This window comes from Micromonospora sp. DT4, assembly GCF_049841675.1.
GTDB lineage: Bacteria > Actinomycetota > Actinomycetes > Mycobacteriales > Micromonosporaceae > Micromonospora.
Window position 1 is genome coordinate 1 of record NZ_JBNCKT010000017.1, and the last position, 57671, is coordinate 57671.

At 69.0% G+C, this 57671-nt stretch carries 45 protein-coding genes and 3 pseudogenes; 24 read left to right on the forward strand and 24 right to left on the reverse strand.

The genetic code is table 11. From position 1 onward, the window contains the following. Positions 1-305 precede the first annotated feature (305 nt). Complete coding sequence (locus tag ACLQ24_RS08005) at positions 306-962, reverse strand: LmbU family transcriptional regulator (RefSeq protein WP_425890048.1); 657 nt, start codon at positions 960-962, stop codon at positions 306-308. Positions 963-2608: 1646 nt separating this feature from the next. Between ACLQ24_RS08005 and ACLQ24_RS08010 the strand changes: the two genes are divergently transcribed. The 7 genes from ACLQ24_RS08010 (at position 2609) to ACLQ24_RS08040 (ending at position 10242) form a co-directional block, all read left to right on the forward strand. Beyond that, on the forward strand, positions 2609-3577 hold the full coding sequence (locus ACLQ24_RS08010) for a hypothetical protein (RefSeq protein ID WP_425890050.1): 969 nt from the start codon (positions 2609-2611) through the stop codon (positions 3575-3577). Between the two features lie 5 nt (positions 3578-3582). Beyond that, on the forward strand, positions 3583-4845 hold the full coding sequence (locus tag ACLQ24_RS08015; RefSeq protein WP_425890052.1) for an aminotransferase class III-fold pyridoxal phosphate-dependent enzyme: 1263 nt from the start codon (positions 3583-3585) through the stop codon (positions 4843-4845). Beyond that, on the forward strand, positions 4842-5960 hold the full coding sequence (locus ACLQ24_RS08020) for a zinc-dependent alcohol dehydrogenase (protein ID WP_425890054.1): 1119 nt from the start codon (positions 4842-4844) through the stop codon (positions 5958-5960). The genes ACLQ24_RS08015 and ACLQ24_RS08020 overlap by 4 nt, the downstream gene beginning before the upstream one ends. 14 nt (positions 5961-5974) lie before the next feature. Beyond that, positions 5975-7135: a pyridoxal phosphate-dependent aminotransferase gene (locus ACLQ24_RS08025; RefSeq protein ID WP_425890056.1), complete on the forward strand. Its 1161-nt coding sequence runs from the start codon at positions 5975-5977 to the stop codon at positions 7133-7135. After that, complete coding sequence (locus tag ACLQ24_RS08030) at positions 7132-8148, forward strand: aldo/keto reductase (protein ID WP_425890058.1); 1017 nt, start codon at positions 7132-7134, stop codon at positions 8146-8148. The genes ACLQ24_RS08025 and ACLQ24_RS08030 overlap by 4 nt, the downstream gene beginning before the upstream one ends. Further along, positions 8096-9115 carry a hypothetical protein gene (locus tag ACLQ24_RS08035; protein WP_425890059.1) on the forward strand — a complete coding sequence of 340 codons (1020 nt, stop codon included), beginning with the start codon at positions 8096-8098 and terminating at the stop codon, positions 9113-9115. Before ACLQ24_RS08030 ends, ACLQ24_RS08035 begins: the two co-directional genes overlap by 53 nt. Positions 9116-9231: 116 nt before the next feature. Next, positions 9232-10242: a hypothetical protein gene (locus tag ACLQ24_RS08040; protein ID WP_425890060.1), complete on the forward strand. Its 1011-nt coding sequence runs from the start codon at positions 9232-9234 to the stop codon at positions 10240-10242. A 146-nt stretch (positions 10243-10388) separates the two neighbouring features. Here ACLQ24_RS08040 and ACLQ24_RS08045 read toward each other — a convergent pair whose 3' ends face one another. Then, positions 10389-11423 (reverse strand): D-alanine--D-alanine ligase family protein, encoded by a 1035-nt coding sequence (locus ACLQ24_RS08045; RefSeq protein ID WP_425890062.1) that lies wholly within the window; start codon positions 11421-11423, stop codon positions 10389-10391. Positions 11424-11578: 155 nt separating this feature from the next. On the opposite strand from ACLQ24_RS08045, the gene ACLQ24_RS08050 reads away from it, so the two are divergent. Both ACLQ24_RS08050 and ACLQ24_RS08055 read left to right on the forward strand, forming a co-directional pair. Further along, positions 11579-13018, forward strand: coding sequence for an amidase (locus tag ACLQ24_RS08050; protein WP_425890064.1), 1440 nt, complete (start codon positions 11579-11581; stop codon positions 13016-13018). An 84-nt stretch (positions 13019-13102) separates the two neighbouring features. Next, entirely contained in the window at positions 13103-13678 is a 576-nt protein-coding gene (locus ACLQ24_RS08055) for an O-methyltransferase (RefSeq protein ID WP_425890065.1), read from the forward strand. 189 nt (positions 13679-13867) lie between these two features. Here the strand turns inward: ACLQ24_RS08055 and ACLQ24_RS08060 are convergent, their stop codons facing one another. From ACLQ24_RS08060 to ACLQ24_RS08100, 9 genes are all read right to left on the reverse strand, one after another. Then, entirely contained in the window at positions 13868-15085 is a 1218-nt protein-coding gene (locus ACLQ24_RS08060; RefSeq protein ID WP_425890067.1) for a cytochrome P450, read from the reverse strand. After that, on the reverse strand, positions 15082-17052 hold the full coding sequence (locus ACLQ24_RS08065; RefSeq protein WP_425890068.1) for an amino acid adenylation domain-containing protein: 1971 nt from the start codon (positions 17050-17052) through the stop codon (positions 15082-15084). The genes ACLQ24_RS08060 and ACLQ24_RS08065 overlap by 4 nt, the downstream gene beginning before the upstream one ends. After that, positions 17045-17860, reverse strand: coding sequence for a hypothetical protein (locus ACLQ24_RS08070; protein WP_425890069.1), 816 nt, complete (start codon positions 17858-17860; stop codon positions 17045-17047). Before ACLQ24_RS08070 ends, ACLQ24_RS08065 begins: the two co-directional genes overlap by 8 nt. Continuing rightward, positions 17853-19673: a non-ribosomal peptide synthetase gene (locus ACLQ24_RS08075; RefSeq protein ID WP_425890071.1), complete on the reverse strand. Its 1821-nt coding sequence runs from the start codon at positions 19671-19673 to the stop codon at positions 17853-17855. Before ACLQ24_RS08075 ends, ACLQ24_RS08070 begins: the two co-directional genes overlap by 8 nt. Next, on the reverse strand, positions 19670-19867 hold the full coding sequence (locus ACLQ24_RS08080) for an MbtH family protein (protein ID WP_425890132.1): 198 nt from the start codon (positions 19865-19867) through the stop codon (positions 19670-19672). Before ACLQ24_RS08080 ends, ACLQ24_RS08075 begins: the two co-directional genes overlap by 4 nt. 136 nt (positions 19868-20003) lie before the next feature. Then, a complete protein-coding gene (locus tag ACLQ24_RS08085) occupies positions 20004-21608 on the reverse strand; it encodes a condensation domain-containing protein (RefSeq protein ID WP_425890073.1) in 1605 nt (534 codons plus the stop codon). Between the two features lie 11 nt (positions 21609-21619). Beyond that, a complete protein-coding gene (locus tag ACLQ24_RS08090; protein ID WP_425890075.1) occupies positions 21620-22846 on the reverse strand; it encodes a cytochrome P450 in 1227 nt (408 codons plus the stop codon). Further along, positions 22843-24126, reverse strand: a complete 1284-nt coding sequence (locus tag ACLQ24_RS08095; protein WP_425890076.1) for an ATP-grasp domain-containing protein — start codon at positions 24124-24126, stop codon at positions 22843-22845. Before ACLQ24_RS08095 ends, ACLQ24_RS08090 begins: the two co-directional genes overlap by 4 nt. Positions 24127-24137: 11 nt before the next feature. Next, on the reverse strand, positions 24138-24932 hold the full coding sequence (locus ACLQ24_RS08100) for a thioesterase II family protein (protein WP_425890077.1): 795 nt from the start codon (positions 24930-24932) through the stop codon (positions 24138-24140). A gap of 153 nt (positions 24933-25085) precedes the next feature. Between ACLQ24_RS08100 and ACLQ24_RS08105 the strand changes: the two genes are divergently transcribed. Together ACLQ24_RS08105 and ACLQ24_RS08110 are read left to right on the forward strand one after the other, a co-directional pair. Further along, a complete protein-coding gene (locus ACLQ24_RS08105) occupies positions 25086-25928 on the forward strand; it encodes an IS5 family transposase (protein ID WP_425890078.1) in 843 nt (280 codons plus the stop codon). Between the two features lie 566 nt (positions 25929-26494). After that, complete coding sequence (locus tag ACLQ24_RS08110; RefSeq protein ID WP_425890079.1) at positions 26495-27736, forward strand: MFS transporter; 1242 nt, start codon at positions 26495-26497, stop codon at positions 27734-27736. Between the two features lie 300 nt (positions 27737-28036). Here ACLQ24_RS08110 and ACLQ24_RS08115 read toward each other — a convergent pair whose 3' ends face one another. The 4 genes from ACLQ24_RS08115 to ACLQ24_RS08130 form a co-directional block, all read right to left on the reverse strand. Continuing rightward, complete coding sequence (locus ACLQ24_RS08115; protein WP_425890081.1) at positions 28037-29869, reverse strand: carbamoyltransferase family protein; 1833 nt, start codon at positions 29867-29869, stop codon at positions 28037-28039. Positions 29870-29880: 11 nt separating this feature from the next. After that, positions 29881-32049 carry an iron-containing redox enzyme family protein gene (locus tag ACLQ24_RS08120; RefSeq protein WP_425890083.1) on the reverse strand — a complete coding sequence of 723 codons (2169 nt, stop codon included), beginning with the start codon at positions 32047-32049 and terminating at the stop codon, positions 29881-29883. Between the two features lie 136 nt (positions 32050-32185). Continuing rightward, positions 32186-33202 (reverse strand): SGNH/GDSL hydrolase family protein, encoded by a 1017-nt coding sequence (locus ACLQ24_RS08125; RefSeq protein ID WP_425890085.1) that lies wholly within the window; start codon positions 33200-33202, stop codon positions 32186-32188. 255 nt (positions 33203-33457) lie between these two features. Beyond that, entirely contained in the window at positions 33458-34099 is a 642-nt protein-coding gene (locus ACLQ24_RS08130; RefSeq protein ID WP_425890134.1) for an LmbU family transcriptional regulator, read from the reverse strand. 1165 nt (positions 34100-35264) lie between these two features. Here ACLQ24_RS08130 and ACLQ24_RS08135 point away from each other — a divergent pair. The 8 genes from ACLQ24_RS08135 to ACLQ24_RS08170 all read left to right on the forward strand — a co-directional run bounded on the left by ACLQ24_RS08135 (position 35265) and on the right by ACLQ24_RS08170 (position 46183). Next, the gene (locus ACLQ24_RS08135; protein WP_425890087.1) at positions 35265-35435 is read left to right on the forward strand and encodes a hypothetical protein; all 171 of its coding nucleotides are present in this window, start codon (positions 35265-35267) and stop codon (positions 35433-35435) included. Between the two features lie 49 nt (positions 35436-35484). After that, the gene (locus ACLQ24_RS08140) at positions 35485-36984 is read left to right on the forward strand and encodes a condensation domain-containing protein (protein ID WP_425890089.1); all 1500 of its coding nucleotides are present in this window, start codon (positions 35485-35487) and stop codon (positions 36982-36984) included. Beyond that, positions 36981-38324 carry a lysine N(6)-hydroxylase/L-ornithine N(5)-oxygenase family protein gene (locus ACLQ24_RS08145; RefSeq protein WP_425890090.1) on the forward strand — a complete coding sequence of 448 codons (1344 nt, stop codon included), beginning with the start codon at positions 36981-36983 and terminating at the stop codon, positions 38322-38324. Before ACLQ24_RS08140 ends, ACLQ24_RS08145 begins: the two co-directional genes overlap by 4 nt. Further along, positions 38321-39109 (forward strand): thioesterase II family protein, encoded by a 789-nt coding sequence (locus ACLQ24_RS08150; RefSeq protein WP_425890092.1) that lies wholly within the window; start codon positions 38321-38323, stop codon positions 39107-39109. Before ACLQ24_RS08145 ends, ACLQ24_RS08150 begins: the two co-directional genes overlap by 4 nt. Beyond that, positions 39106-42342: a non-ribosomal peptide synthetase gene (locus ACLQ24_RS08155; RefSeq protein WP_425890093.1), complete on the forward strand. Its 3237-nt coding sequence runs from the start codon at positions 39106-39108 to the stop codon at positions 42340-42342. The genes ACLQ24_RS08150 and ACLQ24_RS08155 overlap by 4 nt, the downstream gene beginning before the upstream one ends. Before the next feature lie 14 nt (positions 42343-42356). Then, positions 42357-42992 carry an FMN-binding negative transcriptional regulator gene (locus ACLQ24_RS08160; RefSeq protein ID WP_425890094.1) on the forward strand — a complete coding sequence of 212 codons (636 nt, stop codon included), beginning with the start codon at positions 42357-42359 and terminating at the stop codon, positions 42990-42992. 159 nt (positions 42993-43151) lie between these two features. Next, a complete protein-coding gene (locus ACLQ24_RS08165; RefSeq protein ID WP_425890096.1) occupies positions 43152-44273 on the forward strand; it encodes a cytochrome P450 in 1122 nt (373 codons plus the stop codon). 32 nt (positions 44274-44305) lie between these two features. Next, the gene (locus ACLQ24_RS08170) at positions 44306-46183 is read left to right on the forward strand and encodes a non-ribosomal peptide synthetase (protein ID WP_425890097.1); all 1878 of its coding nucleotides are present in this window, start codon (positions 44306-44308) and stop codon (positions 46181-46183) included. Positions 46184-46314: 131 nt separating this feature from the next. On the opposite strand, the pseudogene ACLQ24_RS08175 reads toward ACLQ24_RS08170, so the two are convergent. The 3 genes and pseudogenes from ACLQ24_RS08175 to ACLQ24_RS08185 form a co-directional block, all read right to left on the reverse strand. After that, positions 46315-46712: pseudogene (locus ACLQ24_RS08175) on the reverse strand (S8 family serine peptidase); the annotation flags it as partial. Positions 46713-46804: 92 nt separating this feature from the next. Beyond that, positions 46805-46909, reverse strand: a pseudogene (locus tag ACLQ24_RS08180) (transposase); the annotation flags it as partial. A gap of 69 nt (positions 46910-46978) precedes the next feature. After that, complete coding sequence (locus ACLQ24_RS08185) at positions 46979-47194, reverse strand: hypothetical protein (RefSeq protein ID WP_425890098.1); 216 nt, start codon at positions 47192-47194, stop codon at positions 46979-46981. A gap of 201 nt (positions 47195-47395) precedes the next feature. On the opposite strand from ACLQ24_RS08185, the pseudogene ACLQ24_RS08190 reads away from it, so the two are divergent. From ACLQ24_RS08190 to ACLQ24_RS08200, 3 genes and pseudogenes are all read left to right on the forward strand, one after another. Continuing rightward, positions 47396-47873, forward strand: a pseudogene (locus ACLQ24_RS08190) (transposase family protein); the annotation flags it as partial. A 227-nt stretch (positions 47874-48100) separates the two neighbouring features. Next, positions 48101-49744 carry a serine/threonine-protein kinase gene (locus ACLQ24_RS08195; protein ID WP_425890100.1) on the forward strand — a complete coding sequence of 548 codons (1644 nt, stop codon included), beginning with the start codon at positions 48101-48103 and terminating at the stop codon, positions 49742-49744. Further along, positions 49741-50334, forward strand: coding sequence for a hypothetical protein (locus tag ACLQ24_RS08200; protein ID WP_425890101.1), 594 nt, complete (start codon positions 49741-49743; stop codon positions 50332-50334). Before ACLQ24_RS08195 ends, ACLQ24_RS08200 begins: the two co-directional genes overlap by 4 nt. A gap of 107 nt (positions 50335-50441) precedes the next feature. Here ACLQ24_RS08200 and ACLQ24_RS08205 read toward each other — a convergent pair whose 3' ends face one another. Next, entirely contained in the window at positions 50442-51104 is a 663-nt protein-coding gene (locus ACLQ24_RS08205) for a response regulator (protein ID WP_425890102.1), read from the reverse strand. Further along, on the reverse strand, positions 51092-52192 hold the full coding sequence (locus tag ACLQ24_RS08210) for a sensor histidine kinase (RefSeq protein WP_425890103.1): 1101 nt from the start codon (positions 52190-52192) through the stop codon (positions 51092-51094). The genes ACLQ24_RS08205 and ACLQ24_RS08210 overlap by 13 nt, the downstream gene beginning before the upstream one ends. Before the next feature lie 191 nt (positions 52193-52383). Here ACLQ24_RS08210 and ACLQ24_RS08215 point away from each other — a divergent pair, with 191 nt between their 5' ends. Continuing rightward, the gene (locus tag ACLQ24_RS08215; protein ID WP_425890104.1) at positions 52384-52545 is read left to right on the forward strand and encodes a hypothetical protein; all 162 of its coding nucleotides are present in this window, start codon (positions 52384-52386) and stop codon (positions 52543-52545) included. Then, positions 52542-52997, forward strand: a complete 456-nt coding sequence (locus ACLQ24_RS08220; protein WP_425890105.1) for a hypothetical protein — start codon at positions 52542-52544, stop codon at positions 52995-52997. Before ACLQ24_RS08215 ends, ACLQ24_RS08220 begins: the two co-directional genes overlap by 4 nt. A 21-nt stretch (positions 52998-53018) precedes the next feature. Here ACLQ24_RS08220 and ACLQ24_RS08225 read toward each other — a convergent pair whose 3' ends face one another. The 4 genes from ACLQ24_RS08225 to ACLQ24_RS08240 all read right to left on the reverse strand — a co-directional run bounded on the left by ACLQ24_RS08225 (position 53019) and on the right by ACLQ24_RS08240 (position 57664). After that, complete coding sequence (locus tag ACLQ24_RS08225; RefSeq protein ID WP_425890107.1) at positions 53019-53576, reverse strand: hypothetical protein; 558 nt, start codon at positions 53574-53576, stop codon at positions 53019-53021. A gap of 129 nt (positions 53577-53705) precedes the next feature. Then, complete coding sequence (locus tag ACLQ24_RS08230) at positions 53706-54758, reverse strand: hypothetical protein (protein WP_425890109.1); 1053 nt, start codon at positions 54756-54758, stop codon at positions 53706-53708. Between the two features lie 146 nt (positions 54759-54904). After that, a complete protein-coding gene (locus ACLQ24_RS08235) occupies positions 54905-56086 on the reverse strand; it encodes an iron-containing alcohol dehydrogenase (RefSeq protein WP_425890110.1) in 1182 nt (393 codons plus the stop codon). 117 nt (positions 56087-56203) lie between these two features. After that, the gene (locus tag ACLQ24_RS08240; protein ID WP_425890112.1) at positions 56204-57664 is read right to left on the reverse strand and encodes an NAD-dependent succinate-semialdehyde dehydrogenase; all 1461 of its coding nucleotides are present in this window, start codon (positions 57662-57664) and stop codon (positions 56204-56206) included. Positions 57665-57671 lie beyond the last annotated feature (7 nt).

Genomic DNA, 57671 nt, shown 5'->3' on the forward strand with positions numbered 1-57671 from the left:
ACATAGCGCTCGGGTAACACTCCGGACACCCGTGATGTTCCTACCCCACCAACCATGATCCACAAGACAGGCCCTAGAGCGAGCCTGCCGGCCCGTCTCCTGCCGGATCGGGACCTGATCGTGGGCCGAGCCGGGGCTATGGTCGCCGTCGAGGTCCGAGCCCATCGTGCCGCCTCCAATGGTGTGGGGTTACGGCGATTGCCGAGCGGCGGGGGCGGGCCGGCTGACGTGCCGTCCCGCTCTTGGAACACCGACGCCAGCCAGGCATAGTCACCCCGCACCTGCTGGTAGGGATCATGCCCGGATCACTCCGGGCTGGTCACGAGCACTTCGTTCGCCTGACGGTCGAGGCAGGACAGAATCCAGGCCTCGAGAGCCATGTCCGAACGCTCCGCGGCGCTGCGCCACCGGTCCACCCGTTCCGCCTCGGCACTGATCCTCGGGAGCGGCACCTTCTTGTCCGATGAACCCCGGCCGTGCCTGCTCTCCCGGACCCTGGCCCGTAGTTCGCTGCGCGACCAGCGAAAAGTCTCGGCCTTGGTGAGCCAGGAGTCCTGTTCCTCGGTCGGCAGCGCGACGACCTCCGCGTGATGTTGGAAGCTCAGGCCCGCTCGTCGGCGGGAGATGTCGAAACGACGGGCCACCCAGGCGTAATTGCGGATGGTCTGGTAGTCGAGCCCGACGGCGTCGATAGCCTGTCGATAACGATCCGCGTACCGACTCTGACCGTAATTGATCCAGTCACCGAGGCACCAGGCCGAAGAACTCGCTACGTCCGCCACTCGACGACCGGCCTGTTCCCACCTGTCGTAGCTCAGATCTGTCGGGATCGACAGCCCCACGCGGGTCACCATCACGGCGTCGGGCTCGCCACTTCGCACGGTGGGTTCGGCGTGACCTGGCCGGACGGTCGCGACGCGGCGGGATCTCACTACTGCGGGGCGGCTGTCGGTTACGGTCACGGAAACTCCTTCACTAGCGGCGTCTGCCTGGTGAAGCATTGGGCGGTACGCCACAGCACCGTGCGCTGGTCCACGGCATTCCGCCCTTGTGGGACGGCGTTACTGCGGCGGCCGCCATGCCGGCGTGGGATCATGGTGAAAGTCGGACTGCGGAAGACGGCGTCCTGCACCGTGAGGACTGCTGGCGCACGCGTCATAGGGGGCGGGTTGCCGGCATCTCGCGACGGCGGCCGAACCGGCAGCGCTGCCTGTCGTGGCCATGGCGCGCCCTCGCCCTGGCAGGCGAGGCGATTCCGTTGCGAGCGGAGCCGAGGTCCTACCGCAGATATGCTCGGCGTCGAGCCGTAGACACGATATGTCTGGTGGACGCGCATCCGACGGCGACTTCGCCGGGTGGTCGCGACGACCGAGCAGGTAGGTAGCCCGTCCGACAGCTGCTAACAGCGATTGTCATGATACTTTCCCCCGTGAATGTGTTCGGCAACAAGTTAGCAATCTGAGCATCTCTTGTCGAGGGAAGCGAGGTCCCCCGCTGGCTGCGCGATGAAGGCCGATTACGGCGCGTAGGCGGAGCGGAGGCCGTCGGAGACGGCGACTGCGGCGGTGCTGCCCTGTGCTGACGAGGCAGGACGAAACGGGCAAGGGGCGAGCCGCATGTCCCGCCGGGCGGGACACCATCCACTACGGAGCGTCCTATCGATGGCCGGATCGCCGGAGGAGTCGGGCGGCAGGCCGGCCGTGGCGGCGGCGCAGGGATGACCAGTTGGATGACGCCCCCTGCGGCCCTCGTGGGGATGCCCGCCGTCACCGGTGGGTGGGCCGGTACCGAGAGACGTCAACCGTCCCCCGACGGGGCCGTCGATCCAGGAAGACACGACGGTGTTGCCGGCGCCTCCCGGTCAGCTGTCGGCGATTCGGCTCGATCCCTTCGGAACCAGGTCCGAACTCGTCGGACAGTGCCGTCCGTGGCGTGGCGGTGTTCCCCCACGCGACCGTCAACCTCTGTCGTTGCCTCGGAATAGGGTGAATTCTCGGCGGGTGGACCCGCTCGCCCGCAGTCCCACTCGTCATTTGTCATGTTGCCGTGCGGGAGCCTGGACGGGATGTTGACATCGGTCATCGACCATGATTCTGTGCATGCGGCACGGGGACGTGGAGTCGCTGGCGAAGATGTCGGCCGATGTGCCGGCAGTAAGTGGTCTGCTGATCGTTGTCTGATATTAGCTGCGATAGCTGGCTGGATGGATTCGACCAGGTCTACCGGCGACAGGCGCATGGCGCGCCGCACTTCATTCGATTTGTAAACCGGCTGGATCAGGCGACGACCCACCGTGGATCGGTGCGCCGCCGCTACCCGCCGGTGACCAGCGAGGAACGGGTAATGGTGGGCAGATTTGTATTGGTGCTCCGTCGCGCCCCGGGAAGGTCGTGCTGCCTGGCTCGACGCGTCGTGCTGACCGCGCATGGGATGCCCGTGGTGCAGGTGGCCGCCCGCCCGGCCGGATCTCGAATTCTCCGGGCCGGACCTCGACGGCCTACTCGGCGGCGGACTGCGTCCGTCCCCGTTGGCGAGGACCTCCGCCGTGGCCTGCCTCACTTCCGGCATGGACCGCTGCGTAGCGGATGTCGCCGGCTGGAAATAGACGGTGGACGATGGTCAGATTATCGGTTGTCACCTGATCGACCAGCTTGATCCCGTAGCCCGATCCGTTCGTATCATTCCGCGGACCACCCGGGGAGAAGTGAAGGTGCGTCTTCCCGGCTCCATCATCGAATTAGCGCCAGGGCCGAAACCGGATGGTCGCTGTCCGGCCCGCACCTCATTGACATTGTTCCTGAACCGGGAGGCAAGAGAAATGCAGCACGAAACCTTGACTGTTGCCGGTATCGAGATGACTCGGTTCTGGCACTGCTTCGGAACCGAGCGCCACCGTGCCTCGGAGGATGTCGTGGTCGGGCTGCTCAGGTCCTCGGGCACCAACGTCCTGCCGATCAACACTCACCGGTTGGACGAGAACCGGCGCCGCGACGCGCTCGAGCATGGCTTCGACGGAGTGAGCTACGACCGGCTCGGCGAACTGGTGGATGTCAGCGGCTACGTCAAGATGCTCAACATCAACCTGCGTACCTCTGCCGAGGCCGCGGTGGAGGTAGCGAAAATCGCGTTCGACATGACCGGCGAGCGGGTGCTCAAGCTGGAGGTGTTGGAGCACGACCTGCGTGGTTCCCGGGACTTCGAGGTGGTCCGGGCAGCCGAGCAACTATCGGCCTGGGAGCCGAGCCTGGTCGTGCTACCGCTGCTCTCGGCCGACCCGGCGGCGGCCCACGCGGCGGTGAACGCCGGCTGTCCGCTGCTGCGGATCATGGGCTCGAAGATCAGCTCCGGCGCCGGCATCGCGGACGAGCAGGCGTTCAAGGAGATCGCGTCGCTGCCGACCCCGATGGTGCTCGACGGTGGCATCGGCTCCCTCGCGCACCTCGACCGCGCGGTCGACCTGGGCGCGGACGGGGCGCTGGTCAACAGCATCCTCTTCGACGACGGGCGCGCCCCGGTGGTGGTCATGACCGAGTACGCGGATGCGGCCGCCAAGGTCTTCCGCCGCGCCGGGGCCTGAGGTCGATGACCGGCCCGAGGCTCAGCCGCAACACCCGACCGCGCCGCGGCCACGTCTCCCTGGTGGGGGGTCGCGGCGCCGTGTTCCGGGATGTCCACGGCACCGAGTACGTCGACCTGTGCAGTCAGACGGTCAACCTGCTGTTCGGCCAGGCACACCCGGCGATCAACCGCAGCGTTGTCGAGCGGCTGGCCGAGTACACCTTCTTCGACCAGGACTTCGACTCGCCGGAGGACCGCCGAGCGGTGGAACAGCTCTCCTCCCTGCTCCCTGCGGAACTGCTGGCCTTCAACACCAAGATGTGCAACGGCTCCGACGCGGTGGAGAGCGCGGTCAAGCAGGCGCGGCGCGCCACGGGTCACTCCCGGGTGATCACCTTGAGGGGTATCTACCTCGGCCAGAGCAGCCAGACCATCAACCTGCGTGGCCTCGGCACCAGGCCCGCTGACATCCTCAACGGCAGCACGGAGGATGTGGTGTTCGCCCCGCTGCCGTACTGCCCGGAGCACGATCATGATCCGCTGGCCTGTCCGCTGGAGAACGGCCAGGCGATCTGCGACCTGGTCGACCGCCACCGCGACGAGTTGGCCTGTGTGCTGCTCGATCCACTCATGCTCAGTAGCGGAGTCTGCACCGGACGGGCGATGCCGGTGCTGCTGCGTCGGGTCCGGGAACACACCCGGAAACTGGGTGTGCCGCTCGTCCTGGACGAGTCGCAGACCTTCGGCTGGGTGCCGGAACACACACTGGCCACCCACTGGGGGGTGACGCCGGACGCGCTCGTTCTCGCCAAGGGCGTCGCCGGGGGGTTCCCGCTGGCGATCACGGCGGCCCAGGACCGTCTGGACACTCTCGAGTGGGGCGAGGCGGACTACACCAACGGCGGGCACCCGGCCGCGATAGCCGCGCTCGCGGCCACCTGCCGGCTGTTGCGGGATCCGGCCGAGCAGCAGCACTTCGCGACGCTCGTCGGTGTGCTCGACGAGGAACTCGCCGACGGCTGGGGCGGTGTCGTCCGCAGCCGTGGCGTCGGCCTGATCCGGGTGGTGGAGCCGCTTGAACAGGGCCGGCCCATCGACCCGGCACGGGTACGGCAGTTGGCCGACGACTGCCTGAAGCGGGGCGTCTACGTCCGGCCCTACGGCACCGCCCTCGGGGTCAAGCCGCCTCGCGTCATTACACCCGACCAGCTGCGGGACAGCCTCCGGGTGATCCGCGAGGTGCTGGTCGCCGAGCCCACACACGAACCAACGGAGGTGCTGGCATGACGTCCGGGGCGACGACCGAGTTCCTGGGATGGAATGGCAATGAGCTGGAGCTGATGACAGCTCCCCGATACACCCGTGCGGGCAGCACGGTAATCGAGGTGGTCGCGGCCGGGGTCTGCGGTACCGACCTGCACGTCATGCGGCATACCAAGATTGGCACGCCGAAGGCACCGCTGAGCCTCGGCCACGAGATCCTGGGGCGAGTGCTGCGAGTGGGATCCGGGACCCCGGTTCTCGGTAACGAGCGTGTCGCCGAGGGTGACCTGGTGGCGGTGGTGCCCGGCATCCCCTGCGGACGCTGCACCGTCTGTCTGTCGTTCGGCTCCCACGAGCACCTGTGCCCGCAGCGGGTGGTTCACGGGTTCTCCACCTGGCGCTCCGACGGCAAGTTCGCCGTCGGTGGCTACGCCACCCACATTGAGCTGGTCGATGACGTCTTCGTCGCCCGCGTACCCGAGGGAATGCCGTGGCAGCGCGCGGCGCTGTCGGAGCTGACCTCCATAGCGGTCCGGGCCACCGAACGTGCCCTCGGTCAGGGCCGTCCCGACCTGGGAATGGGGACCGTTGTCGCCGGTGGGGCCGCGGTCCTCGGTGCTGGCCCGGTCGGCACCGCGGTGGCGTTGGTGCTCAAGGCGGCCGGGGCGGACGTCCTGGTCTTCGAGTCGAACCAGTGGCGCGCCGACTACGCCCGCGAGCGCCTCAACCTCGATGTCCAGCTGGTCAGCGGGGATGAGTGGGTCACCGAAGCCGTCCGTAACAGCGTCGGCGGCCTGGGCTTCGACGTCGTGGTCGAGTGCGGCGGCAGCGCCGAACTCTTCGTACACGCGCTTGACCTGGCCCGGGCCGGCGGTCGGGTCGTCGAACTGGGCAACTTCATCTCCACTGGCTCCGCCCCGGTCGACCCCTCCGTGATCTGCCGGAAGGACCTCGAGGTGGTGGGCTCCGTGCTGGCCCCGCCCGCCGCGTACCTGAAGGCCCTGCGGCTGCTGGGGCGCGACGACATCCCGTTCGACAGGGTGGTGTCCGAGACGCTTTCGCTGCGAGAGGCAGCCGAACCGGGCCGGCTGCTCGGCCCCTGCAGCTACATGAAGCGCGTCATCCGCCCGAGCGCCTGACTGCGAGGATCACCGTGTCGAAGCTGAATCTACGCCCCGACCTGCCGCTGTCTGCCGTTGCCTCGATCGCGGAGGAGGCTGCGGCCGCCGGCTGGACGGATGTCCTACCGATGGCCGGCGGAGAGCCCCGTTTCGCTCCGCCGCCGGCGGCGCTCTCCGCGCTGTCATCGGCGTCCGTCGAAGCGGTCACCAAGTACACCCCGTTCCGCGGGACCGTTCCGCTGCTCGCGGGCATCCAGCGCAAGCTGAGCGAGGTGAACGACCTCTCCGTAGACCTGTCGGAGATCATCGCCCTGCCGGGCGGCGCCCAGGCTCTCTTCTCGGCGCTGTCGGTGCTGATCGGTCCGGATCGACGAGAGGTCGTCCTGATCGACCCCTGCTGGGAGCACTACCCACGAATTGCCCAGGCGGCCGGAGCCGAGGTCCGGATCGTGCCGACAGTCCGAGAAGGTGCGCACGACAGGATCGACCTGGACGCCCTGCGCGGAGCCGTCACCTCCCGTACCGCGGCGGTGCTGCTCAACACGCCGCTGAACCCGACCGGCTCGGTGCTCACCGCGGCCGAGCTGCGCGAAATCGGCGACGTCTGCGGGGCAGCCCGAGCGCGGCTCGTCGTGGACGAGGAGTACGAGACCTTCGTCTACGGCCCGCACCAGCACGTGAGCGCCCGATCGGTGGTGCCGGAGGCCATCTCCCTGTTCAGCTTCTCCAAGAGCTTCGCACTCACCGGCATTCGGTTGGGCTACATCTGCGCGGACCCGGAGACGGTCGACGCCATCAAGCGGTTCGGGCTGTACACGTACATGTACAGCGCGAGCCCGTCGATGGTGATGGCCGCCGAGATGCTCCGCGACGACGTCCGGCCGTACCTGAAGAACGCGCGCGGGGAGTACGAGGCCAAGGCGGCGGACCTCAGCGCGAATCTGGACGCCTTGCCCGGCGTGAGCTGCGTGATGCCGGAGGGCGGGGTGTACGTGTTTCCCCGCATCGCGCAGGAGGAAGGTTCATCGGTGGCGATGCGGCTCGTCCGGGAGCGGCACCTGCTCTGCGTGCCCGGCGAGGCCGCCGGCGCGACGGGACGTGGCCACGTCCGGCTGTTCATCGGGCTCGACGACGCTCAGAACCGTGAGGCGGTGCTGCGGGTACGCGAGTTCGTCGAAGCCGACGCGGAATGACCGGCCCGCACCGCCTGGTGCTCGGCACTCTGCCGTTCGCCCTCCTGCCGCCGACCGAGGCTTTCCGGCTTCTCGACACCTTCGTCGAAGCCGGGGGGGCGGCCGTGGACACCGCATCGATGTACGGCTTCGGACACGTCGAGACCCTTGTCGGCGCCTGGCTGCGACGGGTCGGGCCGGTGGCTGCGGTGAACACGAAGATCGGTTACTTCGCCGATCCGGACGACCATCGTGACGCGGCAAAACTCGCCGACGCGGTGGGCCGTTCCGTGGAGCGGCTCGGTGTGGTGCCGCAGCGGGTGCTGTTGCACGAGGCCGACTGGGCCTGCTGGTGGCGGACCGGAGCGCCGGCCGGGGCCGTCGAGCCGATGCCGCCCGACGCGTCGGTGCCGGCCTGGTGCCGGCTGCGGGAGCTCGCGAACGAGCTCGGTTTCCGTCCCGGGCTCTCCGGCAACCACGCGGCGGCGCTGGGCCGGGCCGCCCGCCAGTTGGGCGCGAGCTCGGTGCTGGTGGCCAAGCAGTACGACCTGCTCTGGCGTGACGCCGAGTGCCTGCTGACCGATGATCTGGGGGAGGTGCTGCTCGCTGCCCCGTTCCACCAGGGCCGGTTGTTCGACCTGGCGGCCCTGGCGGCGGCTGAACGCGGGAACGACCCGTTGCTGGCGGAGGCGGCGCTGCGCCTGAGTGAGCTGCTCGGTCGACACGGCGTCGCCCCGGCCGAGGTCGCGCTGCCGTGGGTGCTGTCCGAGTCGCGGGCCGCGGCGGTGTGCGTCGGCGTCGCCAACAGAGCCGAACTCGACGCCGTGCTGGACGCGACGTCCCGTCCGATCGATCCGAGCCTGCGGTCGGCGTTGGCCCGCGTCGGCATCCGGCGTGCACCGATGCCCGGGCCGGCGCTCGGTCCCGAATACCTCGCGGCGGCCCGTCGATGGTCCGCCGTACTCAAGAAGGAGAGCAGAGATGACGAGTCACCCGTACCTGAAGCCTGCCTGCGCGGTCGACGACCGGGCTGAGCGCCTGCGGCTGACCTACCGCGGCCGCGCCTATTCCTTCGACGTGTCGGCCGAGCCCGGGGTACGGCAGGCCGTCGAGTTGATGAACGGCCGGACCTCGGTGGAGCAGATTGCACGCACGACCGGCCTCGACACCGCCTCGGTGGGCGACCTCGTGGGGCGGCTGGCCGAGACGCCACTGCTGCTCGACGGCGCCGAGATCGTCCGTGGTGAGGGGATCAGCGGGACCGAGGCGTACTGGCGTCTGGAGGGTCAGCTGTGGCAGTGGCGCAGCTTCGATCAACCGGCGGATCGGCGTCCGGCCAGCGACCTCGAGATCGAGATCGCCAAGGGCTCGGCACCCGTGGCGGCGGCGAAGGGTTTCCTGTTGGAGATCTGCCACCAGGTCTCCAACGCCCCGACCGAGATCGCGCTGGCCGTGGCCAACTCGCCGACCAAGGCGGTACGCGACCTGTTCATGGAGTTCTACGAGGAAGAACACGCCCACGGTGACATGCTGCGCGAGGCGCTGGCTCACTGGTTGCCCGCTGACGGGATCGACGCCGCAGTGCCGCTGGCACCGACGGCGGGCATGCTGAGCAGCTACAACTGGTGGGCGCAGAGCGACGTGCTGCGGTATGCGGTGGCCCTGATGCGGGACGAGGGCAGCCCGCTGGACGCCAATGTCACCGAGGCCGACGACGTCTACCTCGGCATGGAGCGCCACTACGACGCGCCCGCGCCGACGGTGGAGCGGTTCCGTTGGCACGCCAACCTGGACGTGGAGTTGGGGCACGGCTCGTTTCCGCTGGAGGTCTTCGCGCAGTTCCCGGTGATCGATCACCGGCGCTACGCGCAGCTCACCAAGGTCGCGCGCAGCATCGTCGAGCTGTACGACGCGGTGCAGGACGCGGTGCTGAAGTACTACTCGGCGCACGACGTCTCGTCCCGATGGACCGCGGAGACCAGGGATGCGCTGGCTCGCTGAACCCCCTTCGGGGTGCGCTGGCCGTCACCACGGGTGAACGCCGACGGGTCGGGTGACGAGGAGACGGTGCAGCCGCCGGTCGGGACGACACGGCCGGCAGAGGAGAGGACGAAACGATGTTGAGAACCGGACGGCAGCACTTCATCAGCGTGCGGGGCCTCGACGCGACGGAGATCGGGAACCTGTTCGCACTCGCCTCCCGGCTGCGGTCGCTGGACCACAAGGAACGCTCACTGCTGCTGGAGGGTCGGGTTGTGGCCACCGCCTTCTACCAGCCCAGCACCCGGACCCGGATGGCCTTCGAGGCCGGCGCGCTGCGGCTGGGCGCCACCGTGACCGGGTTTGCCGAGGCGCGGACCACCCGCGCGGGCGACTTCTACCAGGAGACGCTCGAGGACGTGGTGTGCAACCTGGGCTGGGTGGCAGACGCCGTGGTGCTACGTCACTTCGAGTCGGGCGCGGCGGCCCGAGCCGCGGCGGTGTCGCCGGTGCCGGTGATCAACGCCGGTGATGGCTACAACGAGCATCCGTCGCAGGCGCTTGGTGACGTGTGGGCCATGCACCAGGCCCTGGGTGGCGTCGAGGGTGCCCGGATCGGACTGCTCGGTAATCCGCACATCCGGTCCCTGCACTCGATCAGTCTGGTGCTGGCGAAGCTGGCGCCGGCCGAGGTGGTCTTCCTGCCCGCCCCGGGCACCGAGGTCCCGCAGGACACCCGGGAGGCGTTCGCTCAGCACGCCGTCCGCTGGTCGCAGGTGGACGATGCCCGGGATTTACTCGCGGGCTGCGACCTGGTCGAGACGATCGGCACCCGGCATCCGAACCACCAGTTGGCGCGACAGGATGCCGGATCGGTGGACGACTCGACCCCGGACCGTTTTCGCATCGATGCCGGCAAAATCGCAGGCTTGGCGCGACCGCCGGTGATTCTGCATCCCGGGCCGCGCACCGACGAGATCGACGTGGACGTCGACCGGCTGTCGGTGGCGCAGTATCTGCCACAGGTCGGGCACGGCATGTGGATGAAGGCAGCGATGCTCGCGGTGAGCCTGTGTGAGCCGGCCGCCCTGCCGTCGGGCCCCACCGATTCGGCGTCAGCACGAATTCACCTCGGGGCAGGATCGTGACGGACCGGGACCTCGTGGGCGGCCGAGCGCCTGCCGTACGTGGCGGGGACCGCCGCGCCGTACGTCGAGGCAGTCTCACCGCGTCGGCTGTCTGCAAGGTCGTCGCGGGCCGGGCTGGCCGCGTCCGGTCCAGCCCGCTCGTGGGCTCACCGCAACGCGAGCCCGACCAGCCGCTCCACGAGGTCGGGGAAGGTGATCCCGGACGCACGCGCGGCCAGCGGCAGCAGGCTGTTCGGCGTCAGCCCTGGCAGGGCGTTCACCTCCAGGCACATGGGCGACCCCTCGGCGTCGCAGCGGAAGTCGACTCGGCAGTAACCGTCCTGGCCGAAGCCGAGGGCGCCGTGTGCCCGAACGGCGAGGTCCTGCAGGGTGTGGGCGAGGCCTCGGTCGATCGCGGCAGGGCAGACCTCCTGGGCCAGGCCAGGCTGATACTTGGCCTCGTAGTCGAAGAGCGCCGATCTCAGTTCGATCTCGGCGACCGGCAGGACGAGGCCACCGACCACGCTCACGGTGAACTCTCGTCCCGGCAGGAAAGGCTCGATGACGAGGTCGTCCTCGGCGGCGTGAGCGGGTACCAGATCGCTGAGCTGGTTCACCATCCGCACGCTGACGCTGGAGCCGTCGGCCGTCGGCTTCACCACGACCGGACCGGCTTCGATGAGGCGCTTGGCGGCGACGGGCAGATCCTCGTGAGCCGGTCGGTAGCGAACCTGTTCGGCGACCGGCACACCGGCGTCGCGGAGGATCAGAGAGGTGTGGTCCTTACGCCAGGCTGCGGCGCAGACCGAGCTGCCGGCGCCGGTGAAGCGAACCCCGGCCATCTCCAGCAGCGCCTGAAGGTGGCCGTCCTCGCCCCAGCCGCCGTGCATGGCGAGGAAGGTGACGTCGACGTCCCGCAAGAGGTCCAGCACCGCGCCGTTGGTCAGCGTGGCGAAGGTGCGGCGTCGAAGTGTGGGCTGGTCAGCGTTCGACGGTGGCGTGCGGGGCACCTCGATCTGCGGGACCGAGGCAGGATCCCGAAGTGAGCGGGCGAGGATCGGCTCCTCCGCCGAAGGATCGATCACCCAGACCTCGTGCTGGCGCTCGGTCAACGCCCGAGCGGACGCCCATCCCGACACCCTCGAGACGTCCCGCTCACTGCTCTCTCCCCCACAGAGGACCGCGATACGCATGAGAGGCATTCTCGCATGATGGTGATCAGGAACGCGGAAGTTCCCTGGGTTTCGGTGCTCTCCGACAAGCCACGGGCGGTGGGCGCGCGTACACCGGCGCTGCCGCAGGCTCGTCGGTCCGGCAGCGGTGCCGTCGGGGATGACCAGTGACCGGGGGAGCGACAGTGCGGCCGGACGGACCCCTCTGGTCCTGGTCCGCCGCCGAGACGACGAGCGCGTTGCGCGACGGCGCGACCTCGGCCACCGCCGTGGCCGAGGCGGTCCTGGCGAGGATCGCTGCCGTCGATGGGGCGGTTGGCGCCTTCGTCGAGGTCGATCCCGCGGGTATCCGTGCCGCGGCGGATCTGGCCGATCGGCGGTACGCCGAGGGGACGGCCGGTCCCCTGTGCGGCGTCCCGGTCAGCATCAAGGATCTGCATCCCGTACGAGGCATGCACACGACGTACGGGGGGCCGCAATCACCCGGATGCCCCGATCAGGAGGACGATCTGGTGGTCAGCCGCCTGCGGCAGGCCGGTGCGTTGATCGTCGGCAAGACGCTCTCCCCCGAGCAGGGTTGCAGCTACTCGTCGATGGCGAGCGACGGCCGGATGACCCGTAACCCGTGGCAGCTGAGCCACGGCGCGGGTGGTTCCAGCAGCGGAGCTGCCGCCGCCGTCGCGGCCGGCATGGGGCCGCTCGCGTTGGGCAGCGACGGAGCCGGTTCCATCCGCCTACCCGCCGCGCTCTGCGGCGTCGTCGGATACAAGCCCTCCTACGGGCGGGTGCCGGCGTACCCGGTCTCGGATCCCTTCTCGCTGTCCCGGGTGCACATCGGGCCCCTGGCGCGCACGGTGGCCGATGCGGCGCTGTTCACCGCCGTCGTGCAGGGTGCCGACCAACGTGATCCGCACTCGTGGTCGGACGAGCAGGCGCTGTCACCGCTGACCGAGTTGCCCGCGCCGGAGGCGCGCCGACTGCGCATGGCGTGGTGCGCGGCACCGCAGGGCACCACCCCCGACGCGGAGGTTGTCGGGCTTGTCGCGCAGGCGGTCAAGGAACTCGGCACGGCTCTGAACTGTGAGGTCGTCCAACGGGAGCCTGAGTGGCACGATGCCCCCAAGATCCAGCGGATCCTGTGGGACGGTTCCTACGCCATGCGCTACCCCCCGGAGATCCCGCTGCACCCGGCGACGCCGGACGCGCTGGTCCGGATGATCGAGCGAGGCCGGCGGCTGAGCCTGGCCGACCTGGGTGCGGCCAGTCGGGCGCGTACCGCGCTGTTCCACCGGATCAACCGGTTCTTCGCTGATTTCGACATCTTCGTCACCCCGACCTGCACGGTCGCCGGGTGGCCGGTCACCGCCCCGCTGGGGCTCGGCCCGAACGACGACCACCCACTGCAGGCTGGCCGGACCGTCTATCCGTTCAACCTGACCGGCCATCCGAGCATCAGCATGCCGGCAGGATTCACCTCCGCCGGGCTGCCGGTCGGCGTGCAGCTCACCGCCGGTTGGCGGCAGGACGACACCTTGCTGCGGGTAGCGGCCACCTTCGAGCGGTTACGCCGCTGGCCGGAGCTCTGGCCGGACGCAACCGCCCTGTCGTCGTCGGCCGGGCTCTGATGGCCGCTGGAGCCGTCGTCACGTCGCGGGTGCCCCATCCGGTGCCCGCCGCCGCTCACTGATACTCGCTCATCGGAGGTACGTATGCACACTCAGCTGCCCGAACTGACCCGACAGGCGACCGACCTGGCCACCCGTACGGGTTTCCCGCTGCCCAGCGCGCCGGAGACCGGCGCCTTCGTCGCGGCGTTGGCCGCGGCGGTGCCCGCCCACGGGCGGATCCTGGAGCTGGGAACCGGGACCGGCATCGCCACCGGATGGATGGTTCACGGGCTGCGTGGTCGCGAGGATGTCGAGCTGACCACCGTCGAGTTCGACGAGGGCGTCGCCCGGCTGGCCGGGGAGCTGGCCTGGCCATCCTGGGTGAAGATCGTCGTCGCGGACGGGGCCGACTTCGTCCGCACACACGGCGGCTACGATTTGATCTTCGCCGATTCGCCCGGCGGGAAGTGGGAGGCCCTGGAGGAGACGATCGCCGCGATCCGCCCGAGCGGGATACTGCTGCTCGACGACATGACGCCGGAGAAATTCCGCGACACCCTGCACGCGGAGAAGACCGCCGAGGTCCGGGAGACCGTGACCAACCACCCCGACCTTGTCTGCGTGGAGGTGGGCTGGGCCACCGGCCTGATCATGGCGGTCAAGCGGCACGACCGCTGATCCGGCTGGGCGGGCGGCGGGTCAGTTCGCCGACCTGATGGGAGAGTTCCTCAGCGGTCGCCGCCTCGTGCGGAGCGGCGACCGCTCTGGGTCGTGCCGGTGGGCGTCACGATCGGGCCCTTGACGTGGCGCGGCCATCGGGAACCTCCGCCAACATGGACGCCGTCTGCCAACGCTCGGACCGGACCCTCAGGGTGCCGTCAGGCGGATGGGCAGGCTGCTGATGCCGAGGATGAAGTTGGATCGCACCCGCCGAACCTCACCGGCCAGCTCCCAGCGGACCCCACGTTCGATGAGCCGTTTGAACAGAATCGTCAGCTCCACATGGGCGAGGGCCGCCCCGATGCAGCGGTGGATGCCGCTTCCGTACGACAGGTGCCGGTTGGGGGTGCGTCCCACGTCGAATCGATCGGGGTCCGCAAACTGTTCCGGGTCACGGTTGGCCGCCACGTTCCACAGCGTCACCGAGTCGCCCCGCTGGATCTGTCTGCCCGCCACCTCAATGTTGCGCGCGGCGATCCGCTGCACGTAGGCGTTGGTCGAACTCCAGCGCAGGATTTCATTGACAGCGGTGTCGAGCAGTCGGTGGTCGTCACGGAGGCGAGCGAGCTGATCCGGATGGTCGGCCAGCGCGACCATGCCGGATGACGCCGTGTGTGAAGTCGTCTCGTTACCGCCAACCGCGACGTTCAGGCAGTTGTAGAGAATGTCCTCCTCGGGCAGGCCACGACCGTTTATTGTCAACGCCGCCAGCTCACTGATCAGGTCGGAACCGGGGTGCGTGCGTCGGGCCAGCAGTAGGTCGTAGAAGAACTCGAAGATCTCCGCCTGGATGGTGGCCAACCGTAACCGCTCGTCACCGGAGAGCTCGACGTAGGAGGAGTCGCGGAAGCCGATCATCCGCCGGGTCATGTCGATCAGCGCGAGGGCATCAACGTGCCCGATGTCCATCATTCCCATCAGCGCACCAGCCGGCAGTTGAGGGCCGATCTGCGTAGCGAAGTCACAACCACTGTCGGCAAGCGCCGTGTCGAGGGCGTCGTCGACGAGGGCGGTGACCCGCTGGGCGATCCGATCCACGGCGGCCGGTGAGAACGCGCGATGCATGTGTTGGCGGAGCAGCCGGTGCCGTGGGGGATCCGAGGAGACCAGCATCCGCCCGGCCGCGCTGTCGGCGTCGTTGCGGTAGGAACCGCCGATCATGGCACCGCCGGAGGACAGGAACGCCCCATGATCGAGGTACGCCGCCGTGACGTCGGTGTGCCGGGTCAGCGCCCAGAAGCCCGAACCTTGGGGGAGCGGGTGCCAGTGCACCGGGTCGGTCTCCCGCAACCGGTGGAGCATCGGGTGGTGCTCACCCCGGGCAAACACGTCCACGTCGGTCAAATCGATGAGGTCGGGCATCATGGGAGCAGGGCATCCTTTCTGGTCCGAAGCATCTGCGCCAGGTCGGCGAGTACCGTCACGCCGAGGATCTCCTCCATGGTGACCATGGTGCGGAGGTCCGTGCTGACGCGTCGACGCAGCCGGAAGGCGAGCAGCGAATTGCCGCCGAGCGAGAAGAAGTCGTCCTGGACGCCCACCTGCTCGACGCCGAGCACCTCCTCCCACAACTCGGCCAGGTAGCGTTCGAGGGCGTCGCGCGGTCGCAGGGCGTCACGTCGCCGACGAATCTCGTCCCGCGCCATGCTCAGTAGCACCGCGGTGTCGCGCTTGCCGTGGTCGTTCGCGGGTATCGCGGCGGCGATGGTGAATGCGCTCGGAACCATGTAGTCCGGCAGTACCTTGAGCGCGTAAGCCCGCAGCTCACGTAGGGGCAGGTCGTCACCGACCACCAGGGCGACCAGGTGCTTGCTGTCACCCTCGCCGCTGACCACCACGGCCACGTCCCGAATGCCCGGGAAGCGGATGAGGGTCCGCTCGATCTCCCGGGGTTCGACCCGGTAACCGCGGATCTTGACCTGGTCGTCCACCCTGCCCAGGAACTCCAGCAGGCCGTCTTCACCGCGCCGGGCCAGATCCCCTGTGGCGTACATCCTGCTGCCGTCGGCAGCGAACGGATCGGGCAAGAACCGGGACGCCGTCATGCCCCGTTGGCCGAGGTAGCCGCGCGCCACCCCCGCCCCGCCGATGAACAGCTCACCCACCTGACCATCGGGCACCGGCAGACGGTCCCGATCCAGCAGGTAGACCCGCGCGCCGGCCAGGACGGACCCGATCGGTATCGCGGCCTGTTCGGCGTCCACCGACGTCACCTGGTACATCGTGCAGGCGGTGGTGCCCTCGGTCGGGCCGTACAGGTTGTAGAAGGTGCCTTCGAAGGAACTCTTGAGTAGCTCGCGGCAGACTGCCGGCAGGATCACGTCGCCACCGGTGCAGAGGATCCGCAGACCCGCGAAGGCCTCCCGGTCCTCCTGCACGATGTGGTTCACGGCCATGGTGGGGACAAGCATGGCCGTGACGCGGTGCCGGCGGAGTTCGCGTTGCAGGTCGCTGCCTACCAGGTCGGGCATCGTCGGTAACACGACGATCTCCGCGCCGCTGGCGAGCGTGCACCAAGCCTCGAAAGTGAACGCGTCGAACGACAGGCTCGACACGTGGCCGACCCGGTCTGCGGGGGTCAGGGCCGGCAGCGCCTCGTTACGGGCGAAGTATGCGAGGTTGCGCTGCTCCAGCACGATGGCCTTGGGCACCCCCGATGAGCCCGATGTGAAGAGCACACAGGCCATCTGACATCCGGTCACGGCACTGACGGCCGGCAGCTCACCGGTCGCCTCGTGCAGTTCGCCGACGGTCAGCGCGGTGACGCCCAGGGCGGTCAGCCCTTTCCGCAGTTGCGCGGTGGTGATGACCAGGCCCGCGCCGCTGTTTCGGATCATCAGGTCCCGACGGACGTCCGGGTACCGGGTGTCGATCGGGACGTAGGCCGCCCCGGCCTTCAGGATGCCCACCATCACCACGAACACGTCCGTTCCCCGGGGCAGGTAGATCGCGACCCTGCCCTCGGGCTGGACCCCACTCGATCGAAGGCCGGCGGCGACGCGCGTGGACTCGCGATCCAGTTCCTGGTAGGTCAGGCAGCGATGGGCATCACGCACCGCTGCACGGTCTCCGTGTCGTCGGACGGCATCGGCGACAACGTCAAGGATCCTGTCGTGGGGGCAGGCCGCCGCGTCGGCGCACTCGGGACCGTCCGGGCTGTCGGTGAGACCGTCCACGGCGTCCAGGCACGCGTCGTGACCGCCTTCGTACTCGGTCCGGCGCCAGCCCGTCGGCACTGGCCGATCCACCGGCCAGATGCTCAGGCGGCCCTCGACGGAGCGCACCACCGCGAACCGGTCGGTGCTGTCACCCCAGGTGGAGACGTCATGCACGGCTGCGCTCCTTGTTCAGGATCGACAGGACGATCGGCGCGACATCGGGGTGGCGCAGCAGCTCCTGACGGGTGGTCGGGACACGGATGACATCGGTGCTGCTCGCCCCTGGCCACTCGTCGGCACAGGCGTGCTCGCGGGACACGATTTGGACGGCCGGGCCGTCCCACGACGACCACGAGGCGTTGTACGCGGCGATCAGATGACTCAACCAGTCCACGTAGTAGCTCGCCAACATAGCGGCTTCGACGCGAATGACCTGGGCGTCCAGGTCGCCGCGTCGGATCGCCCGGTCACCCAGTTCGAGCAGGCCTTCCTGGATGTGCCGGAGGACCTCCTGTGGCCGGTCGGACAGCATCGCCGGCTTGATCGCCGACGGGGTGCGGTCCGCGTGGTCGAGGGACAGCAATTCACCCATCTTGTCGGCGGCGAGCAGGTATTGCTGCTGAACCGACGAGGCAGTTGCCGGTTCCCCGTCGAAGAGCACGAGCGGCACGCGGGAGTCGGCGGAGCTGACGGCTGCGGCCACCTCCTGGCCGATCGGAGCTGCCATGCAGTACGCCAGCACCGCTCGTACGTCGCCGTCGAAGGGGCCATGCCGGCGAAGCAACTCATCGGTGTACGCGGCAGCGGTCAGCTCCCGCGGGAATGGGGAGCTGAGGAGGTAATGGACGGTGAAGCCGTACGCCTCCAGACCGAGCGAGGAGATCGGAGCTTCCGTCCGCCGACCGACGTAGTCGCATACCAGGACCGTGCCGGTGGCACCCGAGCCGACCTCGTTGACGTCCCCTGATCGCAGATCATCCATGGTCCATCCCGTTCGTCACGGCGTTGGTGCGGTCGACGTAGGCAGCGAACTGCGCGAGCGTAGGGTGGTCGAAGATCGCGCGCGCCGACACCGGTGATCCGAGTTGCTTGCGTACCCGTGCGATCAGCCGCATCGCGAGCAGCGAGTGGCCACCCGACCTGAAGAAGTCCGTCGCCCGGTGGATCTGTCCCGTGCCGAGTAGTTCACCGAACAGCACGGCGAGGCGTCGCTCTGTCTCGGTGCTCAGTCCCTCGTCGGTGACCGGGTCACGCTGCTGCGGCAGCCCCTCGGCGACCAGCGCCTCGCGGTCGGTCTTGCCGTTCGGCAGCATCGGTAGGTGGGAGCGCAGGAGGTAGTGTGCCGGAACCGCCGCGGGCACCAGACGGTCGAGGAGGCGGGATCGCAGCTCCGTGGTCGTGAGGCCGTCATCGGCGACGACGTGGGCTACCAGATCAGACCCCGTCCCGTCCGGGCACCGAACCGCCACCACCACTGCGTGCGCCACGGCTGGGTGGCCTGCGAGCACCTCCTCGATCTCCGCCAGCTCGATCCGAACCCCCCGAATTTTCAGCTGCCGGTCGAGCCGGCCCAGGAACTCGAAGACCCCATCCGGTCGGCGCACGACACGGTCCCCGGTCTCGTACCACCGTTGGCCAGGCGCGCCGCCGGCCGCGGGCCGGAACGCCGCCGCGGTGCTCGCGCCGGCGCCCAGATAGCCCCAGGCCAGGCACGTACCCGTGATGCGCAGCAGGCCGGGCTCGCCGTCGCGTACGGGCCGGCCGTCCTCGTCGGCTACCGCCGCCGTGACGCCGGCGACCGGTCGGCCGATCGGCACGCCACCTGCCGCGAGGTCCTCCGGGGTCAGCTCGTGGGAGAAGACGTCGATGCACGCCTCGGTGGGTCCGTACTGGTTGTACAAGCGGGCGCCGGTGACCGCCCGCACGCGTCGTGCCAGATTTGACGTCAGCCGTTCGCCACCGAGCAGCAGCACGCGCAGACCCGCAAGTGCGTGCCCGCCCGTCCGGGTGAGGAACTCAGCGAGCAGCGACGGTACGAAATGCGCCACGGTCGTCCCGGTGGACGCGATGAAGGCGGCGAGTTCGACGGGCTCGGCCTCCGCGTGCTCCGGAGCGACGGCGACCGTGGCCCCGGAGCACAGGGGTGCCAGGATCTCCCACAGCGAGAAGTCGAACGCCAACGACCCGGCGTGCAACACCACGTCCTCACCGTCCAACGGATAGGCGTCCTGGGCCCACGCGATCCGGTGCGCCAGCGGGGCGTGCGGCATCGCGACGAGCTTGGGTCGTCCCGTCGTGCCCGAAGTGGGCAGGACGTAGGCGAGATCTCGCGATCCCGGTGCGCTCCTCGGTCGGTCGTCGCTCAACGCCGGCCGGTTGATCAGCGCACCGAACGGTTCCGCGCGGGGAATCGCGGTCAGCGCCGAATCGGCGGCGAGGACGACCTTCGGCTGGGCCGCCGACATGACCCAGGCGCCACGATCGGCCTGGGTCAGATCGGCCACCACGACCGTGGCCCCGGCGTCGAGTGCGGCCAGCGTGCAGACGACCTGGTCGATCGAGCGGGTGGGAGTGACGGCAACCCGCTCGCCGCGGGCCACCCCCAGAGCCCGTAGTGCGGACGCCGCCGCCCGGACCTGAGCCCCGAGTTCGGCGTACGTCAGCGCACGCTCGTCGTCCCGTAGCGCCGTCCGTGACTCGTGCACGGCGTAGGAGGCCCGCAGCCGGTCCACCACCGTTGCGTCGGGCAGTGGGCTTGCGGGATCAGGCCCGGCCGGACGCGACAACTCCGTCACCGGTGGTTGCCTTGCCGCGCGCGCCGGACGCTCAGTGGGGTGATGTCGGTCCACACCGAGTCGATGTGCGCGAGGCAAGCCTCCTTACTGCCGCTCGTTCCCTCGTACCGCCATCCCGCCGGGCAGTCCTGGCCTTCCGGCCAGATCGAGTACTGCTCCTCGTCGTTAAGGACGACCCGGTACCGGATGGCCATGCCGCTGTCCTCGCTGCTGGTCAAGGTTCTTCCTCCTGCCGCTATAACGTGCGTCCGCTGGCCGGTCTCACCCGTCGAACCGGGTCCCGGCTGGGAAGATCGAGCCCCGGGCGTGGGGCGCCGCGGCGATCTCGTCTCAGCGGGCGTCGGAAATCGGTTCCGACGGCTGCCGCCTGCAGATCCGCTCCACCATCTCGCCGTGCAACTCGGCGATCGTCCTGAGTTGGTCCGGTGCCCACACCGCGGCGTCCGCTGAAAAGTCCAGTCGGAGTTCGTTGCTGTCCGGGTCCTGCACGGCGTCGACGACCAAGGGAAAACTGATCTTGTCGTAGATTTCGAGTGAGCCACCCTGCAGCCAGCCCGACGAACGTAGCTGCCGCTCCATCCGGAAGTGGACGTAGTTGAAGGTGGTGTCGACCAGCGGCCGACCGCTGAGTCGCGTCATCTCCGCGTAGGGGAAACGTCGGTACGAGAAGGCGTCCCGTTCCGCCTGCAGCACCTGGCGGACGAACTGCACGTTGTCGCCGACCACCGGAACGGTGAGCGGAAGGATGTTCAGGAACAAGCCGATCATTTGATCGCCACCGGCTTCCTCCAGCCGTCCGTTGCTGACCAGGCCGGTCACGGGCTGCGCACCGCCGTACTGGGCGTGGCGGGCCGCGAGGTGCGCCGCCAGCAGGATGGATTTCGTCGGCACACGCGTTTCGGCACCGAACGCGGTGATGCGTTCTCGGATCTCGGGGGGAACCGGTGCCGACAGGCGGTGCCGGTCGGCGCTGCGCGCGGTCGCCTCGGCGACGTCCGGTACGTCCGCCGCGCGGGCGAGCCAGTACTCGCGCGCCGCCGGAGACTCGACCGCCTCCCGCTCGCGGTGGACGAACCGCACCATGTCCGGTAGCGGGTCCGCGGGTGCCGGCCTCGTTCCCAGCCGGAACGCGGTGTAGTGGGACATCAGCTCCGTGATGAAGACGTTCTCGCTCCAGCCGTCCATGATGGCGTGGTGGAAGCCGTAGGTGAGCTGAAACGATTGTTCGGACAGGACCGTCACCGCCACGCGAAGGAGCGGAGCGCGCTCGAGTTCGAACGGCTCGCTCGCGTGGGCGACGTCCGCGCGAAGGAATTCCCTCGCGTCCCGTCCGCGTGCGTCCGTCGTCCGTAGCGGAGGCGCTGCCGATCTGCCGACCAGTTGGAGCACCACGCTGTAATCGGTGACGTTGATCGAAGTCCGTAGCGCCTCGTGCCGCTCGCTCAGGGCGTCGAGTGCGCCGCGCATCGCGCCCTCGTCGAAGGGGAGTGTGATCCGGCGGGAGATGACGTCGTGGTACAGGGACTCGTCGTGCACCATTGCCTCGAAGATCAACCCCTGCTGGAGATGGGTGGCCGGGTACGCACGCTCGACCGTGGGGGGCAGCTTGGCCGCGTCGTCCGGCGAGACCAGATCCTGCGCAACCGGGTCAGTCGCTCGGTGCGTTTCCACGACGTGGGGTGCCTTCTCGACGTCCGGGGCGAGCTGCCGGATGGTGGGGCGCTCGAAGAGATCGACCAAGTTGACCGAGGCGCCCCTGGTCTCGGCCTCGACGATCGCCCTGATCGCCATGATGGAGTCGCCGCCGAGCACGAAGAAGTCGTCGTCGAGTCCCACCCGGTCGACCCCGAGCACGTCCGCCCAGACACGGGCGAGCGTGGCCTGGCTGGTCGTGCGCACCGAGGTCGGATCGGTCGTCTCGTCGTGGATGGCCATTCGGGTGCCTTTCAGCGCAGTCGGACAGGCAGGCTGCTGTATCCGTGGAGGAAGGTCGAGTAGATCGGCACCGGCGGGCCTGTCTGCGTCAGCGATTTGACCTCGTCCCGCAGAGCCTCAAGCAGCGCACCGATCTCCACCCGAGCCAGGTGAGCGCCGATGCAGAAGTGCGCTCCGTACACGAAGGAGAGTTGCCGGTTCGGCGTCCGGGTGAGGTCGAACCGCTGTGGCTCTTCGAACTCCTCGCCGTCGGCGTTGGCGGAGTTCAACCACGCGACGACCGCATCGCCGGCCTGGATCTCCTGACCGAGCAACGTCGTCGTGGTCATCGCGGTCCGACCGACGTGGATGGCGGGCGTGGTCCAGCGCAGTATCTCCGCCACAGCCAGCTCGACGGGGAGGCCATCCCGGAGCGCCTGCCACTGCTCCGGATGCTCGATCAGCGCCAGGACGCCACCGATCATCGCCAGGCGGGCCGTCTCGTCGCCACCCACCACGAGGCTGTAGCAGTTCAATACCACCTCGTCGATCGACAGGCGCCGCCCATCGATCTCGCCGTTGACCAGGAGCGTGATGAGGTCCGGATGCTCGTCGTCGGTCACGGAACGACCGAGCCGGGCGGTCGCCAGCTTGGCGAAGTACAGCAGTAACTGGCCCTTGGCCATCCGGGCTGCCTCGGCACCCGCTGTCTGGCGCTCCGAACTCAGGGCGGAACTGGTCTGCCGCAGGATGAACGGCCGATCCTCCAGGGGAACGTCGAGCAGGTCGCAGATCGCGTGCAGCGGAATGTGCGCTGCGACGTCCCGGGCGAAGTCACAGTCACCGGCCTGCCGGGCGGCGCGAACGAGGGCGCGCGTCCTGACCTGTACCCGGGCGGAGACGGAGGCGAGCGCGTTCCGCGTCAGTCCCTGCCAGAGCAGCCTCCGGACGGCGGCGTGGCGGAGCCCGTCGCTGACGGCCAGCATCCGGCCGGCACCGGAATCCCCGGAGGTCAGCAGAGTGTCCATGACGTTGCCGCCGGTGGACCCGAACACGTCGCTGTCACGGCAGACGGCCAGGACGTCGGTGTACCGGGTGACATTCCAGAAGCCACGGCGCGGCCCGCGGGGGACATGCCAGGCGATCGGTTGATCCCGGCGTAGACGTTCGAACAACGGTCGCGTCCGATCGGCGACATGGGTCATCGGATCGGCGAGATCGACGTCCACGCCCAGTCGCTCGGTCAACTGCCCGCTCACGTTAACTCCCTCTGCCTTTCGATGCCCATGCCGGGCAGGAACCGGGCGGCAATATGGTGTTCACGTCCGTCGACCGCGAAGCGGTAGACCAGGGTGTCCAGCATCCGGTCGATCTGGTGCAGCATTTGCTCGGTGCTGTCCGCCTCCCCGCAGACGAGGTCCAAGGGATTCGTCATCACGCCGGCGCCCGGCAGATCGCCGACCCGGAAGTACGGCTTGTACCCGGTGATACCCGAAATCGTCTGCAGCGCGTTCCAGTCGCCCACCTCCAGCAGCCGCGAGGCCGCCATCGGGGCCGGGTTGTTGTACTGCCACACGATCTTGCGTGTTCTGATGGGACCGGGAAGGCGGGTCTCACCCAGGGCGATGCGCGCGGCGAGTCGTACCAGGTTGGGAGCGCCGCAGCGCGATGCGAGCTCGTTGAGGTGGCCGCCGAGTCGCCCGTTGACCTCGATGATCCGAGGCCCCTTCGGGGTGAGTTTCACCTCCGTGTGTGCAATGCCGGTGCCGAACGCCAGGGCCTTCAGCGCTCGGGTGACCAGGTCGAGAATGTCCACCCGTTGGCGCGGATCCAACCGAGCGGGCCAGAACTGGCCGACCTCGCGGAATGGCGGAACCAGGGGGAACTTCCCGGTGATCGCGAGGTGGCGCACGGATCCCGACACGGCGGCGCTCTCCACCGACACGTAGTCGCCGATGCCCGGTGGGCTCTGCCCGACGAGCAGTTCCTCGAGAACCAGGCCGGCTTGGGCGTGTTGGCTGAGCAGCTGTCTCACCCGCCGACCGGTCAGTTCCGGCGGGGTCGCAGGATCCACCGGGTGGGTGTCCCTGCTGCCACCCCCTCGGGCGGGCTTGAGGACGGCCTGCGTGCCGAGCGCGGCCATCGCTCGTTCGTAGTCCGCGACGCTGCGGATCAGGCTGCTGCGCGTGTCGTCGACCCCGGCCTCGCGCAGCCGCTCTCGTTGCAGCGCCTTGTTGGTCAGCGCTAGGGCCGTCGCGGGCGAGTGGTACGCCAGCCCCAGCTCGGCTGCTAGCTCTGCAGTGGTGGGAACGGCCTTCTCGCTGAAGGTGACGATGCCGGCCGGCCGTGTCGCAGCAAGCCGCCGCGCGTTGACCCGTGGGTCGCGGACCAACTCGATCGTCTCGCCCATGTGGCGCAGGACCGGCAGCGCCCGCCGCGCCTCTTCCGTGTCCGCGACCGCGAAGATCGGTGTGGCCACACCGGCCAGTCCTGCGACGGCCTCGGACGGGTGCACGGCACCCTTGTCGTAGACCACCACGATCCGGCTGCTCATTGGTTATCGAGTCCCGCGCGCTGGGGTGCCGGTCGGGCCAGCTCGTCCTCGATGGCGGCGGCGACGTCCGCGCGGGCGCCGTCGAGGAAGAAGTGCCCACCGGGGAGCTCCCTGGTCCGACAAGCTCCGGTCGTTTCCCGCGCCCAGGCTTCGAGGCCGCCGCCGGCGGTTGTGTCGTCGTCCACCCCACCGAGTGCGAGAATGTCGCAGCGAATCGGCGGTGAACTCCGCGGCCGCAATACATAGCTCCACCAGATCTCCGAATCGCGCCGCGTCAGACGCAGGCTCAGTGCCACGAGGTCGCGGTTCTCGAGGGCTGCGGCTGGCAGTCCACCACCGTTAAGCAGCGCGTCGAGTAACTCGTCGTCGCTCTGTAGGTGCGGTGGCGTCTCCTCCACGAGGCGTCGGTGCGTCTCGGCGGGTGGCGCCGCACCGGCCACGATCAGGCGCTCCACCGTGCCTCCTCGCGCTTCCAGACGCACTGCGGTCTCATAAGCGACGTAGGCGCCCATGCTGTGTCCGACAATGGCGATGGGTCCCTCCAGGCCGGCGGTGACCAGGTCTGCCACGGCAATTTGGGCGAGCGACTCAATGTCCGCCGCGAAGGGTTGGGTAGCTAGGTTTCCTCGACCGGGATACTGCATCGCCAGCACTCTGCGGCCGGGTAGGAGGCCGACCCACCTGCGCACGGCAAAGACAGCGCCGCCGGCGTACGGGAACAGCAATGCGACCTTCTCTGGCTGGTTTTTCCCGACGCTCAGATCCCAAAGGCGGGTGGTAACCGCTCGCATTCCGCAACCTTCCCGAAGTAACCCGGATGGCGCTGTCATCCACGCGAAGTTAGAGGCCACGCAAATAGGACAGTGGAGGCCGGGCGAGTACGAGGCGGGCATAGGCATTAGTGATCATGAGGGTTCCTACACCGAGTGATCATTGGAATGCCTGTGCCCGCTGTTCCATCTTGGCTGAGCGACCCCCTGTGGGACCAGTTCGCCGCGCTGTTGCCCGCGCGACCCGCCGTCGATCCGGCTCATCCGCTGGGCTGCCACCGTCCGCGTGTGGCTGACCGGATCGTGTTCGACAAGCTCCTGCAGGTGCTGCGGTTCGGCTGCTCGTACGAGGGCATCGCCGACACGACCTGCTCGGCCACCACGATCCGCAACCGCCGTGACGAGTGGATCCACCTGGGTGTGTTCGCCCAGCTCAAGAAGATTGTCCTGGATGCCTACGACCGGATCGTCGGGCTGCTGCTCGACGACCTCGCCGTCGACGGCTGCATCACCAAAGCCCCTGGCGGCGGCGAGGTCGCCGGACGGTCTCCCGTCGACCGCGGCAAGCAGGGCATGAAACGCTCACTGATGGTCGAGGCCCGCGGCATCCCACTAGGCCGGGTGCTGGCCGGTGCCAACCGCCACGACTCGCCGCTACTCAAGCCCACCCTGGACCACCTCGACGACCTCGGCCCGTTACCCGAGGACATCACCGTGCACCTGGACGCCGGCTACGACTCGACCATCAGCCGTGACCTACTCACCGAACGCGGCCTGACCGGCGAGATCGCCCGCAAAGGCGTCAAGGCCCCGATCCAGGCCACCCGCCGCTGGCACGTCGAGCGCACCAACGCCTGGCACAACGCGTTCAACCGGCTCCAACGCTGCTACGAACGCAAGGAGAAAGTCATCGACGCCTACTTCGACCTCGCCGACACGATCATTACCCTACGTAGCCTCATCCGGCAGGCATGGACCCTATACCGATGGGACACCCGCCCCACCCGCCGCCCATGATCTTGACCAATTTGCGCGACCTCTTAATCGTGACGCGCGGATGCTGCGGCCGTCTAGTGGTGCGCTATTCCTGTCCCGCCGGCGAGACGAGAAATGAGGGCGCGGTTCGGTGCGTTCCGAGGGTGGCGTCGCATCACCCGCTCTGCTGCCCGCCGACGCGACCGCGGGCTCGGCAATGTCCGCGGGGCGCACCTCAGCCACCGCACGGCGCTCTCTCCCGGTGGGCCCGTGCGCGTCGGCCTGGTCGTCGCGACGCTCGCCACGGCGTGGTCCGCGGGGAGACGGCGACCGAGCCGGACCGCGAGCAGTCGGTGCTGACACCAACGGCGCGCGTCGAGGTCAATGCTTTTCCTCGATAACGCCACCCCGTCTCGTCAACATTCTGTTGACACCGGGTGGTGTCGATATCGCCAGCTTCCGGGCTTGACGACCGTCGCGGGCAGGATTACGGTTGATCAGCAGTCAGTCAATCGTTGCCGGCTGGGTCCGGACGAGGTGGCAGTCATTCCGGCGTGACCGTTGAATGATGCGACAGCCACGATTGCCGTAAGTTCTTCGGAGAAATAGTGGTTTTAAAGATAAGCCGCCTCGAAATACTGCGCGACCGCAGGTTCGGCCCGTTTATGCTGGGTTACGCCACCTCGGCCCTGGGCACGTCGATGGCCTCCGTGGCGTTGGCGTTCGCGGTGCTGCAGGAACGGGGGTCACCGGCCGATCTCAGCTATGTCCTGGCCGCGCGACTGGTGCCAATGGTGCTGTTCCTGGTCGTCGGCGGGGTGCTCGGCGACCGATTCTCCCGCCGCGCGGTGATGCTGTACGCGGACATCCTCCGCGCATTAGCTCAGGGTGCCATCGCGGCGGCATTCTTCGTCGGCCGGCCCAGTCTGGTGCTGCTGATGGTGTTGGCCGCGCTCAGTGGCCTCGGCGAAGCCGCCTTCATGCCGTCGTTCAACGCCCTGCTGCCGTCGCTGCTCCCACCGGACCGGCTGGTCGACGGTAACGCCATGCGAGGGCTGGCCCAGTCGGTGTCGACGGTCGCCGGGCCGGCCCTGGCCGGCGTGCTGATTACCGTCACGTCACCCGCGACCATCCTGCTGGTCGACGCGATTACCTATCTTCCCAGCATCGTGGTGCTCGTGCTGCTACGCATCGAAGAACGGCCCCGAAAGCCATCGACGATGCTTCAGGATCTGCGCGGCGGGTGGCGCGTCTTCTGGTCGTACCCGTGGTTGTGGACGGTGACCCTGCAGTTCACCCTCTTCAACCTGCTGGTCTGGGGGCCTTACCTGGTTCTCGGTCCGGCTTCGGCTGAACGCTACTACCAGGGTGCGGGCACGTGGGGTGTGGTGCTCGCACTCTACGGCGCTGGTTCCGTCCTCGGTGGGCTCCTGATATTGGGCCGCCGTTGGGACCGTCCCTTGGTGGTGACCACTCTGGTCTCTTTTCTCTGGGCCGCTCCGTCCGCCGCCTTCGCACTGCGCCTGCCGCTGCCCGTGCTGGGCGCTGCGGCACTGCTGGCCGGGATCGCAAGCGCGGTCTTCAACGGTCTCTGGCTGACCACCGTCCAGCAGCGCGTGCCGCAGGAAGCCATGTCCCGGGTGATGGCCTACATAACGTTCGGCGCCTATTCGGTCGGTCCGGCGGGCATGACGCTTGCCGGGCCCGTCTCGCAGGCAGTGGGAATCGCTCCGGTGCTGGTGACCGGCGTGGTGTGGCAGGTACTGGCCACCTCGGTGGTGCTCACGCTGCCGGCGATCCGCGCCGTCCGCCGGCCGGAAACCCCCGCCGAACCGCTCGTACGGGCCTGAGGCTGATCTCCTCGAACGCCACCCAGACGCGACGGGCGGTGGCCCGTGCCCACGGAGTGCGCGAGCTCGCAGGTCGAGACGGTCAGCGCGGCCCGCGCGGCGAATGGCCGGCCGGGTATGACCAGTAGCTCGACGATCTCGGGTCTGGACGTCGGCGCAACGGATCTCGGACCACGCGGATGACGAGTGCCACGGGCGTCAGAACCAGGAAGTAGAAGCCCCCCAGCAGCAGGCGTCGCATGTGTTCCTCCGGGATAGGGATGGTGGGTCGAAGCTTCGCCACGGTCGGCGAGCGCCGGATCAGTCCATGGGGATGCCGGAGCGCCAGTCGCGATCCTCGTGCCACGGCGGTTGTTCCGACTTGTTCAGCAGGAAGCTGCCGATCGCGAGCAGGTCCAGATCGGTCCGCATGAAGCAGGTGTACGCCTCGCGTGGTGTATTGACGATCGGCTCGCCGCGCACGTTGAAGGAGGTGTTCACCAGTACCGGACAACCGGTCAACTCCTTGAAGGCGGTCAGGAGCCGCCGGAATGCGGCGTTTCCGGTGCCGTCCACCGTCTGCACGCGCGCGGAGTAGTCGACGTGCGTGACCGCCGGCACGGTGGAGCGAGGAACCTTCAGCAGTTCGAGCCCGGTCACACCGGCGCTGTCCGCGGCGATGCGCTGCTCGGCCGCCACGGGACTCACCACCAGCATGTACGGGCTGCTCTGTCGCAGTTCGAAATAGTCCTTGGCGTCGTCGGTCAGCACCGCCGGCGCGAACGGCCGGAACGACTCCCGGAACTTGATCTTCAAGTTCATCGCGGCCTGCATGTCCGTTCGACGTGGGTCACCGAGAATGGATCGCGCGCCGAGTGCCCGCGGGCCGAACTCCATGCGGCCTTGGAACCACCCCACCACCTTGCCGTCAGCCAGCTGCCGGGCCACCTCCGTCGCGAGTCGTCCCGGATCGAGCCGGCGGTGCGGGATGCGACGCTCCGTCAGGAAGGCGGCGATCTCGTCGTCGGAGAAGGCCGGCCCCAGCAGGGCTCCCGACATGCCGTCGGTGCCATGTGCCAGGTGCGCTCGCGGGGCGCCGTCGTCGGCTGCCGTCGCCAGCGCGGCGCCCAGGGCCCCGCCTGCGTCGCCGGCCGCCGGCTGCACCCATACCTCGTCGTAGAGGTCACTCTCGACGATCTTCCCGTTCGCCACGCAGTTGAGCGCTACTCCGCCCGCCATGCAAAGCCGCCGATCCCCGGTCAGCTCGCGTGCCGTCCTGGCCAGCCGCACCATCACCTCCTCGGTGACCACCTGCAGGGATGCGGCCAGATCGAACTCGCGCTCTGTCAGCGGGCCCTCGGGTACCCGGCGCGGGCCGTCGAACAGACGCTCGAACTCCCGTCCGGTCATCACCTCGCCGCGCAGAAAGGCGAAGTGACGTAGGTCGAGCCGGAACGAGCCGTCCGGCTTCAGGTCGATCAGACGGTTCCGGATCAGCCCGGCGTAGCGCGGCCTGCCGTACGGCGCCAGCCCCATGACCTTGTACTCACCGGAGTCGACCTTGAAGCCGCAGAAGTAGGTGAATGCCGAGTAGAGCAGACCGAGTGAGTGCGGGAAGCGGAGCTCGGCGACCAGCCGCAGGCCGTCACGGGTGCCATGCCAGATGCTGGTGGTCGTCCATTCGCCGACTCCGTCGACGCAGAGCACGGCCGCGCTCGGGTACGGGCTGGGATAGAACGCGGAGGCGGCATGGGACTCGTGATGGTGCCGTGTGACGATCGCCGGCACAGCGCCGAGGTCGAGCGCCGTCAGCCGTTGCCGGACGGTCCGCCGCATCCGCAGCTTCCACGACAGCCACTGGGGCGCCGTGCTCTGGAACGCCGGAAAACCCGTGGGGGCGACCGCGGCGTACGTCGCCAACACCCGCCCGAACTTGCGCAACGGATCTTCGTAATAGGCGATGCGGTCGACGCTGGTCAGATCGACTCCGCGCTCGGCCAGGCAGTACCGGACGGCATTGCCGGGAAAGGACGGATCGTGGCGGCGTCGGGTGAAGCGTTCCTCCTGTGCCGCGGCCACCATGGTCCCGTCCTCCACCAGCGCCGCCGCACTGTCGTGATAGAAGGCCGAGACGCCTAGCACGAGCTTGGACACGAGCAGCTCCTTCAGTCGCGCGTGAACCGTCGCGTGGCACGCCGTTGAGCCCGGCGGGCCGCCCAGCTGTCGGGGGGATCGAGCGACCGGTATCCGGCCCGCACCCGATCCCACGTTGCCCGCCGTAGGTCCGCGTTGGTGGTGTCCGGCAGGGCGCTCATGAAGGTGTCGATCGCCCGGGCGGCCCAGGCCGAGTGACCGGTCGCGATGTTGTCGATGGTGTTGTGGATGTCGACAAAGCGGGTGTCGAAGCCGTGGGCCCTCAGCGCGATGCGGGCGCGGCGGTAGCTGCCTCCGACTCCCGACAGCTCCATCGCCAGGTTGAGGCCGAGGACCTCGGGAAGAAACGTCCTCGGGAAGCGTCCGATGGACAGCCAGTAGACCGGCAGCTCGAAGGAGGCGTCCCGAAATCGCGGCCAGCGGGCGAACTCCACCGAACTGGTCGGCGGCGGTTCGGCTGCCATCTCGGCGAGCACCTGCCGATAGATGAGCGGATGGTTCAGCCGTGGCTCACCGTTGCCGAGCTCGTCCCAGTACGTGTCGAACAGCGAGAAACCAACCTCGGAGGTGGCCAGCTCCGCGTCGGTGAAGCCCTGCAGCCATGAACCGTCGATGAGAGTCAGCGGAGCGAGCTGGACGGTGGAGTCGACGAGGGCGTCGCGCGGCGGCAGCGGCCCCGCCTCGCTCTCGTCGAACCCGGCGGCGTGTCGGTCGTGTTGGTCGACCAACCACTCGTGCAACCCGCTCGCCGGCCAGCGTTCGGGCAGCGGGCACGTGTTCGCGTCCATGCCGTGACCGGCGCGGGCGAGCCAGCCGTGCACGTAGGCGTGAGCGTAGCGGTGCACCGCGACGGTGCCGGTGCGTCGCAGCAGCAGGTGGTAAGCCTCGCGGAGGTCGGCGGGTCCAGTTCCGGCCGCGGCACCCATGGCGCCGGCGTCGAGGGTCGACAGATCCGGTGGGACGAGCGGCTCGGCCGGCACCACCGAGGCGGTGCCTGGGGAGATCGGCGTCGCGTCGATCCACCGTCGGATGACTGCCAGGTCTCCTGGCGCGAAGATGCGGAACATCGGCCCGTGCTCGCTGATCAGGGAGGTGAGCAACGGGCTGTGCGCCGAATCGCCGGGCCCTATCAGGCGGCTGGATGCCAGTTCCGCCATCAGCGGCGCGGGATCTGTCCGGGCCTCCGCGAGCCAGTGGGCGAGGTGCCGGTCGCCCATGCGGAAGTCGTGGTGGTAGATCATCGCCTCGCGCGCCCGGGAGCGGAGCAACTCGGCCATCTCGAAGGCCGGATCTCGTGCCGCGGCGAGTTCGGCGTAAGCCGCTTCGTTCCAGCCCCGGAGGACCTTGAACGCCCAGTGGAAGCCCCGCGCCACGCCGAGCGCGAGTTCCGGGCTGGTCGACGTCAGCGCCTCGGCCACGGCGAGCGATTGGTTCAGGGCCGTCGGCGCGTCCTGGCCCCGCGCGGTCGACCCGTCCAGGGAGTTCCAGTCCGCAGCCCGGGCGACGAGCTTCCGAACGACGAACAGCGCGGGCAGCAGGCCGACCGCTCGCAGGCAGAGGTCGGCGCCCACGATTTCGGCGACGAAATCGTCGGGCCGCCGACCCGCGGTCAGGAGTACCGCAGGCAGGTGGAACGCCGTGTCGGCGATGCGGTCGTCGAGGGCGAGCGCCGCGACGGGAGCCGCGTGCTCGGCGTGCCCGAGCGCCCGCAACATGCTGAGGTACGCCGTGCCGCGCGAGGCCCGGGGCCGGCCAACGCCGAGATCCGAGGCGTACAACGCGAGGAGTCGGAGGCGGACCGGATCCTCGGCCCCGCTTGGGCTGCTCAACCACTGGAGCCAGTTGCCCTGCACGATGGCGAGCGGTGCACAAGCGAGGGCCGAGCGCCGGACCAGAGCCGATGCCGCTTCAGCGTCAGCGGCGTCGACCAGGGCAAGGTGACGCTCGGCCTGCCGCGAGGACCAGGAGGCCGCGCGGCGGCACCTGTCGTCGATCCGTGTCGACTGGACGAACGTCTCGCTGAACCGGTCGAACTCCGCGTCCAGCGCGTCGGTCAGCTGACCATCGGGCAGGAAACACTCCGGGTCGCAGGCCCGCTGGTATGCCGCGCGGAGGGTTGATCCGAGCCGCCCGCTGTTGCCCGAAGCGACCTGGCTCTCCGCTGGGGTGTACGCGGTCATCCGGCCTCCTCGTCTTCGACTGCGCGGTGAGGGTCAGAACATCGGGTAGATCGAGGCATCGTTCTTGGGCTTCGGCTTGCGCCGGAAGATCTTTGCGAAGATGCGTCGCAGGAGTGACATCGCCGTACCTCCACGGTCAGGACAGGGTCAGGTGCTCGGCGAGCAGGCGGGCGACGAGGTCGTAGCCCGCGTCGGTGCAGTGGCATCGGTCGACGAAGATCCAGTCGTCCGGTCCGGCCGCTGCGGCGAGCACGCTGTTCATGTCCAGGAAGTTCACCTGCTGCCGTGAGCAGCCGTCGCGCAGCGCGGTCGCATATCGCTGACCCACCTCCGGCTGTGTCACGTCTCCGTGCATCGCGGTGAAGCTGAAGCGTTCGTCCAGTTCGCGGAAGAGCGCCTTTTCCTCAGCGGCCGGCCGCTCGCGTACCCACGGGGCCAGTGGCTGCAGCACGAAGGAGAGTCGAGCACCGAGTGCGCTGGCGAACACCCGCCACGTGTCGAGGTGTCGGAGGGTCAGGTCGGCGGCGTGGGCGATCTGTTGATCCACATTCTTGACCGGGGCTTCGGCGTCGGTGTTCGTGGCCTGTTGTCGGCGGAACCGGCCGCCGGCGGTCCGCTGCGGCTTTCGTAGTTCGGAGACCTTCGCTAAGTAGTCGTTGCAGAGGTAGAACGCGCCGTGGTCACCCTGGACCGGGTCCGGCAACTTGGCCAGCCCCAGATTGTTGAAGCCGGAGTAGATGACGATTTCCTCGACCGGCGGCAGCAGGTGCCGGTAGAGCATGAAGAGCAACAGCTCTTGCGTGGAGTTGTGGCTGCGACCACCGAAGTTCAACCACGGTCGCCGTGGTGCGTGGTGCGACCACAGCCGGGACGGCAGGGTGGCGGCATCGTTCGTCGCCCCCACTCCAAATACCGATGAGCTTCCCACGAGAAGCTTGACGGGCTCTCGAGGCAGCCGGCTACCCGGGGACGCCTGCTCGTCCTTTCCGTGTGTGATTCGGAAGCCGATGGCGTCGGTGTTGACCACCTTGGAATGGTAGTCCGCCGGATGGAAATACATGAGATATGGGAGCCAGCGGAAGGTGCCATCCTCGTAGAGCCGCTCGTTGTAGTGCACCATGTGGGGTGTCAGTTCGGCCAGTTGAGATGCCATGGCATGTCCTCCAACGCGGCTTGGGTTCGGAGCTTCAATCCCGTCCCAAAGTGTTGATAGACGCGCACCCGAAATGCGCCGAAATGGCTGGCAGAGAGGCCCTCGGGATGGCGGATAAATCCGTCTGTTCCACACTTCTGTCGGTCGTCCACCGTGTGGCGCTATCGATGAAATCCGGATCGGATGATACGCAAACAATTTCGCGACGTCAATCGCTGGTGTCCCGCACTCGCCGCTTTGATGAGCCGACGGGGCCTAGGCGGACAGCGGCCGTCCGAGGACCTCGAGGGCTGCCGCGTCCAACTGCTTGACGATCCACGATTCCAGGCTGCAGCCCCTGCTCCGCGCTGCCGCACGCCAGCGGCTGACCTGCTCCTCAGCCACGCTGAGCTGGGGCAGAGCCTCGTCCGTTCGGCCGGGCTTGCCGCTGTCGCGGGAGCCCCGCACCTGCTGTCGCAATTGATTGCGGGACCAGCCGTTCGTGGCGGCCTGGTCGAGCCAGTAGTCCTGCTCGTGCGGCGGCAGCGCGGCGACCTCGGCATGGTGTTGGAAGCTGAGATTGTCGCGTCGGCGAGAGAGGTCGAAACTACGGGCGACCCACGCGTAGTTGCGCAGGGTCTGGTAGTCCAGTCCGACGGACTCGATGGCGCGTCGGTAGCGGTCGGTGTATCGGTGCTGCCCGAAAATCAGCCAGTCTCCGAGGCACCAAGCGGATGAGTCGGCGACAGCCGAAAGCCGCTTTCCGGCGTTTTCCCATTCGTCGTAGAGGATGCTAGCGGGAATGTTCAGCCCAACCCGCGTGACCATGATTTGGCGGGTCTTGCTGCTGTGCATGGTGCGGTTGTTCAAACTAATCGTCTGGCTAACGGCCGCCGCATTGTGGCGCAGCCTCGTCACCTTCGCCAAGATAGCCTCCCCCGATCAGATCGTCCTAGCGAGTCCACAGTAGCCGAGCGGAAGGCGGGCCGCACCAGTCAATCATCACCCTAACCGAGAGTAACCTAATTCGATGCTACCTGATTTTCCGGGGATCTGGCGGGCGTGGAGCGGTTGGCCCGACTCGCTTCTCTAGCTATTGCGGTCCCTGCAATTCGAGAGATCGAAGCTATTCCCTCGAATCCCGCTCCGGAAAGTGGATCGCGGCCGGCCGTGACCTTTCGGCGGCCGTGGGCGCTCTGCTCGGTGCGGTTGCGGTGCGGGTGCCCGCTGTCCCTGCCGGGCCGTTTTGTTGCTCCTCATGTGCGCGCTGAGCTGGGGTTTTGCGGCTGCCGCGCGCGTGCGTGGCGATGTCGAGTGGGCAATCGGATCAGATTGGCGGCTGCGGGGGATCGGAATTGGCAGCCATTCGAGGATATTCACCGGCAATCTCGGCACCGGTCAGCGCCTTGACCTTCCGGTGGCCGGGATGGCGGCTCGTGGTGTTCCCATCGTACGGAGTCCCGCAGCTGGGAATGCAAATATCCGTACACCCCGCGAGTGAGGCACCGTTCTGCCCTCCCGCGCTATCGCCGACAGATGTGCCGTTAGCTGCGCCTGCTGAGAAGAAGGAAGACGCCACTCATTCCGTGCACCCGGTCGAGCGGCGCGGACGCCGCCGCGGAGCCTGCCCGACGAGCAGTCCTTCCTGGTAGGGCGGTGCTGCACGCACCTGGCCGAAAGGGTGAGCAATCCCGGATTGTCGAGGGAGCGGTGGTTGACCGTACGGCTTTCTTCTCGATCGTCGAGCAGCCGGCAGGGGCTATCTCGCGACGGCGGACGACCATCGGCGGCGGCCGCGTGACCGTCACCCTGGGTGGTCGTAGACGCGCCCCTGGTGAGAAGGCGGAGGCTGCGGTCGCGTCCCTACCGGTGGCGTCGGCACCGGCCTGACGGGTTTCCCGGCTCCCCGGTGGCTGTCCCGCCGGCGGGACGTGAGCCGATGCGGAGGCGGCTCACGTCGGCCCATGCCTCCTGGAGTGGCCCGGCTGCCCGCGTCGTCCGGCGCCGGCTCGCTGCGGCCTAATCGGTCCTCTGGCTGCCCATGGCGGGGTTCGCGCAGGCCCGCCCTCCGACACCATGAATCGTGGAATTGTCGCAGCATCTTCCGTTATTGTTTCGCGCTCGCCTGAAGCCGTCGCTGTTCCGTCTTCCGGCGGTAACTGGCGCTGACCTTTCGCTGGCTGCCTATCCCGATTCGATTGCCCAACCACGCTTCATGGCGGTACTTTCACCGCAGGATGGCTACGCCGAATAGCGTGCCGCCGGCCGGAGAAGCACACGTTCGAGGCCGAAGGAATGCCACATTGTCGACCAATCCTGTATCGCTGTCGTCGCCCGAGGCGAACCTGCTGCTGCAGCGACGACTGTCGGGCGAACATTCCCGGTATGGCGTTGTCGCGAGCGACGGCGAATCTCGAAAACCGCTCTCGAGCGACCAGCGCCGACTCTGGTTCCTCGGCGAGGCGAATGGCGGTGGCGCGGAGTACAACGTCGACGCCGCCTACCGGCTACGCGGCCACTTGGCGGTCGACGCGTTCGCTGAGGCGCTGCGGCTTGTGGTGACGCGGCACCAGGCGTTGCGTAGCCGGATCGTCATCATCGACCGAGAGCCGTTCCAGGTCGTCGACGACCCGACCACCGTGCTGCTGAGCCGGCACGACCTGTCCGACCGCCCCGATCCCGCGGCGGCTGCCGTAGACCTCGCACGTCACGAGGCCGGGTACCGATTCGACCTGACCCGCGTGCCACCTTTGCGAGCCTGGCTGGCCCGACTGGGCCACGACGACCACGCCTTCGGTGTCACCGTGCACCATCTCGCCTTCGACCGGGAGTCCTTGGAGATCCTCAAGAGCGAGCTGTCTGCCGCCTACGCCGCCATCACGCGGGGCCTCGCCCCGGAGCTGACACCGCTGTTGGCCCAGTTCGGTGACTTCGCCGCCTGGGAGCGGCGACACGCGGATCAAGGTGGCCGGGCTTCCGACCTGTCCTATTGGCGGGAGCGCGTCGGTAACGTACCGGCGGCACTCCAACTGCCAACCGACCGGGAGCGGCCGGCCCGACCCAGCCATGTGGCTGGCGAGATCGCGGTTCGGGTGCCCGACGACGTGGCCGATCGTGTGCGTGCGCTCGCCGCCGCGCATCGCACCACGTCCTTCGTTCCGGCGTTGGCTGGCTTCCAGGCTCTGCTCCTGCGCTACGCGCCCGGGACCCGCGCCGTCGCTGTGGGCTGCCCCTTCAACGCGCGTACGAGGGTGGAGTTCGAACCGCTCATCGGCTTCTTCGTACGGTCGTTGCCGATCGTGGCGGATCTCTCCGATGCGCATGATCCAGATTTTGACCAGCTGGTAATAGCGTGTCGCGAGGCGATGCTCGGTGCGCACGAGCACCAGGAGTTACCGCTCAACGAGATCGTGCGGGTAGCTGGCGCGCCGCGGGACCTGCGGCACAATCCCATCTTCCAAGTATGGTTCGACCTCGCGGCGGACGGCTCGGCGGGCGCGCGGGACTGGCTTGCCGGACTCGACGTGCGACCGCTGCGGACGGGATCGGTGCGGACCCGCTTCGACCTGGAGATGCACCTGACGGATCCGGGCACGGGACCGATGGCCGGTCGTCTGCTCTACGCGACCGAACTCTTCGACGCGGCCACTGCCAAGGAGATCGTCCAGCACTATCAGCACCTTCTGGGCGAGGCGGTCCGCGAGCCCGGAGTTCGGCTGTCCCGGATAGCGCTGCTCTCCGAGGAAGAACGGGACGAGATCGTCAACCAGTGGAGCGTCGGCGCCAAAGGGGTGACGTCATGACCGGAAGCGTCGAGTTCGAGGCGGACGCGTACGACATCGTCGGGGTGGGCTTCGGCCCGGCCAACCTCGCACTGTCGATCGCGGCCGAGGAGGCAGCGGAGGCGGGCGTCCCTCTGCGCCGGGTCTTCCTCGAGCGCAAGCCGGCCTTCGGCTGGCACCGCGGGATGCTGTTCGAGGACGCCACGATGCAGGTCAGTTTCCTCAAGGACCTGGCGACGCCGCGCAATCCCCTGAGCCGCTTCGGATTCGTTCCGTACCTCTGGGCCAGGGGCCGGCTGTCGGCGTTCATCAACCACAAGACGCTCTTTCCGACACGGGTGGAGTTCCACGACTACCTCGAATGGGCGGCAGCCCAGGTAGCGGAGACCACCCGGTACGGCATCGAGGCGGAAAGCGTCCGGCCGGTGGTTCGCGACGGCGAGGTGGTGCACCTGGAGGTGCAGGCGCGCCGTCACCCCGACGGGCTCGCGCAGACGGTGCGGGCGCGCAACGTCGTACTGGCGCCCGGACTCCGTCCGGTACTCCCGGACGGTGTGACCGAAAGCGATCGGATCTGGCACAGCTCCGGGCTGCTGACACGAGTGGCGGACTTCGACCCGGGGGAGCCCTACCGGTTCGCGGTGCTCGGTGCCGGTCAAAGCGCGGCGGAGGTGGTGGCATATCTGCACGGGCACTTCGCGAAGGCCGAGGTGCACGCGGTGTTGGGCCGCTACGGATACAGCCCTTCCGATGACTCTCCGTTCGCGAACCGGGTGTTCGACCCCGCCGCGGTCGACGAATACTTCGGTGCTCCGGAGCCGGTCAAGCGGCGGTTCTTCGACTACCACGCCAACACCAACTATTCGGTCGTTGACATGGACCTGCTGAACGACCTGTACGGCCGCCTCTATCGCGAGGAGGTCACCGGTCATCGACGGCTCCGCGTGCACCACATGTCCGCACTGGGACCACCCGAATGCTCGGCCAGCGGGGTGACCGCCGAGTTGGTGTTCCTGCCTGACGGGCGGCGCAGCCCGCTGCGCGTGGACTACATCGTGTACGCGACGGGTTATGCGCCAACCGATCCGTTGGACATCCTGGGGCCGGCCGGCGACATGTGTGAACGCGACGACCGCGGCCGACTGCTGGTCGGCCGGGACTATCGAGTGGTCACCCGGTCGGATGTCCGTTGCGGAATCTATCTGCAGGGCGGCACCGAGCACACGCACGGGATCTCCTCCTCCCTGCTGTCCAACGTGGCCGTACGCGCCGGGGACATCCTCGCCTCTGTGCAACTCGCCGCCGCGCGGCCCGCACCGGACCTCGCGGCGGCCGGTCTGACCGGTCTGGAGACCCGGTGAGCGAAGCGCTCGCCGTCGAGACCCTGCTGCCGTTCGGCAGCCGGGCGGCAGGAGATCGAACCCGTGTCTACGGGTTCCCGCACGCGGGCGGGGAGCACTCCGCATACGGGAAGTTCGCGCTGGAACTCGCACCGGAGTTCGACTTCCAGCCGGTGCGGCTACCCCGCGGCGGGATGCTGCCGGACGGGCGGGCCAGCGACGACCCCCGGGCGCTGGTGCCCGCGCTCGGCGCCGCGCTCAGCAGTGAGTTGCGTCCGCCGTACGTGCTCTTCGGGCACAGCATGGGGGCCGTCCTCGCCGCCGAGCTGACCGCGTGGCTGGAGTGTCGGGCCCTCGCCGGTCCGGAGCTACTGATCGTCTCCGCCTGTGCCGGCCGGCAGGCAGGTTGGGTGCGGCCATCGGAACTCGAACGTGACGATGCGGCATTGACCCAGTGGGTGCTCGGGCTCGGTGGGACCGACCCGGCGTTGCTGGCGGACATGGAGATGCGGTCTCTCGTACTCGACGGCCTGCGCCATGACCTGCGGCTGCTGCACGCCTACCGGCCCACCTACCGGAGGCTGGCGGCACCGGTTCTCGCCCTCGGCGGCGTCCGGGACCCGCGGGTGCGCGAGACCGACCTCGGACGGTGGCGGGAGCGGACGACCGCGGCGTTCCGTCTTCGCATGTTCCCCGGTGGCCACTTCTACCTGTACGAGCACGCCCGGGCGATCGCAGGTGAGATCAGCCGCATGCTGACGGCTGCCCGGGCCGCGCAGCCGGGCCAGCAGCAGGAGCGCCGATGACGACACAGTACGAACAGCCGACGAGCGGACCGGCCGGTACACCGCCGGGCGCGGTGCTCTCCCCGGCCCAGGAACGCCTCTGGTTGCTGGACCAGTTGGGCCGGTCCGACGCCACCTACATGGTGTCGCGGACCTTTTGGTTGGACGGGCCGTTGCAGCCCGCGTTGCTGGAGCGGGCCGTCCATCTGGTCGCGGAACGGCACGATGTGCTGCGCTGCCGGATAGTGACCCGCTCCGGACGGCCGGAGATGGCGTCGCTGCCGGCTGCCTCGATGGCCCTCGAACGTGTGGACGTGGCCGGTACGCCGGATGCCGAACATCGTGCGCTGCGCCTCGCCGTCGAACAGTGGAGTCGCCCCTGCGACCTGTCGACAGGCCCGTTGCTGCGCGGGCTGCTGGTTCGGGTGGCGGAGGACCGGCACCTGTTCAACTACAACGTCCACCACATTGTGTTCGACGGCCCATCCCGGGTCATCTTCGAGCGCGAGCTGTCAGAGGCCTATCGTCGGCTCGTCACCGGCGATCCCACGGTCCCGGAGCGCCTCCCGATGCGGTACGCCGACGCCGCCCGGGCTCGTCACGCGGAGGCCGACAGCGGAGCTCTGGCCAACCAACTCGCCTACTGGCGCGACCGGCTCTCCGGCGCACCGGCCCTGATGGAAGGGCTGACCGACTGGCCCCGCCCGGTCGAGCCGCTGGCCGACGTCGTCCAGCAACCGGTGTCGATCGGCCGGGCGGTGACGGAGCGTATGCGACGGCTCGCGATGTCCGAACGCACCAGCCTGTTCGTGGTCGCCCTGGCCGCCTACCAGTACGTGCTCGGACGCACCGCAGGATGCACCGATGTGGTGGTCGGGGTGCCGATGTCCGGACGGATGGACCCCGACCTCGAGCCGCTCATCGGCTTCTTCACGGCCACCGTGGCGATCCGGACGGACCTCGCCGGGCAACCCACGCTGCGAATGCTGGTGCGGCAGGTCCGGGACCGGGTCCTGGAGGCGCTGGATCACCAGGATGTCCCATTCGACCGCGTCGTCCGTGCCCTCGACCTGCCCACGGACCCGACGGTCAATCCGTTGTTCCAACACTGGTTCGGGCTCGTGGACGGCGAACTCGCCAACACGGTCCCGGATCTGCCGGGAATTTGCTGCCGACTGGTGGAGCCCACGGCACCGACCATGCGTTTCGACACTGAGGTCGACCTCAGGGCAAGCGAGGGCACGGTGCAGGGCTACCTGCGGTACGCGGCGGAGCTGTTCGAGCCGACAGCGATGGAGGGGCTGGCGGGACGCTTCGGGAGGATCCTGGACCTCGGCACCATGGCGCCCGACGCGCCGGTCGACGGCCTGCCGCTGGTCAGTTCCGAAGAACGCGCGCAGCTGTTGGCGCTGGCCGCGTCGGGTAGGGCCGCCGACGTCGAGGGCCCGGTCCTGAACGAGTTGTTCCTCGACCGGTGCGCCCGAACGCCGGACGCCGTGGCCGTGTCCGACGGGGTCACCACGCTCACCTTCGCCGAGCTTGCGGTCGCTGCCAATGCGGTGGCGCATCGATTGGCGCAGGCCCGGGTCGGACCGGGCGACGTGGTAGCCCTGCACCTGCCGCGGAACGCGATCTTCATGGTCGGCATGGTCGGTGCGGTGCTGGCCGGTGCGGGGTACCTGCCGCTGGACGTGACGTCTCCGCCGGACCGGCTGGCGTACCAACTGCGCGACGCCGGCGCCGCCGCAGTGTTGGTCGACGCCGACACCCTGATGTCGGGCACGCCGTCGACGTCGCCAACGGTGGACCGTCCGGTGGTGTCGGCGGGTCCGCCATACCCCGCGCTGCCGTACCCGGGCGCGCGGACGGTGGCTGTCACGACCGACGACCTGCTGTACGTCATCTACACCTCCGGATCTACCGGTGCTCCCAAGGGGTTGGCGATCAGCCACCGTCAGTGCGGGCACCTGGTGCGCTGGCACCTCGCCACGTACCCGCTCACCGAACGGGACCGCGTCGCGCAGACCGCCAACGTCTCCTTCGACGCCGCTGTATGGGAGATGTGGCCGGCGCTTCTCGCCGGCGCCCGGCTCGACATCTGCCCGGACCACGTCGTGACGGCGCCGGATGTCATGGTGCGTTGGCTCGCCGAGCGAGGCACCACGGTGATGTTCGCCGCGACGCCACTGGCCGAACAGTTGCTGCGCCACCCGCTCGGGCTCCGGACGTCCCTACGGTTCCTGTTGACAGGCGGGGACGTCTTCCGGCCGAGCGCCGAGGACGATCCGGGCATCGACGTCTACAACCACTATGGGCCCACCGAGAACACGGTCGTCGCCACGGCCACCACTGCCGTGCGCGCCCCGTGGGACGACAACTCCATCGGTCGTCCGATCGGCGCCACCCGTGTGTATCTCCTCGATGAGCTGGGTCGGCTCGTGCCGCGCGGCGCGGTCGGGGAGATCGCCCTCGGCGGTCCGGCCGTCTCCTGGGGCTACCGCGGCCGCTCGGCACTGACCGCCGACCGCTTCGTTCCGGACCCGTTCTCACAGGTGCCCGCTGCTCGGCTCTTCCGCACCGGTGACCTGGCCTCATGGCGTGTCGACGGTAACCTGCGGTACCTCGGCCGTCGGGACGGGCAGCTCAAGGTGCGCGGCTACCGCATCGAGGCCGGTGAGGTGGAGGCGGCCCTGCTGTCCTGCTCCGGGGTGGGCGCGGCGGCCGTCGCCGCCGTGACCGGAGCGTCCGGCACGCAGTCACTCGTCGCCTACCTGGTGCCCGCCACACCCGGTGCGCCGCTGCCGAAGGCCGAGGATCTGCGGAGCGCGCTGTCCCGCTTCCTGCCGTACTACATGCGGCCCCACGTGTTCGTGGAGTTGGCCGAGTTGCCGATGACGGCCAGCGGCAAGGTCGACCGGCGGCGGCTCCCAGCGCCGGAGCAGCAGGCCGACGTCACGCCGTACCTGGCTCCCCGGACCGAGGTGGAGCGGATGATCTGCCGGGCGGGCGCCGAGGTGCTGGGTGTCGAGCGTGTGGGCGTACGGGACGACTTCTTCGCCCTCGGCGGTAGCTCGATGACCGCGGCCCGTCTGCTCGCCCGGCTGAACCAGGCATTCGACACTCAGTTCCCACTGCGCGGGGTGTTCGACCATCCCGTCCTGGCCGACCTGGCGCGGGCCATGGAGGAGCACGTGGTCGCCGAGATAGCGGCCATGTCGCCGGAGCAGATCGACGCTGTACTCCGCGGTGAGTGAGAGGAGAATCCAGGATGTACGTACCTCCGATGTACCGCTCCCATGACCAGGCCGAGGTCCTCGAGCTGATGGCCGGCAGCCCGCTGGCGACGCTTATCACCGTTCGCGGCGGCACTCCGGAAGCGAGCCACGTCCCGGTCATCCTCGACCCGGCGGGCCCCGGCGGCGAGACCTTGTACCTCTACGGGCACATGAACCGGGTCAATCCGCAATGGCAGTCCGTCGGGAGCGGCTGCCCCGCCATGTTGATCTTCGCTGGCCCGCACGGATACGTCTCGCCGACAGTCTACGGTTACCGTCCGGCCGCGCCGACCTGGAACTTCGCGGCCGTGCACGCCTCCGGAGTGTTGTCCGCCATCGATCAGGGCCCCGAGACGATGGCCGTCATCACGGCGACCGTGAAGGCGCTCGAGGGCCGCTTCGGAGCCGGTTGGGACATGCACGACTCGATGGACTACTTCCACCAGCTGCTTCCCGGCGTGGGTGCCTTCCGGATGGAGGTTCAGCGGTTGGAGAGCATGCACAAGCTGAGCCAGGAGCAGGAAGCCGGTGTCCGGGAGCGGGTCGCGGACTCCTTCATTCGGGAGGACGGGGCCACGCAGCAGCTCGCCGAGCTGATGCGGCGGTGCCTGCATCGGTCGCGATCGTGACGGTAGGCACCGACGACCCGCTGCCGGAGAACTCCTGACGTAGCCGAACAAACCTTGGTGAGGTGTGCCGACATGCGATCCCCGATAAGACCCGGAGCGCGGGAGGTCAGCGACCCGGATCCCTACCCGAACTATGCCTGGCTACGGGAGAGGGCTCCGGTGAGCGCTGTCTACAGCCCACACGGTGTCGGCACGACCTGGTTCGTGACGTCGTACGCGCTGGCTCGTGCGGCGCTGGCCGACCACCGGCTCAGCAATGACGGACGCAACGGGGGAGAGTGGCTCAACCCTGAGGTTGCCGACGACGCCTACCGGGCCCGAGGGCTGCTCAATCTCGACCGTCCGGAGCACGCGCGGCTGCGCAAGCTGGTGAACGGGGCGTTCAGCGCGCAGGCGGTGACGCGGTGGACGGCGATGATGGAACGCGTTTGCCACGCCGCGGTGGACCGGCTCATCGGCGAGACCGACATCGACCTGGTTTCGGGGTTCGCGCTGCCGGTCCCGGTAGCCATCATCCACGAGGTGCTCGGCATCCCCGAGGACCAGCGCAAGGATCCCGCCAGGTGTTTCGAGCTGTTCTACCGGGCCGGCCTGGCCCACGGCGCTGGGCCGGAACTCTACGAGGAGCTGTTCGGTTACGTCGACCATCTGATCTCCTACAAGCGGGCGCACCGCGGGGATGACGTGATGAGCCTGCTCATCACACACACCGAGAAGGGTGACCTGGCCGGCGACCGTGAGCTGCGCAGCATGGTCCTCGGCATCCTCGGAGCCGGGCACGTGACGACGGTGCAGTTCTTCGGGTGCGCGATCCTGCGGTTGCTGACCCACCCCGAGCAACGCGCGCGGCTCGAAGCTGGGGAGGTGGGGTGGGCGCAGGGCGTCAACGAGATGATGCGGATCGACTCACCTATCCAGGCCACGGTCTACCGGTACGCGACCGAGGACCTGGAGCTCGGCGAGGTCCAGGTGCGGCGCGGTGACGCTGTACTGATCTCCATCGCCGCGGCCAATCGCGACCCCGCCCGGTTTGCCGACCCGGATGATTTCGTCGTCGGACGGCAGGACGGCTCGAACCTGGCCTTCGGGCACGGCGTGCACCTCTGCCTCGGCGTCCATCTCGCCCGTATCGAGGCGGAACTCGGGCTGCAGATCCTGTTCCGCCGTCTGGGCAAGATCGATCTGGCCATTCCCACATCGGAGATCGTCTGGGCGTACGGCCCGATGCTGCGTGGGCCGCGCCGCCTCCCAGCGTCGGTCAGCAGCACAGGCAGGCGGTGAGCATGAACGACACGGACAGTTTGGGAGGGCGAATGTCACAGGATCTGGACCTGGGTACCGTCGCGGACGGGCGGGCTCGCAGCGTTCTGTCGGGTATGGCCGAGTGGGTCGCCAAGGCCCCGTCCGACTTGGCGGTGATCTGCGGTGAGGAGAAGTTGAGCTACCTCGACCTCGACCGTCGGGCGAACCGGCTCGCGCGCGCCCTCCAGGATCGGGGCGCGGGACCGGAGCGACTGGTCGGCTTGGCCGTGCCGCGTGGCATCGACCTGGCGGTGGCCGTCCTCGGCATACTCAAGGCCGGTGCCGCGTATCTGCCCTTCGAGCCGCAGTATCCCGACCTTCGCATCATCTCGTCGATGACCGACAGCGACGCCGACGTGCTCATCACGGATGCGGTCACCGCGGAGCGGTTTCCCAGCGGAAGTGTGCCCTTCACGACGATGGACGTCACGGCGGCGGCGATGGCCGACCTCCCGGACGACGCAGTCCCGTCTACGACCGACGGCGACAGCCTGCAGTACGTCATCTACACCTCGGGCTCGACGGGCAGACCCAAGGGCATCGCCATGACGCAGGGCCCACAGTTGACGCTGCTCGACTGGTGTCGTGACCGGTACGCCGACCGGCAGGCAGTCCTCCAGTACTTTCCCATCACCGCCGACGTCGCGTCCCTGGAGCTGCTGTCGATCTGGTGGACGGGTGGTTGCGCGGTGATCGCCTCTGACCGCGAGCGCTACGACATCAGCGCCTTGGCACGCCTCATTCGGCAGCACCGGATCCACCGTGTCCTGCTGCCGGTGGCCGCCATGCAGCAGCTAGCCGACCACGCGGTGGAGCGCCCCGAGGACGTCTGCACGTTGCGGGAACTCATCACCACCGGCGACCGCCTCGTCATCACCCCGAATATGCGGACCATGTGCGCCGGCCTGCCGGGAGTAATCTTTGATGATCACTACGGCTCCACCGAGGTCAACGTCGTCACGGCTCCGCGGCTGGTGGAACCGGTCGCCGCGTGGCCGGACAGGCCGTTGCTCGGCCGCCCGATCGTCGACGCCCGGATCTATCTCCTCGACGACGACCTCAATCCGGTGCCGCGAAACGTCCCCGGCGCCATATACGTCGGTGGTGGACCTCTCGCCCGCGGTTACACCGGCCGGGGTGGTCTGACGGCAGAGGCGTTCATCCCCGATCCGTTCATCGGCGCATCCGGCGCGCGGATGTACCGGACCGGCGATCTCGGCCGGTGGCGGTCCGACGGACTGATCGAGTTTCTGGGCCGGGCGGACTTCCAGATCAAGCTCCATGGGCTTCGGATCGAGCCAGGGGAGGTGGAGACCCTCCTGCGGTCCCGTGACGACGTCGCCCAGGCGGTGGTGATGGCGGTCGTACCCGAGGACGGCGACGCGTCGGAGGCGCTGCTGGTCGCATACGTCGTCCCGGCCGACCGGTCGCCCGGCGCGGTACTGCACACCGAGCCCTTGCGCGATCACCTCGCCGCACACCTGCCCTCGGCGATGATCCCGCAGTCCTACGTCGTCCTCGACGAACTGCCCATGACCGAAACGGGGAAGGTGGACCGTGGCCGCCTGCCGCACCCCGATGTGGCCGAACCCGACTTCGTGGCTCCGAGGGACGAGGTGGAGGCTGCGGTGGCGAAGGTCTGGGGCACCGTGCTGGATCTTCCGACCGTCGGGGTCAGACACAACTTCTTTCAGTTGGGTGGCCACTCGCTGCTGATTACCCGGGTCATCTACGAGTTGCGGGAGACGTTCGGGGCGGATCTGCCGATGGCGTTGATGTTCCAGCGGCCCACCGTGGAATCGTTTGCGGCCGAAGTGCGGCGCCTGCGGACTGCATCGACGTCGATACAGGACAAGCCGGCCGAACCCCATCACGACCTAATTTCCTAGTACGGCAGCCGCCGCCGTTTGAGATGTAGCTGGTGGGCCGGGTGGACGAGGTCCGGCCACCGTGATCGTCTGTCTGCTGTAGACATAACGTCAGATCTGGCGGTGGCCGCGTGCCACAGCGAGCCGGTTGACGCCTCGCTCATCGGGTCGGTGCCGTCGGTGAGGGCGCCGCCGAGGCTCATGTTGACGATCTTGATGTGCTCGTCCCGCGCGGCCCACTCCATGCCGGCGATGAACCAGGAGTCCTGGCCCCACCCTGATTGTCGAGGATCTTGCCGATGTGCAGCTCGCCCCGGGGGCGACACCACTCTCGACCCCGCCGGAGGCGACCCCGGGGCCGGCGATCGTCGAGGCGACGTGCGTGCCGTGCCCGTGCCGGTCGGTCACGTCCACGCCGGGTACGAAGCTGTGGGCGCCCGCGATCTGGCCGACCAGGTCCGGGTAGTCGGCGTCGATGCCGGTGTCCAGCACGGCGACCGGTACCCCGGGCCCCGGTGTTGCCGCCGGACCAGACGCGCGGAGCGGCAACCGGATCCGAACGTGCCGGCAACCGGCGGCCGCCACCCCGAGCGGCCCGATACCCGGCGAGATCCCGGTCCGTCATCACCCATTCGCGAGTCAGCCGTCGGCGTGGACCCCGACCACGACAAGCCCTTGGACGTTGACCGTCCGCCCGTGCTCGCGGACCTTCATCGTCACCGCGTCGATCCATACGAACGGGTAACGGAACGAACGGGTAACGGATGCCCGGGCGGCCAAGGGAAGTGGCCGCCCGGGCATCGTCGGGAGAGTGTGTTACTTGGCCAGGTCGACCAGGGCGTTGGCCGTGCGGAAGTACGGGTTGCGGCCGAGGTCACCGATCGTGACGATGCCGAGCGCCTCCTTGAGCAGCTTCGCACCACCGTCGCTGACCCCCGCAAGGGCGGACACCGGGGCGTCGACCAACTCGGCGAGGGTCTTGTCCTGGTACGCCTTGTCGACCAGCTTGGTGAGGTCGGCCGTGACGGGCATGAATACTCCTTTTCCACGTAGCCTGGATTCCGGCTACCTTGGGCGAATCGGGTTGAATTAGATCATCGCCCGTGCCGGGAAGTCCACAAGGGACAACCTCGTCAGCGTTCGTCCTCGCCGCCCTCGTCCTCGCCGCCGAACGAGTCGAAGATCTCGTCGGTGCCGCCGGCGAAGCCGAGCGTCGCACCGCCGACCAAGCCCACGGCCATGCCGCCAGACGCGGTAAGCCGGCTGCTGCGGTCAGGCCGGAACGCGAGCCGCGACCTCCGGTGCGAAGAGCGCGGCGTGAACGTGCAGGTCATCGCCGAGGTCGCTGGCCGACTCGTCTGGGCGTCGCCAGCGCTGCCCGGTGCGGTCCATGACCTGACCACAGCCCGAACCCACGGCATCATCGACACGCTGAGCAGGGCAGACGCGATGACCTTCGCCGATAAGGGCTACCAAGGCGCCCGCGGCAGCGTGCGCACTCCAGTCAAGCGACGCCGCTTCCGTCCGAAGCTGTCACGCCGGCAAAAGGCCGTGAACCGGGCCCACGCGAAAATCCGCGCCCGCGGCGAACGCGCGATCGCCACCCTCAAGACCTGGAAGATCTTGGTCAAACTGCGCTGCTGCCCACGGCGAGCGACCCCGATCGTCGCAGGCCATCCTCGTTCCGCACCACGTCGAAGCCAACCGGTAAGCAGGATGAAGAAGGTCTGGCCGCCGCCGCACTGCGGGTCACCTCGGAACAGCTCGTCGAGCGCGCACCGAGGCCGATGTGTTCGGCGGGAACGCGGATCGAGCGGCTCACCGCCTACCTGACGCGGGAACGCCGGACGCCGGGCGGCCGTCATGTCCTGAGTGTCCGGGCTGCCATTGCCGGTAGCCGCGAGGAGGGCGTGCGCACCTCGATGTAAGGTCCTGCGCGTGACTGATCCACTCCTGCCGAGTGATCCAGTGGACCTGGGGGGCTACCGGTTACTCGGGCGGCTCGGCCAGGGTGGTATGGGCGCGGTCTATCTCGGGCAGAACGCCAACGGCCGGCTGGTCGCGGTCAAGATGATCCGGCCCGAGTACGCCGACGACACCGAGTTCCGCGGCCGGTTCCGCAGTGAGGTCAACCGGGCCCGGCAGGTTCCGCCGTTCTGCACGGCCGAGGTGCTCGACGCCGACCCCAACCATCCCACGCCCTACCTGGTGGTCGAGTACGTGGACGGCCCCAGCCTGGCCGAGGTGATCACCCGCAACGGCCCGCTCCACGGAGGCAGCCTGCACAGCGTCGCGGTCGGGGTGGCGACAGCGCTGGCCGCCATCCACGGCGCCGGGGTGATCCACCGGGACCTCAAACCGGCCAACGTGCTGTTGGCGCTGGGCGCCCCCAAGGTCATCGACTTCGGCATCGCCCGGGCCTTCGAGGTGACCAGTCAGCACACCCGTACCGATCAGATGGTCGGAACGGTCGCCTATATGGCGCCGGAGCGTTTCGACACTGAACACCGTGCCGTGGTCGGCCCGGCCGCGGACGTGTTCGCCTGGGGCGCGGTCGTCACCTACGCCGGCACCGGGCATACCCCGTTCCGGGCCGATTCGCCCGCGGCGACCGCGGCCCGGATCCTGACCCAGCCGCCGGAGCTGTCCGGGTTACCGGACCGGCTGCGCGAGGTGGTGGCCCGCACGCTGGCCAAGGACCCGACGGAGCGGCCCACCGCGCACGAACTGCTCGACCTGCTGCTGGACCTGGATACCGACGTGAAGACCAAACTGATCCGCCCGGAGTTGCTCCGGGCGGCCACGGCGGCCCGGCGAACCAGCAGGTTCGGCTTCGGCCGCCGGCGGCCCGGCCGCCGGCGGCCCGGCCGGGTGCGGCGAAAGGTCCTGGCCGGTGTGGCAGTGCTGGCGCTGGGCGTGACGGGGATCCTCACCGCTCAGCTGCTGCCCCGGCTGGGGGTGGCCGGGAATCGGCAGAGCGGCGCTCCGATCACGACGGGTGGCGCGGGCACACCCGGGCCAACCTCGTCGTCGAGCCGGGTCGCGGGACGTCCGGCGATTATCGACCGTCTGGACCGGCCTGGCCAGTGGACGGATAGCCGCGACGAGGCCGAGGGCCGGTGCGTCTTCGGCGACGGGCGGCTCGAGGCCCGGACCGGGATGTCGCCGGTGTACCGCTGCCACGGTCCGAAGGACTCCTTCAAGGATCAGACGGTCAGCGTCGACGCGACGGTCCTCACCCCGGGAGCGTGTGCGGCGATCTGGTTCCGGATGGCCGGTGCGAACGCCTACCTCGTGTCGCTCTGCGAGACCGAGGTCCGACTGGGCGTGGACACCGACGCCGGCGTCACCCAGGAGGCGCGGGCCGCAGTTGCCGGAGCCGTCCTGGGGCATGCACGCCGGGTGGAAGTCGTCGTGCAGGGCGACAAGGCGACCGTCGAGGTCGACGATGCGCCACTGATCACCGCTACGCTCGGGCCGCCGTCTCTGACGGCCGGCCGGTTGACATTCGGTGTCATCGATGACGTTATCAGCGGCGACGCCCGCGCCGCGTTCGCCCGTGTGGAGGTCACGAAGCTGTGAGAAGCAAGCTGCTCGTCGCGCTGCTGTTGGTCGTGTTGGTCGGAGGATGCGGCACCGGCTCGCCGGACGCCTCCTCCGCCGCAACCGCGTCACCGTCGGCCGTCTCGGGCCTCGGCGGGCCCGCGAGCGATCCGCCGGGCACCCCCACAGGTACGCCGGCAAGCGACGCGACCGTACCGCAGCCCCGATTCGCCGACCTCACCCAGGGCAGCATCACGTCGGTGGTGACGCTGCACTCCTACGACCCGGCGAATGCCTCCGCCGTTGTGGAACCGGTCCTCCTCATGACCAGCGACGCGTACTGCCGGGCATTCAAGATCGAACGATCGGACGGCCGGTGTACGCACCTGGAGTACATCACGGAGGAGAGCCATACCAAGGTCACCGTGCCGCTCGCCGACGAGGTCGACTACTTCACGTGGGAGGACGCCCAGGGGGGCGTGTGTATGGACGCCCCGGAGAAGGGGGGCACATGTCCCATGACGGACAAACAGTTCGCCGCGTGGTTCGCGCTCAACAAGCGGGCCATGGTCGCGGTAGCCACCGAGCGCGGCGTCATCACCCGCATGGCGATCGTCTACACGCCCTGATTGTTTCCCCATCGTAGGAACACGACCCGCACCTGCCGAGAGACCTCGCCGCGACGCTGGCCTGCTCGTCCTGCCGACCCTGCTGGCTTGGGAGCCGGTGAGGCGCGTCAGAGGAGCCGGCCGTCGTGGGCGAGCAGGGCGATCTGGGTACGGTTGTCGAGATCCAGCTTGGTCAGGATGTGCGAGACGTGGGCCTTTACCGTCGTCACGCTCATCAGCAGCTCGCTGGCGACCTCGGCGTTGGAGCGCCCCTGTCCGATGGCCCGCACGACGTCGCGTTCCCTCGGTGTGAGCAGGGCCAACCGTTCGTGCGCCTGCTCGTAGGACTCGGCCCCGGAGGCGACCCGCTGCATGAGTCGGCGCGTCACGCCCGGAGACAGCATCGGGTGGCCGGCCGCGACCGCGCGTACCGCCTGGCTGATTTGCTCGGGCGGGGTGTCCTTGAGCAGGAAGCCGCTCGCGCCGGCGCGGAGGGCCCGCAGCACGTGCTCGTCGGTGTCGAACGTGGTGAGCACGATGATCTCGGGTGGCCGATGGCGGCGGCGCAGACGTTCGGTGGCGGTGATGCCGTTGACGCCCGGCATCCTGATGTCCATCAGCACCACGTCGGGCAGGTGCCGGTCCACCGCCGTGATCGCCGTGGCGCCGTCCGCGGCCTCGCCCACCACGGCGATCCCGTCGGCGCCGTCGAGCATCAGCGTGAGCATTCCCCGTACGAGAGGATCGTCGTCGACGATGACGACCCGGATCGGGGCGGTCACCGCGGCCATGGCAGCCACGCGGCGAGGTGGAACCGACCCGCGGCGTCGATGTGGTGGGTGACCCGACCGCCGGTGAGCTCAGCCCGTTCGGCGAGGCCGATGAGGCCGGTGCCGGCGCCGCCGGTGACGCCGCTGTCGGGCGTGGTCGGGTTGCTCACCGTGATGCTCAGGCCGGCGCCGGGCGCGCCGCCGAGCACCAGGCGGACCGGCTGGCCAGCCGCGTGCTTGCGGGCGTTGGTCAACGCCTCCTGAGCGATCCGGTACGCGGTGCGGCCCACCGTGGCAGGGATCTCGGCCGGTGGCCCGAGCGGATCGTCGATCTCGATCTGTTGCCCGGCGGCCCGCGCCTCGTCGACCAGGCGCGGCAGGTCAACGAGGGTCTGCCCGGGTGGTGCGTCGGTCGGGGACTCGGCGTCGTCGCTGCGCAGCAGGGTGATGACCTCGCGCAGCTCGTCGAGGGCGTGGTGCGCGCTGGCCCGGATCACCCCGGCGGCGGCGCTGAGCCGCTCGGGCGGTGCGTCCGGCCGGTACTCCATCGCGCCGGCGGCCGCCGCCAGCAGGGACAGCCGGTGGGCCAGCACGTCGTGCATCTCCCGTGCGATGCGGTGGCGCTCCGCGGCCCGGGCCTCGCCGACCCGTCGCTCCTGCTCCTGCTCGGCCCGCCGGGCCCGGTCCCGCAGCGCCGCCAGCAGGGCGTTGCGGGCCTGTGCCCAGGTGCCCCAGCCGAGCAGGGCCGCGTACGCGATCGTCATCAGCACCAGCCGCCAGCCGTACGGCAGGCTGGGCACCGGCCGCCAGGACGCCTGCACGGCCTCGCCCGCCACGCCGACCGCCGCCACCACCGCTGCGTGCCGAAACGGCCGGTTGCGGGCGGTGAAGAGCACCGCGAAGCTGGCCACCGGCGTGGCCACCGCGGACAGCGCGACGAGCAGGCCGGCCAGCACGCCACCGACCTGCGGGTGGCGGAGGATCACCGGAACGAGGATCAGGGCGGTTACCGCCAGCGCGACGTCGAGGCCGATCAGACCGGTGGAGCTGGAACGGGTGCCGGACCACAGCATGGTCGCGACGAGGACGCCGACCGCCACGGTCGTCACGCCTACCGGGACGAAACGCCACGCCCTCGGCTGTTTGACCTCGCACGTCGCCGCATCCACATCGCGCAGGCTACTGGGGTCGCGGGGGGCCGGACCACCTTCTTTGGTAGTACGCCGAGCCACCGGGAGACGTGGCCGCAGCGGCGTCTGGGCCGACGCGTCGGGCCCGGCCCGGTCCGCAGACTCAGGCCATGACGAACAACCTTTCCCTTGGACGAGCCGCGGTGGTGGCCGGCCCACCCAGTGGCGTCGGCGGGGGCGCGAAGGTGACCCTCGCGCTGCTGCACCTGAGCGTCGGCGTCATCCTCATCCTCGGCCTGCCCCGGTCGTGCCCGGCGGGGGCGAACCGATGACCGCGCTGACCGTACGCAAACAGGACGGGGTCTTCGTCCTCGACTCCGCGGCGCACGCCTCGCTGCGTACCGGCTGGACCTGGCGGTGCGGTGAGATCCGCACCGGCACCGGCCGGTGGACTGTCGAACCGACCGGACGCCGACGCATCGGGTTCACCGCCCGAGGCGAGCACGGCGTGCCGGTTCGGCTCGATCCGGGCTGGTCACACGTGCCGGGGCCCGGCGGGGTGGCCCGGTGGATGCCCGGTCACGGTGGGGGTGAGCTGGTACGCGACGGACACCGCCTCGCGGTGCGCCTTCCCGGCCGATTCGGCGGGCCGATCCGTGTCGAGGTCACCGGCGACTGGGCCGAGCTGGAGTTGGTGGTGCTCACCGCCTGCTTCGCGCTCATGAGCCGGCGGCGGCGACGTACCCTGATCATGATGGCGGCCGTCAGCGGGGGGAGTGGGTGACCGGGTCGAGCGCCGTCGCGGCTACCGGGAAGCGGCCGTCGGACGGCTGACATAGGTGTGGTTGTCCATGGGCGGCGGTTCCAGCCCGAGCGCCCGTACCGACCGGTCGGCGTACGGACCGATGTAGAGGCCTTTGGTGACGGCCTGCCGGGACAGCGCCATGGCCTGCCCGATCGCGGCGACAGTGGTCGGGTCGCCGGAGAACGTGCGGTACGCCCACTCCGCCGTGACCTGCGCCGGCCCGGTGTGCGGGTCCCAGGCCAGGCGGCCGACGGCGTACTGCGGGGCCGGAACGCGCACCGGCCGGGGTAGGCCGCGGAAGACGACCGCGTCGGCGACGGCGGCTGCGGCCTTCGTGAGGCGCGGCTCGTCGGGCACGACGAGGGACGCCAACGGCGGGACCGGCGCGGGCGTCCGCGCCGACGCGGCGACAGCGTCCTCGCGCGGGCCTGCGGCGGGGGCGTGGCTCAGCCCCAGCGTGTCGCCGCTTCCCAGGCCACGGCCGCGCCGAGCGCCAACAGGACTACCGCGGCGACGAGCCGCGGGTACGGCCTGCGCGGCCCGGGCAACGTGAGTCACTCTTGCATAATGGCGCCGGGTCCCGGCCTCGACCTGCGAAAGCAGTCGGCGAGGGCACCGGCTACCGGCGTCCACCGACGTCGAGTTGAGTCCGCTCGAGAGGCCGGTAGGCCATGGAGGGAGGCCGGGTCACTGCATGGCGGTGGCCGGCGGATGGTCGAATGATTCGGGGCAGCGGAAGGTGTACAGCGAGTAGCCGCGCCCGATCTGCACACCGACGATGTCTGGCGACGCGGCCGGGTTCTCCTCGGACGGGCGCCAGCTGCAATGCATGCCGTTCCAGTCGCCCGAGTCGACGGTGAACATCAAGGTCATCGTGGTGCCGCAGACAGCACAATCCATCGGGTACGGATCGGTCAGTGACCAGTTCGTGTACCCGCCGACCTTCCATCCCGGCGCCAACGACAAGTCGGCTTGATAGTGCGGACGGCTCTCGTCCTCGTCGTCATCCCACTCGTCGATCCGCTCGCGTAGGTCATCGGGGAGCAGGTCGGCGTATTGGTACTCGCGGACCTGCTCGGGGTGCACCACGCACGGCACCGGCAGGTACATGTCGCTGATCACCAGCGGCTCGGGAGGCGCTTCGAGCTGTGGGCCGACGGCGGAACTGTCGCGCCAGTAGAGGGAGACACGAGGGCTGTAGTGCCGGTCCGAGTGGTCTACCGGGCACCACAGCACCTGGAGCAGGTCGGTGTCGTAGGGACCGGCGTAATCCGGGATGTCTCGTCGGTAGAGCTGCGCGACCGGGACCAGCGGGATGGGATCCTCGATCAGGTCGTCCAGGTCCAGAGCATTGGCCGCATCGAGCTCGGCCCGCTCCTCGGCGGTCAAGAAGTCCCCGCCCGGCAATGGCTCCCGAGCCTCCGCGGTCGCGAGGATCTCCCGCCTGCGGCGCAAGGCCGCCGGGGTGGTCAGGTTGTATGGCTCGTGCGCCCCGGCGTCGTCGCAGACCGGCCATACCTCGTCGGCCGGCCACAGCAGCGGTCCGCCGACCGAGCTGTCCCCAATGGTCGGAGCGCCGGGTCGGGGATGCAGGCGGGTAGCCGTGCTCGAGTGTTCCCGCAGTTCGGGGAAGAGCGCGGTGATGTCCAGGGACGCGGAGGCGTGGTGCGGACCATAGAGGTGGATCTTATGGCCCGCGTGCTGGTCCTGGGTCCTTCGCGATTCCGCCGCATCCGTCATGGATCAGCATCACCGCCTGGTCGGGGTGAGTGGATCGAGGAAGGCTGCGACGTCGGGCGCGATGGCGTAGCCGGACATTCCGACACCCGAGGTGGGGCACGGACGTCGTCATCCTGCGAAAGGCCGGTAACTGTCTCTGCTCCGAGTCAGGACTGTCGTGTGCGGTCCCCGGTCCAGGCCGCTTCGAGAATCGCGGTCAGGCTGGCGGTGTCGGTCGGGCCCGGATGGTTCTGGATCAGGCGGGTGACGCCACTGGCCATCTCCGCGAAGCGCGGGAGGTCGGCGCGCGCCACGCCGATGTCCGCCAGGGTGGGAGGGATGCCGATGTCGGCACGGAGCCCGTCGAGCCAGCCGAGGAACGTGTCTGCGGCCTCGGCGTCCGAGGCGTCGCTCACGTCGAGCCCGCACACCCCGGCGAGGATGGCCAACCGGTCGCCGATGGCATCCCTTGCCGCGTCCAGCGCGTAGGGGAGTAACAGTCCGACGCCCAGGCCGTGCGGCGTGTGCGTGGCGGCGCCGATGGGATACTGGAGAGCGTGCGGGGCCGCGTTGCCCGCGTGGGAGAAGGCGAGCCCGGCGAGCATGGACCCGTAGGACATGTCCGCGCGCGCGTCCGTGTCGCCGCCGTCCCGGACGGCACGACGCAGGCTACGGGCGATCCGCTCCGCGGCCAGGAGCGCGTAGTGGTCGGTGATCGGGTTGCGGCCGAGAAAGACCTGCTCCACCGGGTCGCGCGGTCCGTGGGCCCGGGGTCGCGCGGTGTAGCTCTCCACGGCGTGGCAGAACGCGTCGATGCCGGAGTGGGCGGTGACGGTCGCCGGGCAGGTGTACGTGAGTTCGGGGTCGACGATGGCGAAGTCGGGCACGATGTGGACGCTGGAAACCCCCACCTTGAGCGCGCGGTCCGGGTCGGTCAACACCGATACGGGTGTGAGCTCGGAGCCGGTGCCTGACGTCGTCGGTACCGCGACGAGAGGCACCGTCGGCCCCGGCACCTTCGACTCGCCGTAGAAGTCGCGCGGCGTCCCACCGTGACGCCGGATGACACCGACGATCTTGGCGAGGTCGATCACCGTGCCACCGCCGATGGCGAGGATGACGTCGGCGTCCACCTTGGCCGCGACCGAGACGGCCAGGGCGACATCGGAGAGCGGCACGTCAGAAGTCGCGTCGGAGAAAACCTCGACGGCCTCGACCTTCTCCCGCACGGCGGCCACGATCTCGGCCACGCCCGGCTGCCCCAGAAGAACCTGGTCGGTCACGATGAGGACGCGTGAGCCACTCTCGGCCACCACTCGTGGGATGTTCTGCGCGACCCCTTCGCCCACTATCAGCTGGCGTGGTCCGCGGACGGTCTCGAGCATGTCAGTGCCTCTCCGGAACGTCGGCGTGATGTGTGCACGGGGCGCGATGAGCGGCGGCGGGCGCCCGGAGCAGCAGGTCGGTCACGGTAGGTCGATCGCCGCGTAGGTGAGGTCGAGGTACTCGAGGATGCCCTCGTGCGACCCCTCCCTGCCGATCCCGGACTGCTTCACGCCTCCGAACGGCGCTGACGGGTCCGAGATCAGACCGCGGTTGATGCCGAGCATTCCCGTATGCAGCCCCTCGGTGAACCTGAGCGCCCGCTGGAGGTCACGGGTGAAGACGTATCCGACCAGGCCGTACTCGGTGTCGTTGGCCTTCGCCAGCACCTCGTCGTCGGACGTGAACGAGATGATCGGCGCCACCGGGCCGAAGATCTCGGCCTTGAGCATCCGCGCGTCCTCGGGCACGTCGACGAGTACCGTGGGCGGGTAGAAGTGGCCCGGCCCGTCCGGTCGCTCACCGCCCACCAGGACCCGGGCGCCGCGATCGACCGCGTCGGCGACGAGTTCGTCGATCCCGGTGACCGCGGCCTCGTCGATCAACGCCCCGACGTCGACGCCGTCGTCGAGACCGTGGCCCACCGACAGCGCGCCCATCCGCTCGGCGAAGCGCGCCGTGAACTCCTCGCGCACCGGCTCCTCGACGTAGATCCGGTTGGCCGCGATGCAGGACTCGCCGATGTTGCGCATCTTGGCCACCATGGCGCCGTCGAGCGCGACGTCCAGGTCGGCGTCCGCGCACACGATCAAGGCCGCGTTGCCGCCCAGTTCCATCGAGGTACGCAGCACGTTGTCCGCAGCCTGCCGGAGCAGCACGCGCCCGACCTCGGTCGACCCGGTGAACGAGAGCTTGCGGGTCCGACTGTCGGCCAGCAGTGCGGAGACCACCGCGCCGGAACGCTTGGTGGTCACCACGTTGACGACGCCCGGGGGAACGCCGACCTCTTGCATGATGCGGGCCAGGAACAGCATGGTGAGTGGCGTCTGGCCTGCTGGCTTGGTGATCGTCGTGCAGCCGGCGGCCAGCGCGGGAGCGATCTTGCGGGCACCCATGGCCAACGGAAAGTTCCAGGGCGTCACGAAGACGCACGGTCCGACCGGCTTCGGCACGGTGAGGATGCGATATCCACCTGCGGGGGCGATGCTGTAGCGCCCCTCGACGCGCACGGCCTCCTCGGCGAACCACCGGAAGAACTCGGCGCCGTAGGCCACCTCCGCCCGAGCCTCGGCGAGCGGCTTGCCCATCTCGAGCGTTATCAACCGGGCGACCTCCTCGGATCGCTCGGTCAGCGCCCGGTACGTCGCGGTCAACAACTCTGAGCGCTTCCGTGGCGGGGTCGCCGCCCACTGCGCCATCGCCGTGCTCGCCGCGTCCAGAGCGGCGAGACCATCAACGACGTCGGCGTCCGCCACCTCGGCGATGGTCTTGCCGGTGGCCGGGTCCTCGACGGCAAAGGTGGCTCCGCTTGCGGCATCGCGCCAGGCGTCGCCGATCCGGAGCCGCCGGTGCTCGGGGACCAGGACGTTCATCGGGTCGTTCATTGCGTCG

What these genes read in the sequence shown, in the direction of transcription:
- ACLQ24_RS08015 (WP_425890052.1), top strand. Translation starts at nt 3,583, where the DNA reads ATGACCGGCCCGAGGCTCAGCCGCAACACCCGACCGCGCCGCGGCCAC.
- ACLQ24_RS08045 (WP_425890062.1), bottom strand. Translation starts at nt 11,423, where the DNA reads ATGCCTCTCATGCGTATCGCGGTCCTCTGTGGGGGAGAGAGCAGTGAG.
- ACLQ24_RS08030 (WP_425890058.1), top strand. Translation starts at nt 7,132, where the DNA reads ATGACCGGCCCGCACCGCCTGGTGCTCGGCACTCTGCCGTTCGCCCTC.
- ACLQ24_RS08155 (WP_425890093.1), top strand. Translation starts at nt 39,106, where the DNA reads ATGACGACACAGTACGAACAGCCGACGAGCGGACCGGCCGGTACACCG.
- ACLQ24_RS08145 (WP_425890090.1), top strand. Translation starts at nt 36,981, where the DNA reads ATGACCGGAAGCGTCGAGTTCGAGGCGGACGCGTACGACATCGTCGGG.
- ACLQ24_RS08120 (WP_425890083.1), bottom strand. Translation starts at nt 32,049, where the DNA reads ATGACCGCGTACACCCCAGCGGAGAGCCAGGTCGCTTCGGGCAACAGC.
- ACLQ24_RS08060 (WP_425890067.1), bottom strand. Translation starts at nt 15,085, where the DNA reads ATGATGCCCGACCTCATCGATTTGACCGACGTGGACGTGTTTGCCCGG.
- ACLQ24_RS08240 (WP_425890112.1), bottom strand. Translation starts at nt 57,664, where the DNA reads ATGAACGACCCGATGAACGTCCTGGTCCCCGAGCACCGGCGGCTCCGG.
- ACLQ24_RS08080 (WP_425890132.1), bottom strand. Translation starts at nt 19,867, where the DNA reads ATGGCCATCCGGTACCGGGTCGTCCTTAACGACGAGGAGCAGTACTCG.
- ACLQ24_RS08230 (WP_425890109.1), bottom strand. Translation starts at nt 54,758, where the DNA reads ATGACGGATGCGGCGGAATCGCGAAGGACCCAGGACCAGCACGCGGGC.
- ACLQ24_RS08040 (WP_425890060.1), top strand. Translation starts at nt 9,232, where the DNA reads ATGTTGAGAACCGGACGGCAGCACTTCATCAGCGTGCGGGGCCTCGAC.
- ACLQ24_RS08205 (WP_425890102.1), bottom strand. Translation starts at nt 51,104, where the DNA reads ATGGCCGCGGTGACCGCCCCGATCCGGGTCGTCATCGTCGACGACGAT.
- ACLQ24_RS08085 (WP_425890073.1), bottom strand. Translation starts at nt 21,608, where the DNA reads ATGGCCATCCACGACGAGACGACCGATCCGACCTCGGTGCGCACGACC.
- ACLQ24_RS08160 (WP_425890094.1), top strand. Translation starts at nt 42,357, where the DNA reads ATGTACGTACCTCCGATGTACCGCTCCCATGACCAGGCCGAGGTCCTC.
- ACLQ24_RS08020 (WP_425890054.1), top strand. Translation starts at nt 4,842, where the DNA reads ATGACGTCCGGGGCGACGACCGAGTTCCTGGGATGGAATGGCAATGAG.
- ACLQ24_RS08220 (WP_425890105.1), top strand. Translation starts at nt 52,542, where the DNA reads ATGACCGCGCTGACCGTACGCAAACAGGACGGGGTCTTCGTCCTCGAC.
- ACLQ24_RS08035 (WP_425890059.1), top strand. Translation starts at nt 8,096, where the DNA reads ATGACGAGTCACCCGTACCTGAAGCCTGCCTGCGCGGTCGACGACCGG.
- ACLQ24_RS08170 (WP_425890097.1), top strand. Translation starts at nt 44,306, where the DNA reads ATGTCACAGGATCTGGACCTGGGTACCGTCGCGGACGGGCGGGCTCGC.
- ACLQ24_RS08185 (WP_425890098.1), bottom strand. Translation starts at nt 47,194, where the DNA reads ATGCCCGTCACGGCCGACCTCACCAAGCTGGTCGACAAGGCGTACCAG.
- ACLQ24_RS08215 (WP_425890104.1), top strand. Translation starts at nt 52,384, where the DNA reads ATGACGAACAACCTTTCCCTTGGACGAGCCGCGGTGGTGGCCGGCCCA.
- ACLQ24_RS08125 (WP_425890085.1), bottom strand. Translation starts at nt 33,202, where the DNA reads ATGGCATCTCAACTGGCCGAACTGACACCCCACATGGTGCACTACAAC.
- ACLQ24_RS08055 (WP_425890065.1), top strand. Translation starts at nt 13,103, where the DNA reads ATGCACACTCAGCTGCCCGAACTGACCCGACAGGCGACCGACCTGGCC.
- ACLQ24_RS08100 (WP_425890077.1), bottom strand. Translation starts at nt 24,932, where the DNA reads ATGCGAGCGGTTACCACCCGCCTTTGGGATCTGAGCGTCGGGAAAAAC.
- ACLQ24_RS08070 (WP_425890069.1), bottom strand. Translation starts at nt 17,860, where the DNA reads ATGGATGATCTGCGATCAGGGGACGTCAACGAGGTCGGCTCGGGTGCC.